This is a genomic window from Arthrobacter sp. AOP36-C1-22 (assembly GCF_052377515.1).
Taxonomy (GTDB): domain Bacteria; phylum Actinomycetota; class Actinomycetes; order Actinomycetales; family Micrococcaceae; genus Arthrobacter_H.
Genome location: NZ_JBQSWW010000005.1, coordinates 112,631 through 154,861 on the forward strand (window position 1 = coordinate 112,631; position 42,231 = coordinate 154,861).

Annotated in this window: 32 protein-coding genes; 11 read left to right on the forward strand and 21 right to left on the reverse strand. The window is 67.5% G+C overall.

The genetic code is table 11. From position 1 onward, the window contains the following. Positions 1 to 28: 28 nt before the first annotated feature. The 4 genes from ACT3S6_RS04820 to ACT3S6_RS04835 form a co-directional block, all read right to left on the reverse strand. Complete coding sequence (locus tag ACT3S6_RS04820) at positions 29 to 733, reverse strand: GNAT family N-acetyltransferase (protein ID WP_444554018.1); 705 nt, start codon at positions 731 to 733, stop codon at positions 29 to 31. 104 nt (positions 734 to 837) lie between these two features. Beyond that, the gene (gene acnA, locus ACT3S6_RS04825; protein WP_444554019.1) at positions 838 to 3,543 is read right to left on the reverse strand and encodes an aconitate hydratase AcnA; all 2,706 of its coding nucleotides are present in this window, start codon (positions 3,541 to 3,543) and stop codon (positions 838 to 840) included. Between the two features lie 113 nt (positions 3,544 to 3,656). Continuing rightward, positions 3,657 to 5,033, reverse strand: a complete 1,377-nt coding sequence (locus ACT3S6_RS04830) for a class I SAM-dependent RNA methyltransferase (RefSeq protein ID WP_444554020.1) — start codon at positions 5,031 to 5,033, stop codon at positions 3,657 to 3,659. Beyond that, the gene (locus tag ACT3S6_RS04835; protein WP_444554021.1) at positions 5,030 to 7,063 is read right to left on the reverse strand and encodes an APC family permease; all 2,034 of its coding nucleotides are present in this window, start codon (positions 7,061 to 7,063) and stop codon (positions 5,030 to 5,032) included. The genes ACT3S6_RS04830 and ACT3S6_RS04835 overlap by 4 nt, the downstream gene beginning before the upstream one ends. Before the next feature lie 146 nt (positions 7,064 to 7,209). Between ACT3S6_RS04835 and ACT3S6_RS04840 the strand changes: the two genes are divergently transcribed. Further along, positions 7,210 to 7,902: a potassium channel family protein gene (locus ACT3S6_RS04840; RefSeq protein ID WP_444554022.1), complete on the forward strand. Its 693-nt coding sequence runs from the start codon at positions 7,210 to 7,212 to the stop codon at positions 7,900 to 7,902. Continuing rightward, positions 7,899 to 8,612 (forward strand): potassium channel family protein, encoded by a 714-nt coding sequence (locus ACT3S6_RS04845; protein ID WP_444554023.1) that lies wholly within the window; start codon positions 7,899 to 7,901, stop codon positions 8,610 to 8,612. Before ACT3S6_RS04840 ends, ACT3S6_RS04845 begins: the two co-directional genes overlap by 4 nt. Positions 8,613 to 8,688: 76 nt before the next feature. Here ACT3S6_RS04845 and ACT3S6_RS04850 read toward each other — a convergent pair whose 3' ends face one another. From ACT3S6_RS04850 to dut, 4 genes are read right to left on the reverse strand one after another with little or no spacing between them, the layout of a single operon-like run. After that, positions 8,689 to 9,420: a DUF3159 domain-containing protein gene (locus ACT3S6_RS04850; protein WP_444554024.1), complete on the reverse strand. Its 732-nt coding sequence runs from the start codon at positions 9,418 to 9,420 to the stop codon at positions 8,689 to 8,691. Further along, complete coding sequence (locus ACT3S6_RS04855; RefSeq protein WP_444554025.1) at positions 9,417 to 9,824, reverse strand: hypothetical protein; 408 nt, start codon at positions 9,822 to 9,824, stop codon at positions 9,417 to 9,419. Before ACT3S6_RS04855 ends, ACT3S6_RS04850 begins: the two co-directional genes overlap by 4 nt. Continuing rightward, positions 9,817 to 10,554 (reverse strand): DUF3710 domain-containing protein, encoded by a 738-nt coding sequence (locus ACT3S6_RS04860; RefSeq protein WP_444554026.1) that lies wholly within the window; start codon positions 10,552 to 10,554, stop codon positions 9,817 to 9,819. The genes ACT3S6_RS04855 and ACT3S6_RS04860 overlap by 8 nt, the downstream gene beginning before the upstream one ends. A 52-nt stretch (positions 10,555 to 10,606) precedes the next feature. Next, positions 10,607 to 11,116 (reverse strand): dUTP diphosphatase, encoded by a 510-nt coding sequence (dut, locus tag ACT3S6_RS04865; protein ID WP_444554027.1) that lies wholly within the window; start codon positions 11,114 to 11,116, stop codon positions 10,607 to 10,609. A 78-nt stretch (positions 11,117 to 11,194) separates the two neighbouring features. Here dut and ACT3S6_RS04870 point away from each other — a divergent pair, with 78 nt between their 5' ends. Further along, complete coding sequence (locus ACT3S6_RS04870) at positions 11,195 to 11,668, forward strand: DUF3093 domain-containing protein (protein WP_444554028.1); 474 nt, start codon at positions 11,195 to 11,197, stop codon at positions 11,666 to 11,668. 64 nt (positions 11,669 to 11,732) lie between these two features. Here the strand turns inward: ACT3S6_RS04870 and ACT3S6_RS04875 are convergent, their stop codons facing one another. Beyond that, complete coding sequence (locus ACT3S6_RS04875) at positions 11,733 to 12,032, reverse strand: DUF4193 domain-containing protein (protein WP_444554029.1); 300 nt, start codon at positions 12,030 to 12,032, stop codon at positions 11,733 to 11,735. A 21-nt stretch (positions 12,033 to 12,053) separates the two neighbouring features. Continuing rightward, a complete protein-coding gene (locus tag ACT3S6_RS04880; RefSeq protein ID WP_444554030.1) occupies positions 12,054 to 12,176 on the reverse strand; it encodes a hypothetical protein in 123 nt (40 codons plus the stop codon). 260 nt (positions 12,177 to 12,436) lie between these two features. Here ACT3S6_RS04880 and sepH point away from each other — a divergent pair, with 260 nt between their 5' ends. Further along, positions 12,437 to 13,597 (forward strand): septation protein SepH, encoded by a 1,161-nt coding sequence (sepH, locus tag ACT3S6_RS04885; protein WP_444554031.1) that lies wholly within the window; start codon positions 12,437 to 12,439, stop codon positions 13,595 to 13,597. 17 nt (positions 13,598 to 13,614) lie between these two features. Here sepH and ACT3S6_RS04890 read toward each other — a convergent pair whose 3' ends face one another. From ACT3S6_RS04890 to ACT3S6_RS04900, 3 genes are all read right to left on the reverse strand, one after another. Beyond that, on the reverse strand, positions 13,615 to 14,793 hold the full coding sequence (locus ACT3S6_RS04890; protein ID WP_444554032.1) for an alkaline phosphatase family protein: 1,179 nt from the start codon (positions 14,791 to 14,793) through the stop codon (positions 13,615 to 13,617). A 5-nt stretch (positions 14,794 to 14,798) separates the two neighbouring features. Then, positions 14,799 to 15,467 carry a DUF5998 family protein gene (locus ACT3S6_RS04895; protein WP_444554033.1) on the reverse strand — a complete coding sequence of 223 codons (669 nt, stop codon included), beginning with the start codon at positions 15,465 to 15,467 and terminating at the stop codon, positions 14,799 to 14,801. Between the two features lie 78 nt (positions 15,468 to 15,545). Beyond that, positions 15,546 to 18,302: a bifunctional acetate--CoA ligase family protein/GNAT family N-acetyltransferase gene (locus ACT3S6_RS04900; RefSeq protein ID WP_444554034.1), complete on the reverse strand. Its 2,757-nt coding sequence runs from the start codon at positions 18,300 to 18,302 to the stop codon at positions 15,546 to 15,548. Positions 18,303 to 18,430: 128 nt separating this feature from the next. Between ACT3S6_RS04900 and ACT3S6_RS04905 the strand changes: the two genes are divergently transcribed. Then, positions 18,431 to 21,214 (forward strand): DNA topoisomerase (ATP-hydrolyzing), encoded by a 2,784-nt coding sequence (locus ACT3S6_RS04905; protein ID WP_444554035.1) that lies wholly within the window; start codon positions 18,431 to 18,433, stop codon positions 21,212 to 21,214. Positions 21,215 to 21,270: 56 nt separating this feature from the next. Here the strand turns inward: ACT3S6_RS04905 and cydC are convergent, their stop codons facing one another. Genes cydC through ACT3S6_RS04920 form a run of 3 tightly spaced genes read right to left on the reverse strand, consistent with a single transcriptional unit; the run spans position 21,271 to position 27,438 of the window. After that, complete coding sequence (gene cydC, locus ACT3S6_RS04910) at positions 21,271 to 24,780, reverse strand: thiol reductant ABC exporter subunit CydC (protein ID WP_444554036.1); 3,510 nt, start codon at positions 24,778 to 24,780, stop codon at positions 21,271 to 21,273. A 7-nt stretch (positions 24,781 to 24,787) separates the two neighbouring features. Beyond that, entirely contained in the window at positions 24,788 to 25,810 is a 1,023-nt protein-coding gene (cydB, locus tag ACT3S6_RS04915) for a cytochrome d ubiquinol oxidase subunit II (protein WP_444554055.1), read from the reverse strand. Positions 25,811 to 25,842: 32 nt separating this feature from the next. Beyond that, the gene (locus tag ACT3S6_RS04920) at positions 25,843 to 27,438 is read right to left on the reverse strand and encodes a cytochrome ubiquinol oxidase subunit I (RefSeq protein WP_444554037.1); all 1,596 of its coding nucleotides are present in this window, start codon (positions 27,436 to 27,438) and stop codon (positions 25,843 to 25,845) included. A gap of 203 nt (positions 27,439 to 27,641) precedes the next feature. Between ACT3S6_RS04920 and ACT3S6_RS04925 the strand changes: the two genes are divergently transcribed. Both ACT3S6_RS04925 and ACT3S6_RS04930 read left to right on the forward strand, forming a co-directional pair. Then, a complete protein-coding gene (locus ACT3S6_RS04925; RefSeq protein ID WP_444554038.1) occupies positions 27,642 to 28,016 on the forward strand; it encodes a BlaI/MecI/CopY family transcriptional regulator in 375 nt (124 codons plus the stop codon). A 27-nt stretch (positions 28,017 to 28,043) separates the two neighbouring features. Then, complete coding sequence (locus ACT3S6_RS04930) at positions 28,044 to 29,063, forward strand: M56 family metallopeptidase (RefSeq protein WP_444554039.1); 1,020 nt, start codon at positions 28,044 to 28,046, stop codon at positions 29,061 to 29,063. A gap of 10 nt (positions 29,064 to 29,073) precedes the next feature. On the opposite strand, the gene ACT3S6_RS04935 is transcribed toward ACT3S6_RS04930, so the two are convergent. Then, complete coding sequence (locus ACT3S6_RS04935) at positions 29,074 to 31,179, reverse strand: DNA gyrase/topoisomerase IV subunit B (RefSeq protein ID WP_444554040.1); 2,106 nt, start codon at positions 31,177 to 31,179, stop codon at positions 29,074 to 29,076. Between the two features lie 241 nt (positions 31,180 to 31,420). On the opposite strand from ACT3S6_RS04935, the gene ACT3S6_RS04940 reads away from it, so the two are divergent. Further along, positions 31,421 to 31,648 carry a DUF7455 domain-containing protein gene (locus tag ACT3S6_RS04940; RefSeq protein WP_086999860.1) on the forward strand — a complete coding sequence of 76 codons (228 nt, stop codon included), beginning with the start codon at positions 31,421 to 31,423 and terminating at the stop codon, positions 31,646 to 31,648. A 224-nt stretch (positions 31,649 to 31,872) separates the two neighbouring features. On the opposite strand, the gene ACT3S6_RS04945 is transcribed toward ACT3S6_RS04940, so the two are convergent. The 4 genes from ACT3S6_RS04945 to ACT3S6_RS04960 form a co-directional block, all read right to left on the reverse strand. Further along, positions 31,873 to 33,135, reverse strand: coding sequence for an RNA polymerase sigma factor (locus tag ACT3S6_RS04945; RefSeq protein WP_444554041.1), 1,263 nt, complete (start codon positions 33,133 to 33,135; stop codon positions 31,873 to 31,875). 248 nt (positions 33,136 to 33,383) lie between these two features. Beyond that, positions 33,384 to 34,526 (reverse strand): DUF4192 domain-containing protein, encoded by a 1,143-nt coding sequence (locus ACT3S6_RS04950; RefSeq protein WP_444554042.1) that lies wholly within the window; start codon positions 34,524 to 34,526, stop codon positions 33,384 to 33,386. Positions 34,527 to 34,642: 116 nt separating this feature from the next. Beyond that, positions 34,643 to 35,917: an MFS transporter gene (locus ACT3S6_RS04955; protein WP_444554056.1), complete on the reverse strand. Its 1,275-nt coding sequence runs from the start codon at positions 35,915 to 35,917 to the stop codon at positions 34,643 to 34,645. Between the two features lie 68 nt (positions 35,918 to 35,985). Beyond that, positions 35,986 to 36,921 carry a PAC2 family protein gene (locus tag ACT3S6_RS04960; RefSeq protein ID WP_444554043.1) on the reverse strand — a complete coding sequence of 312 codons (936 nt, stop codon included), beginning with the start codon at positions 36,919 to 36,921 and terminating at the stop codon, positions 35,986 to 35,988. 229 nt (positions 36,922 to 37,150) lie between these two features. Here ACT3S6_RS04960 and ACT3S6_RS04965 point away from each other — a divergent pair, with 229 nt between their 5' ends. The 3 genes from ACT3S6_RS04965 to sucB all read left to right on the forward strand — a co-directional run bounded on the left by ACT3S6_RS04965 (position 37,151) and on the right by sucB (position 42,097). After that, positions 37,151 to 38,662, forward strand: a complete 1,512-nt coding sequence (locus ACT3S6_RS04965; RefSeq protein WP_444554044.1) for a leucyl aminopeptidase — start codon at positions 37,151 to 37,153, stop codon at positions 38,660 to 38,662. A 205-nt stretch (positions 38,663 to 38,867) separates the two neighbouring features. Further along, positions 38,868 to 40,247, forward strand: a complete 1,380-nt coding sequence (lpdA, locus tag ACT3S6_RS04970) for a dihydrolipoyl dehydrogenase (protein ID WP_444554045.1) — start codon at positions 38,868 to 38,870, stop codon at positions 40,245 to 40,247. Between the two features lie 146 nt (positions 40,248 to 40,393). Then, positions 40,394 to 42,097 carry a 2-oxoglutarate dehydrogenase, E2 component, dihydrolipoamide succinyltransferase gene (sucB, locus tag ACT3S6_RS04975; RefSeq protein ID WP_444554046.1) on the forward strand — a complete coding sequence of 568 codons (1,704 nt, stop codon included), beginning with the start codon at positions 40,394 to 40,396 and terminating at the stop codon, positions 42,095 to 42,097. Positions 42,098 to 42,231: the final 134 nt, after the last annotated feature.

Here is a 42,231-nt window from a genome sequence, read left to right on the forward strand (position 1 = left end):
CCGGTTCGTCCTTTCGCAGCCGGAAACATCATTCCATCGTACTGCGCACGGCGACGGGTTCTCGACCCGGCACCGCCTGCGCGGACTCAGGCAAACCGAGGAAAGTGGCGGCGGCGTCGTGCCCGGTGACCTGCAGCGACCAGTCGGGCCGCCGCAGGAGCTCGGAGGTCAGCCGCACTCGTTGTACCTCCTGGGCGGAGTCGCCCCACATCCGCCGGGTCACCCCGTTGTCCTGGTATCCCACGGCGCGCGAGACCCCCAACGAGGAGAGGTTCCAGCTGGCGGCGTCGGATTCGGCCACCTGGGCACCGAGGTGGTCGAAGGCATAGAGCACGACGGCGGTGCGCATCTCCGTACCGATGCCCCGTCCTTGGGCCGAACGAGTCAACCAGGAGCCGGTGGTGACCAGTCGCATCCGGGCGAAATCCTGCCCCAGCAGATCCTGCATCCCCACCAGTTCGCCTTCATGCCAGACCCCGAAGGACAGCGTCCAGTCCCCGGGCTGCGTCTGGGCGCGGGTCCGCCACACATGGCGGGCCATGTTCGCCGGCAGCTCGGCATCGGGGACGTCGGTCCAGGGAAGGGAGAAGGGGCTGCGCCCGGGCTCGTGGATGCCGCTGAGCCCGGCAGCTTGGAAGGCCGGCAGGTCCTCGTCGGTGATCGCCCGCAGCTCCAGGCGCGGAGTGGACAGGTGCAGGCCGAAGAGCGGCCACGAGTCGGTCAGTGCGTCCATCTCCAAATCCTATAACCCCCGCCGCGCCAGCCGGGCCCGGGCACGCAAAAGGGCGGGCCACCCGGTATCCCGGATGGCCCGCCCCGTCTGCGGTGGATCTGCGGTTAGCTGCCGGAGATCTGACGCAGCACGTACTGCAGGATGCCGCCGTTGCGGTAGTAGTCGGCCTCACCGGGGGTATCGATGCGCAGCACGGCATCGAATGACTGGGTGGAGCCGTCTTGCGCGGTGGCGGTGACCTTCAGCGTGGAGGGGGTGGTCCCCTCGTTGAGTTCGGTCACACCGGCGATCGAGAAGGACTCGGTGCCGTCCAACCCCAGGGTCGAGGTGGACTCGCCCTCGGGGAACTGCAGCGGCAGCACGCCCATCCCGATGAGGTTCGAGCGGTGGATCCGCTCGTAGCTCTCGGCCAGGACGGCCTTGACGCCCAACAGTGCGGTGCCCTTGGCGGCCCAGTCACGTGAGGAGCCGGAACCGTATTCCTTGCCGGCCAGCACGACCAGCGGGGTCCCTTCGGCTGCGTAGTTCGTCGCCGCGTCGAAGACCGTGTTCTGCGGTCCGCCGTCCTGGGTGAAGTCGCGGGTGAAGCCACCCTCGATGTTGTCCAGGAGCTGGTTGCGGATGCGGATGTTCGCGAACGTACCGCGGATCATGACCTCGTGGTTACCACGACGGGAGCCGTAGGAGTTGAAGTCCTTACGATCCACGCCATTGGCCAGCAGGTACTGTCCCGCCGGGGAATCGGACTTGAACGAGCCGGCCGGGGAGATGTGGTCGGTGGTGACCGAATCGCCCAGCTTCAGCAGCACGCGGGCACCGTCGATGTCGGAGACCGGCTCCGGCTGTGCCTTCATGCCATCGAAGTATGGGGGCTTGCGCACGTAGGTGGAATCCTCGGCCCATTCGAAGGTGTTGCCAGCCGGGGTATCCAGCGCCTTCCAGCGGTCGTCGCCGTCAAAGACCCCCTCGTAGCCCTTGGCGAACATGTCCTTGTCGATGGAGGCGTCCATGACCTGCTGGACCTCGACCGGGTTCGGCCAGATGTCCTTCAGGAAGACGTCGGTTCCGGCGTCGTCCTGGCCCAGTGGCTCGGATTCGAAGTCGAAGTCCATGGTCCCGGCCAGGGCATAGGCGATGACCAGCGGCGGGGAGGCCAGGTAGTTCATCTTCACGTCCGGGTTGATCCGGCCTTCGAAGTTGCGGTTACCGGAGAGGACCGAGGTGACGGAGAGGTCGTTGGCCTGAATGGCTTCGGCGATCTCCGCTTCCAATGGGCCTGAGTTGCCGATGCAGGTCGTGCAGCCGTAGCCGACGATGTAGAAGCCGAGCTTCTCCAGGTACGGGCTCAGGCCGGACTTCTCGTAGTAGTCGGTGACGACCTTGGAGCCGGGGGCGACGGAGGTCTTGACCCACGGCTTCGAGGCCAGGCCCTTGTCCACGGCGTTGCGGGCGAGCAGGGCTGCTGCGAGCATCACCGAGGGGTTGGACGTGTTGGTGCACGAGGTGATCGAGGCGATGGAGACGATGCCGTGGTCCAGCGAGAATTCGCGGCCATCGGCGGTCTTCACGTCCACGGACTTCGAGGGACGGCCCACGTTGCGATCGTCGGCGTCACCGGCGGCGTAGTTGTGGATGTCCTTGCGGAACTGTTCCTTCGCGCTGGTCAGCTCGATGCGGTCCTGGGGACGCTTCGGGCCGGCGATGGAGGGAACCACGGTGGACAGGTCCAGCTCGAGGTACTCGGAGAAACGCAGTTCCTTGGACGGGTCGTGCCAGAGGCCCTGTTCCTTGGTGTAGGCCTCCACGAGGGCGACGTTCTCTTCGGAGCGGCCGGTCAGGCGCAGGTAGTCCAGGGTCACGTCGTCGATGGGGAACATGGCTGCGGTGGAGCCGAACTCCGGGGACATGTTGCCGATCGTGGCGCGGTTGGCCAGCGGCACCTGGGCGACGCCTTCGCCGTAGAACTCGACGAATTTGCCGACCACGCCGTGCTGGCGCAGCTTCTCGGTGATCGTGAGGACGACGTCGGTCGCGGTGGCACCTGCGGGGATGGAGCCGGCGAGCTTGAAGCCCACCACCCGCGGGATCAGCATGGAGACGGGCTGGCCGAGCATGGCCGCCTCGGCCTCGATGCCGCCGACGCCCCAGCCCAGCACACCCAGGCCATTGACCATGGTGGTGTGCGAGTCGGTGCCGACGCAGGAGTCGGGGTAGGCGCGCAGCTTGCCGTCGACCTCGCGGGTCATGACCGTGCGGGCCAGGTACTCGATATTGACCTGGTGCACGATGCCGGTGCCCGGGGGGACGACCTTGAAGTCATCGAACGCCGTCTGGCCCCAACGCAGGAACTGGTACCGCTCGCCATTGCGCTGGTACTCGATCTCCATATTGCGTTCGATGGCGTCCTTATTACCGAACACGTCGATCTGGACGGAGTGGTCGATCACCATTTCCGCGGGAGCCAGCGGGTTCACCCGGGTCGGGTCACCACCCAGGTCCTCGACGGCTTCACGCATGGTGGCCAGGTCGACCACACACGGCACACCGGTGAAGTCCTGCATCAGCACGCGGGCCGGAGTGAACTGGATCTCCGTGCTTGGCTGGGCGTTCTGATCCCACTGGGCCAGCGCACGAACGTGGTCGGCAGTGATGTTCTTGCCGTCCTCGGTCCGAAGCAGGTTCTCCAGAAGGATCTTAAGGCTGTACGGAAGGCTGTCGCTGCCCTCGACCGCGTTCAGCCGGAAAATTTCATATTCGTTGCCTTGGACGTCCAATACGCCCTTGGCACCAAAGCTGTCCACATTACTCACTGGGACTCCTCTCGCCAGACTTTCATCTTTGTTGCACGCACGGGCATCCCGCCAGTAAGGCGAACCTAACCGGCCGGGAAGCACGATGGGATTGCGGCAGAGCTGCCCCCAGTCTATCCGTTGGCCGAAGGGACCAGCGCCGCCACGCACTCCACGTGGTGGGTATGCGGGTAGAGATCCAGGGCCCGTACCGATTCGGTGGCGTAGCCCTTCGCGGCAAAGTCGCGTAGATCCCGAGAGAACGACGCCGGATCGCAGGAAACGTAGGCGATCCGTCCCGGTCGGGCGGCGCTGACGGCGGCCACCCCGGCCCGTCCGAGGCCGGTGCGTGGCGGATCCAGCACCACACCGTCCAGGCCCCGGGGCAACCGGGCCACCTCGGCACGCAGGATCTTTTCCACCCGGCCCTGGCGGATCAGGACCTGGTCCAGCCCCTGGATGTTGCGGCGGGCATCTTTGCTGGTTCCCGGGGCCCCTTCGATCGACAGGACGATCCCCTGCGCCCCGACGGCGCGGGCCAAGGGCACGGTGAACAGTCCGGCGCCGGCATAGAGGTCGGCACAGGCCTGGCCCGGTTGCGGGTCCAGGATCGCTTGGACGGCGTCGTTCAGGGCGTCGGGGGCACTGCGGTGGATCTGCCAGAACCCCTCCCCGGTGACCCGGTAGGTTTCCCCGGCGGCCTGTTCGGCCACCCAGGTCCTGCCGCGCAGTCGGTGCAGGGTTCCCGCCCCGTCGGCCGCCGCACCGCCGTGTTGGGTGATCAGCGCCGCGTTGCTGCCCTCGGGCAGGGCCTTGGCCAGGCGTGTCGCGGCTCCCGGGGTGGCATCGGCCCGTTCGACGAGGAGCACCAGCGGTGCCCCGCCGGCCGAACCGGCCGCGACCTCGATCCGGTCCAGCCCGCGCAACGGCAACTCGGCCAACGACAGGTCGTTGATCGCCGCCACGGCCAGCGGCAGGTCGCGGATGGGGACGAGCCGGTCGGAATGGTGGGCGTTCATGGCCAGTCGTCCCGACGCGTCGACGCTGAAGGCCGCCCGGGTCCTCCAGCCCAGTCCGTCCCCGCGCTCGCCCGGCGCGGCCTCGACCCCGGTGAAGCCGACGTCGTCGGCATCCAGACCGGCCAATCGTTCAAGTTGTTCGCGGACGACCGCGGATTTCAGTTCCCGCTGGTATCCAAGCTCCGCATGCCCGAACTCGGCCCCGCCGACCGGCAACTCCCCCGCGGCGTGGCGGGCGATGGCATCGGCTTCGGGCCAGAAATGCGGTACCCGGTGCGCGGAGGCCTCCAGCATCTCCACCGCGTCGGCCCGCCAGAAGCGGGCCTCCTGCCCGGCGTCGGTCAACCGGGCCCGGACCCGTTCACCGGGCAACGCATGGCGGACGAAGACCACCCGGCCCTGGTACCTGGCGACGAAGTGGCCCCCATGGGCGGGGGCGCCGATCTCGACCTCGATCAGATCGCCCGTCGCCGGTTCTTCCTGCTGGCTCACCTGCTGCTCCCGCCGTCGTGCTCTCGTGGTTGGCCTTCGGTCCCGGTGATCCCGCGCTCGTGTTCGAAGAGTGCCCGCCCGTGGGTTTCCTCCGAGAGTTGCCAGGGGACGCTGGCGACCACGACGCCCGGGACGAAATGCAGCCGGGTCTTGATGCGCAACGCCGTCTGGTTGTGCACCAGCTGCTCCCACCAGCGTCCGACCACGTATTCGGGGATGTAGACGACCACCAGGTCACGGGGTGAATTGGATTTGATGGTCTTGATGTAGTCGATGATCGGCGCCGCCGTCTCGCGGTAGGGCGAGGCGAGCACGGTGATCGGCACCGGGATCTGCAACCGCTCCCATTCGGCCACGGTGCGTTCCGTGGCATCCTGGTCGATGTCCACGATGATGGCATCGAGCTTCGAGGGGCGGCCGGCCCGGGCGAAGGCCACCGCCCGCAGCACCGGTTTGCGCAGCGTCGACACGAGTATCAGGGCATGCACGCGGGCCGGAAGGGCCTTGGCGGTGCCTCGCCCGTCGACCGCCAGTTCACGGTCGACCGCCGCATAGTGGGCGTGGATCGAGGACATGATCAGATACATCGCCAGGATCGCCACCACGGCCAACCAGGCACCGAAGATGAATTTGGTGACCAGCACGATCACCAGCACGGCGGCGGTGAGGACGAACCCGACGAGGTTCAGCAGGCGCGAGCGCATGATCCGGTGGCGTACCCGCTGGTTGGCGGTGCTGGCCAGTTGCCGGCTCCAGTGCCTGACCATGCCCAGCTGGCTGAGCGTGAAGGAGACGAAGACCCCCACGACGTAGAGCTGGATCAGGGTCGCCACATGGGCGCCGAACACCAACACCAGCACCAGGGCCCCGACGCCCAGGGCGATGATGCCGTTGCTGAACCCAAGCCGGTCCCCCCGGGTCCGCAGCTGCCGGGGAAGATAGCCGTCGGTGGCCAGATGCGAGGCCAGGTTGGGGAAGGAGCTGAATGCGGAATGCCCGGCCATGCCCAGCACGGCGACGGTGACGGCCAGGATGATGTAGAAACCGACGCTACCGCCGCCGAAGACGGCGTGGGCCAGCTGGCTGAGCACCGGGTTCTGGATGTAGTCCCCCGGGATCGATCCGCCGTCGACCGCAAGGTTCCGTTGCGGGTCCTCGACCATATGCACCCGGGCGGCGCGGGCCAGGAACATGGTGCCCAGGGTCAGTACCGTGGCGATGAGGCCCAGCAGCAGCAGGATCGATGCGGCGTTCCGGGCGCGCGGCCGGGCCAGGTTCTGGACGTTGCTGATGGGCGCTTCGATCCCCGTCAGTGCCGCCGAGCCGGTGGAGAAGGCGCGCAGCACCAACACGGCGCCCAGCAGTCCGGTCAGTGCCGGGTCGTAGCCCTGCTGCGGCAGGATCTCGAACCCTGCGCTGGGGGCCGAGCCCAACCGGCCCATGGCGGCACTGATCGTGCCGGTGAGGATCATCACCAGCATCGCGCCGATGAACAGATAGGTCGGCAACGCGTTGCCCAGCCGAGACCGGCCCAGCCCGCGCAGGTTCAGCAGCGCCAGGATCACGACGCCGGCACCGGCGAGCAGCGATTGGTGCCCGTCCAGCCCCGGGAAGGCCGCGACGACGTAGTGTGCGGCGGCGGACATGGACACCGCCACGGTCAAGACGAAGTCGACCAGCAGGGCCGAGGCCACCGTGGTGCCGGCCCGGGGCCCGAGGTTGACGCTGGCGATCTCATAGTCCCCGCGTCCCGAGGGGTAGGCCTTCACCGATTGCCGGTAGGACGCGATGATCACCATCATCACCGCCATGATGGCGATGCCGATCAGCGGCGAGAAGTAGATCGCCGACAGTCCGGCGATGGCCAGGGTCATGAGGACTTCATCGGGGGCGTAGGCCACGGAAGACAGCGCGTTGGAGGACAGCAGGGGAAGCGCCAGCCGGCGGCGCAGGGGCGCCTGCTTCAGCCGTTCGGTGCGGAATGGTCTGCCAACCAGGATCCGTTTCAGCGCGTCGAGGAACGTCAGCACCAGTCAAAGCTAGCCCGTGAACGGCATATCTGTCATACACGCCGCACCGCCACCGGCTCCTGCACGCTTCCCGCGTGGGAGACTGGGAGCCATCATCGGGGTCGGAAAGGCCCCGCCGTCAGCAGGACAATCGCGGGGAGCAAGGCATGGCCCATTTCGTCATCATGGGGTGCGGGCGCGTCGGCGTCACGTTGGCCCACACCTTGGACGACGCCGGACACACCGTGGCGATCATCGACCAGGACGACCGGGCGTTCCGTCGTCTACGGCGCGGATTCACCGGCCAGAAGGTCAGCGGGGTCGGCTTCGACCGGGAAACCCTGGAACGGGCGGACATCTCCAACGCCTACGCCTTCGCGGCGGTCTCCAGCGGCGACAACTCGAACATCCTGGCCACCCGGGTGGCCCGCGAAAACTACCACGTCCCCCATGTGGTCGCCCGGATCTACGACCCGGGGCGGGCCGAGATCTACCAGCGGCTGGGGATCCCCACCGTGGCGGCGGTGCGCTGGAGCGCCGACCAGGTCCTGCGTCGGGTCCTGCCCGAACAAGGCATCAACGGCGATTTCCGTGAAGCCTCGGGCCGGCTGATCCTCGGCGAGGTGTCGGTCCATGACCAGTGGTACGGACGCAGCCTGGCCGAAATCGAGGAGGTCTCGGGGATCCGGGTGGCCTATCTGACCCGGTTCGGCGAGGGCCAGATCCCCCGCCCCGATGCCCGGCTGCAGCAAGGCGACATCCTGCACGCCATGATGGCCGTCGCCTCCCTGGGAGAGATCGACAGGATACTTTCCAAGGCCCCCACCACCCAGTTGCCCGACGACGAGGAGAACCAGTGAAGATCGTCATCGCGGGGGCCGGCAGCGTCGGCTCCTCCATCGCCAAGGAACTCCTCTCCCACGGTCACGACGTCCTGTTGATCGATGAGAAGCCTGAAGTCGTCGGGCGCAGCGGCGTCCAGGGTGCCACCTGGCTGTTCGGGGATGCCTGCGAGCTCACCACGCTCAAGGACGCCCATCTGTCCGATGTCGACGTGGTGGTTTCGGCCACCGGCGACGATAAGGTCAACCTGGTCGTCTCCCTGCTGGCCAAAAGCGAATTCGGGGTCGGGCGGACCGTGGGCCGGGTCAACAACCCGAAGAACGATTGGCTCTTCGACGACGCCTGGGGCGTCGACGTGGCCGTGAGCACCCCGCGCATGATGACCGCCCTCGTGGAGGAAGCGGTCGAGGTCGGGGACGTGGTGCGGTTGCTGACGCTGCAGACCGGGGTGACCTCCATGGTCGAGTTCACGGTCCCCACCGATGCGGCATTGATCGGCAGCACCCTGGGTGAGGTCCCGTGGCCGCAGGACACCGCGGTCGTGGCGATCCTGCGTGATGACCTGGCGATCACCCCGAGCCCCGATGACGTGATCGAAGGGGGCGATGAGCTGTTCTTCATCACCGCAATCGCCGCCGAGGACGATCTGCGGGCCGTCCTGCGCCTGGATACCAGATCACGGAACGACGACGAATCCCAGGACGCCTCGGACGCCTTCCGCGACTGAGCCGCGGCGGGGTGGCCCCGGGCCGCCCCGGGGGCCGGCCCGGTGGGACCAGCCCCGGAGGATCAGCCCTGCCGAGTCAGTCCTGCGGGGCCTGCTGCGGTCCGGGCTCGGCGTCCAGCGCCGTCGACGGCCGGGAGACCAGCCAGGCCAGCCAGAGCCCCATGGCATAGAGCGGGATGCCCATCACGATGCGCGCCGCTCCCAGCGCCTCGATGTTCTCCGCCGCATACAGCGGCAGCTGCACCAGCAGCCGGGCCGCCATGACCCCGGCGATGATCCAGGTGGCCACCGCGTAGGAGAGGCGGCGGGCCCGCTGGGCCCGCCATTCGATGCCTTCACCGCGGATGAAACCGAAGACCAGGCCCATGAGCGGCCAGCGGACCAGGATGGACACCACGAAGGCCACCAGGTAGGCGCCGTTAGTGTAGAAGCCGGGCACGTAGAAGTCCCGGGCGTTGCCGGTGGTGCGGGCGAACACGGCGCAGATCAGCACACCGAACAGCCCGGTCAACGCCTGGGTCAACCCTGTTTTGCGCACCAGCCGGGCGATGGTGAAGACGGCCGCGATGGCCAGCGAGGAAATCAGTGCCGGGTTCAGTTCCCGCAACACCATGAAGACCACCAGGAAGACGATTCCCGGCAACAGTGCCTCGATCAGGCCGCGGATGCCGCCCACGGTCTTCAGGACATCGACCTGTCCCGCGGCGGTCCGGTGGATGCCCGAGCCTTCAGCCAATCGACGTCCGAGATCCTCAGCCTGGTCGTGGCCGTCATCTGCGGTCGGCTCCCCCTCGGGGTGCTGGCTCATACCTGGTCCTCCACGTCGTGGTCGTCCTCGGGCAGGATCTCGTACCGGGGGTTGTAGATGGTGGGCACCCCGTCGACGCGGGCGATCATCCCCTCGAACAGCAGGCGGGTGCCCGCTTCGATGCCCGGGACCCGGCGCTGGCCGTTCCAGACCAGCACGATCCGTGCCACCGGGGAGCGTCGTCCCCCGGGTGGGGCCGGTGCGTCGACGATTCCGGCGGTGAAGACCGGGGCCTGGGCGCTGGGCAGGATCCTGATGTTCTCCACGAAGCCGCGGGCAAGCACCCGCCCCCGTTCGGGGAGCCGGGCCAGGGCGGAGCAGCGTTCCGGTTCATCGGCCCCGGTGTATCCACCGGGTCGGGAGGCCAGGCCGCGGCGTCGGGCTGCGACGCCACGCTCAGCCAATTTCGGTGATCTCCGGTCCGCGTTCGGGCCGACCCTGCAGTGAACGTTCGCTGCTGGTGTCCGTCTTTTCCTCGGTCTCCTCGTCGGTGTCGGTCGCCGACCGGGTCACGGCACCGGCCGGCATCGTCAACGGGAGCAGTTCCTGGGGCGGCATCGGCTGGTCGCCGCGTTCGACGACCACCCGGGCCAGACGGTCCTCGAGGCGTTCGGCCTGGGCGCGGTCCAGGGTGGCCGGACCGCCGACCACGGCACGCAGGAACCAGCGTCCCCCGTCGATGCCGATGAACCTGGCGACCATGTATCCCTGCTCGCCATCGGGGCCGTCCGCGGGTACGCGGGCCACCAGTTCGGTGCCGAACCGTCCTTCGACGCGATCGATCTTGCCGTTCTGCTCCCCGATGCTCTCCTCGATCTGGGAGGAGATCCCCTCCCAGAGGCCGCTGGACTTCGGGGCGGCGAAGACCTGGAGCTGCAGGCGTGAACCGTCCAGTTCAAGGGCGGCGGCAATGACCCGTTGGGAGCCTTCTTCGACTTCCAGGCGCAGCTGCATGCCTTCGACCGGTTCTATCTTCAGGGCCCCGAGGTCGATGTAGTGTCCGTGTTCCGGGGCATCCTCCAGATCGAAGGGTCCTTGTTCGTTCCCGGCGGCGACGGAATCCGTGTCCTGGACCTGCTCGTCCCCGGTGGCGGCGTCGTCGTTCGTTGAATTATTGCGGCGTTTGAAAATCATCGTTGCTCCTCCCGGCCCGACGGGCCGCAGGTGGTGAAGTAGGGGTGGTGGCTCAGCGAGCTGCGGCGTCGGCGAATCCTCCGGTCGAGCCGAAGCCCCCGGCGCCGCGCACCGATTCGGGTAGTTCCGCGACGGGGATGAACGCCGCATGCTCCACGCGCTGGATGAGCAGCTGGGCGATCCGGTCGCCACGGTTGAGTTCGATCGGCGTCCGGGTGTCGGTGTTCAGCAGGGTCACGCACAACTCACCGCGGTAGCCGGCGTCGACGGTTCCCGGGGCGTTGACGATGCTCAACCCCTTTTTCGTGGCTAGCCCCGACCGCGGGTGGACCAGGGCGACGAACCCCGGGGGCAAGGCGATGGCCACTCCGGTGGGGACCAGCTTCCGTTCCCCCGGAGCCAGGACGACATCCTCGCGGGTGCGCAGATCGGCGCCGGCATCCCCGGGATGGGCATACGACGGCGGCTCCAGTCCGGGGTCGAGCATCTTCAGCTGGACGTCAAGGGTGGTGGTGGGCTGCTCGGGCATCGTAGCCGGATTCTCCAGGGCGTTGAGGGTCATGACCGTGTTCACTCTAGCCCGATTGCCGTCCAGCCCCAATGTGTCCACGACAGGCTCTGGGCGAACTAAGCTGGTGTCATGCCTGATTCGACCCCTCCTGCAGCGTCCCCCGAGATCTTCCGCGAAAAACTGTGGCCGGCCTGGTGGATGTGGATCCTCGTGGTGGGCACCGGTTTCGCCGGCACGGCGATGGTCCTTCCCATCAACCTGAACGTTTCCATCATCGTGGGAATCGTCGTGTTCATCGCCGTCGGTGCCACGCTGCTGGCCCTGACCCCGACCATCAGCCTGACCCGGGAGTGGTTCAAGGTCGGCCGGGCCAGCATCGAGTGCCGCTACATCGGCGAGGTCTCCGCCCATCGCGGCGAGGAAGCCACCCATGCACGGGGCCCGGCCCTGGACGGGACCGCCTATTTGTGCCTGCGCGGCTGGATCGACCCGGTCGTGAAGCTGGAGATCGTTGATCCGCTCGATGCCACCCCCTATTGGCTGGCTTCGACCCGTCGCCCGGAGGAGCTGGTCAGGGCGCTGCAGCAGACCGCACGCGCCTAGACCCGGCTCCCCCTCCCGGCCTCTCGCCCCGGCGGGACCCCGGGGTGCGGGGCCGTCGAAGGCCTCAGCCCTCGCAGTCCTTGCAGTAGAACAGCCCGCCCTTTTCCTTCGCCACCTGGGACCGGTGTCGGACCAGGAAGCAGGAAGCGCAGGTGAATTCGTCGGTCTGGGCGGGGAGGACCCGGACCAGGAGTTCCTCGCCGGAGAGATCGGCCCCGGGCAGCTCATAGCCTTCGGCCAGCTCGGTCTCGTCCTCGTCGACCACCGGTGACTGGTGGCCCTTGCCGCGACCCTTCAGTTCCTCCAACGATTCCTGGTTGGGTTCGTCGTCGGTCTTCCGCGGCGCGTCGTAGTCTGTCGCCATAGTCTCTCCATCACGCTCCGGTCATTGCTCGATGGGGGCCGTCCAGGTCCCCGGCACCGTTGCTGCAGCAGCATCGGGCCGTGGTGCGGGTTCGAGTCGATCGGGGGCGGCCCGGCGTTCCCGACCCTCAAGGTACAACGCCACCGGGGCGCATTTTGTGCCCGCAACGCACAGATTGTTCACCATCGGGGGGTAAAAAGCCAATGACCCGCGCCCCGTGACCGGGGCCCGGGGGATGAGGCCGGCGCCCCGCCGTGGCCCCGGCCCGCAGATCAGGGGTTCCCCCGCGGTTCCCGGGGCCGCCTGAGAGTAAACTAACCGCGCCACACCAGGGCAAATAATGACTTTTCCACCCACCCGGTGGCAGAGTCGTATCCGTACGTGAGCGTCCGTGGAGGGAAAGTATGCAGCAACTTCGGCTCGTAGGTGTCCAAGAGGATGGCGAGCACCTGCTGTTGAGCAGTGACGATGGGTCCAGCTTCGTGCTGCGCATCGACGAGGCGCTCCGCGCCGCCACTGCCCGGCCCATTGGCCGACCCGCCGCGTCGGGCGCGGAACAGGAACCGGCGGCGTTCTCCCCCCGGGAGATCCAGACCCGGATCCGCAACGGCGCCACCGCCGAGGAGGTTGCCGAGGAATCGGGCTTCCCGTTGGACCGCGTGCTGCGGTACGAAGGTCCCGTCCGCGCCGAACGCGACTACGTCGCCCAACAGGCCCGTGGGGTGGAGGTCTCCGCCCCCCAGGCCCATGACACCTACCGTTCGGCCTTCGGCGATGAGCCGGCCTCGCTCGGGGAGATGGTCGACGTCCGGCTCAATGCCTTGGGCGTCAGCGCCGCCTCCCTGGTGTGGGATGCCTGGCGCCGCAGCGACGGCTCCTGGAACATCTCGGCTGAATTCGATGCCTCGGGCTCGGAAACCGATGCCAGCATCGGCGAAGAGCCCCCGGCCATGTGGGTCTTCCATCCGGCCCGTAAGTCCCTGCAGAACGCCAACCGCTGGGCCCAGGTCCTCAGCGAACTGGAACCGGTGGAGAACGCGTTCACCAATCGTCGCCTCACTGCCGTGGCCGACCGGCCTTTTGATTTCGAGTCCGACGCCGGCCATGACCCGCAGGGCCCCGACGCGGCGGCGACCTCCCCGGGCGATCCGGAGGCCGAGGAACTACTCGACGTGCTGCGCGCCCGCCGGGGACAACGACTCGGTGTGGACGAGGAAGGCGACGACGCCCTGGCGATGATGCTGTCCCAGGGGTCCATCCCCGCCGCCCATCCGCGGGACGAGGATTTCGCCGATGAGGGCGAAGCCCGTCGCCTGGGAATCGTTCCACCGCATGACGACGATGATGACGAGCTGCCGCATCTGCATGACGGGGTCAGCACGAACACCAGTGAATACACCGTCGTGCCCGGTCTCTCGGCCGCGGATTTCCGCCACGCCGAGGATACCGTGACCCGTCACGAGGACTCCGAGGACGACGGCGGCCAGGGGCGCAAGAAGGCCAAGCGCTCCTCGGTGCCCAGCTGGGACGAGATCGTCTTCGGCAAGGGCAAGAAGCGCGACTAGCGCCCCGGCGCCCCGGGCTACTTCGGGGTGGCCAGGGTCAGGAGCGGGATCTCCCGCTCGGCCCGCGTCATTGACCCGTGCTGGCCGATCATTTCCATGGCCCGGGGTGAAACCCGCCGGCCGTCGAAGAGTGCCAGTTCCCCGCTGGCCAGGACCAGCACATCACCGATCCGTGATCTGACCCGCTCGTCCACTTCCCCGAAGTAGCCGTGGTCGATGGCCTCGTCCCGGGTGATGACCCAGGCCTTCGCCCCGAAGGCCTCCTTCCAGTTCCGGATCAGCGCGGCGCGGGTCGCTTCGGTGGCGTCATGGCTGAAGTGCAGTTGCACTGCCCGCGGTTCCCCCGCCGTCAGGGCGATCCCCTCCAGCAGTTCCGGATCCCGTGAATAGTCGATGCGCGCTTCGGGCCGCACGTCGACCATGCCGTGGTCGGCGACCAGCAGCAACAACGTGCCCGCCGGGACCCGTTGGGCCAGGGTGCGCATGTTCGCGTCGAGTTCCTCCAGCTCGCTGAGCCATTGGGGCGAATCGCTGCCGAATTTATGCCCAGCCTTATCAAGTTCGTTCCAGTAGCAGTACACCAATGACCGATCGTGGGCGGCCAGGGCTTCGGTGGCGGCCCGCACCCGGGCCTGGGGGGTGCCCGCCGGGAGGAACTCGCCCCCCTTGAGCGAGGCGCGGGTCAAGGCCGAATCGCTGAAGCGGGGCAGGCTCGCCGTGGCCACATGGACATGCTCCGAGGCCTGGTCCATCACCGTCGGATACGGCTGCCACACCGCCGGATCCAGATCCTCCGGCCAGTTCCCGAGCATGTTCACCACCCGCGGTACCGCCGGATCAACGACGTCGTACCCGACGATGCCATGCCGGCCCGGGGGCACACCGGTGCCCAGGCTCGACAGCGACGCCGCCGTGGTGGTGGGGAACGAGGCATCGAGCGTCCGTGAATTGGCCATCTTCGAGCGCAGGAACGGGGCATGCCCCGAGCGCGCCTTCAGCAGTGATTTACCCAGACCGTCGGCCATCACCACGCAGACCTTGCGGGCCTTGGGCAGGGACAGGACGTTGCTGAACCCGGGGACTCCCAGGACGGCGGCGGCGCTGGACATCACCACCGAGAGATCGGCGGTGCCGTAGCGCGGCGGCGCGGGCAGCGGGTCGGCGGGTTCGAGTCGGGTGGGGCGGGCTGTGCTCACGCGGTTCAGCCCTGGTGGTGGCCGCGGACGAACCGTCCCGCAGGACGGGGAGCCCGCGATTCGGCCGCAGCGACCGGACGATGATCCAAGGCCGTGGTCGTGGTGGCCTGGCGCAGGGCACGGGCGAAGGACCGGGCGTCCTCGACGGCCTGGAGGCCATCGGCTTCGGCGCTGACCCGCAGCACCACGTCCTCCTTCTGCAGCGTCCCGGTGTACCCGTGGTCGGCTTCACATTGGGGGTCGGCACATCCTGCCGGGGCCAGATCGACGCGTTGTCCGCCGGACCAGGAGATGGCCAGGGTCAGTTCGCGGCTCTTGTCGCTGGTGCGGTAGTTCTGCGGCTGGTGGTAGACGAAGCTGAGCACCACCGAGGAGATCCTGCCGATCGGCACGGTCTCCGTGGAGACCTGGGCCATGACCTGGTCGCCGGCCACGTCCAGTTGCTGGTCGTCCACGTGCACGATGACCATGACCTCGGAGGTCAGCACCAGCACGGTGACATGGCGGTGGACCTCGGTGTGTTCGATATGGGTTTCGAGCTGGACCAGATGGGCCAGCGGCTCCATCCCATCCAGGGCGTCTTCAACGACGTCCGCGACGAGCTTCGGGTAGAACCCTGCTCGTTCCAAGGCACTGTGCAGATCACGGCCGGGGGCCGAAGTACGGGAGAACATCACCCCACTCTACCGGTGTCGGTGCCGTCGGCGGGCCGTGGCGGGGACGACGACGGCACCGGTCCGTCTCCCCCGGACCTAGCGCATGGCCCTCCGGGCGCTGTCCGTGCGCTGTGCGGGGTTGCCGATCCGCACATCGGCGGCGAGCACGGTGACCGATCCTTCGGAGACGAGCACCGGGTTGAACTCCATGAGCGCCACTTCCGGGTGGTCGTCCTTCAGGGTCGCCACCCGGTTGAGGAAGTCCTCCAGCCCCGGCACGTCCACCCGGGGGAAGCCCTGGTAGCCGAAGAGCTTATGTGAGGCGCGGGGGGTGCGCACGAAGTCCGAGAGGTCCGTGTCCGTCAGTGGCGGGATCGCGTGGGCCCAGTCGTCGAGCAGATTCACGGCATCCCCGGCCAGCCCGTAGGAGATCAGCGGCCCCAGCAGCGGGTCCTCCAAGGCCCGCACCACGCAGCCCTGGCCGGAGGCGGCCATCGTCTGGACCTCGAGGTCGTCGGCACCGTATTGGCGCAAGGTCTGCTGCATATGCCGGATGTTCTGGCGCAATGCCGTCTCGTCGGTGATGTTCAGCCGCACCCCGCCCAGATCCAGCCGGTGGCGCAGGTACTGGTCGGTGGCCTTCAAGGCCACCGGCCAGCCGATGCGGTGGGCGGCCTGGACGGCCTCCTGTTCGTCGCTGAACCGGACCGATTCCAGCACCCCGACGCCGTAGCATCCCAACAGTTCGACGGCGTCCTCCGTCGAGAGCGCCAGCAGTTCCGTGCCGTCCACGCGGTGCATGTATCCGGCCAGCAGCTCATCGGCCCGGTCCCTGTCGATTCCCGTGGATTCGACGTATTCGCCGAAGTCCCGACCCCGCCAATCGACGTAGCCGACCATTTCCGCCAGGGCCCCGATGGCGGTCCCCGGAGAAGCATAGGCGGGGACGGCATCCTGCCGGACCTCCACGGGCCCGGCCCCGTCCTGGTCCGGGGTGGCCTCCACCTCGGCGGTGCCCCCGGCTGGGACGGGGCCGGTCTGGATCAGGCCGACGGCGGGCTCCTGCGGATCCATGATGCCGGTGAAGGAGGCCAGTACCGGTTTGCCGGCCTCCCGGCCAGCGTCGAACAGGATCCGGGCCAGCTCGTGGTGGTCGATGCCCGGGGCGGGCAGGACCGCCAGGATCAGCGAGTGCACCTCGTCCCTGGCCAGCAGGGTCTGCAGCATCGTCCGGAGCCTAGGCAGGGCGCGGGAGGCCCCGTCGGTCAGGACCAGTTCGCATTCACGGGCGACGACCTCCAGATCGTGCTGTTCGGCGTTGTCCTCCACCACGCGGGAGAGCGCCCGCGAGTTGGCGACGATCGCCAGCCCGTTGCCGGCGGGCAGCGGCTGGGTGGCGAAGAGCTGGGCCAGGTCCATCAACAGTTCGTTGGAGGCCACGCGGATGGCCCCGGACTGGCGGAGCATCGCATCCACGGCGCCCAACGGGGCCTGGGTGGTGCGCACGGCATGGCCCGGGGGCAACCGCAGGCCCATGACATCGGATTTGGCCACGATGACCGGCTTCTTCCTCGCCAGTCGACGGGCGATGCGTGAGAACTTGCGGGGGTTGCCGAAGCTTTCTAGGAACAAGGCGACGGCGGTGGTTTCGGGATCGTCCTCCCAGAACTGCATGGCGTCGTTGCCGGAGACGTCGGCACGGTTTCCCGCCGAAACGATGCTGGAGACCCCGATGCCGCGGCGGCTGGCCGCCGAGTAGACGAGCACACCGATCGCCGCGGAATGGCTGAACAGCCCCAGGCCCCCGCGTCGGGGCATCCCCGGGGCCATGGAGGCATTGAAACTGACCGAAGGGGCCGTATTGACCAGTCCCAGCGAGGCCGGACCGATTAGCCGCATCCCGTTGCTGCGGGCCAACCGCACCAGCTCGCGCTGGCGTTGCATCGCTTCGGCCTGGTCTCCCGGGAAGGTCTCGGTCACCACGAGCAGACCGCGCACGCCGTGGGCCCCGCATTCGGCCACGACGGTTTCCAGTTCGGCCACCGGCACGGCGATCACCGCCAGATCCACGGTGCCGGGGATCTCAGAGAGGGAACCATGGGAGATCATGCCGGCAATTTCCAGGGCATCGGGGTTCACCGCGTGGACCGGCCCCGTGAAACCACCTTCGATGATGTTCTCCAGCAGCGTGTATCCCACGGTCCCCCACTGCCTGCTGGCGCCGATCACGGCCACCGAACGCGGGGCAAGCAGCCCGGCCAGGGACTGGGCCTCGGCCCGGTGTTCGCGTGATTCCATGACGGCCCGGGACTTCTCGGTCGGGTCGATGGGGAACTCCAGCATCACCACCCCGTCGTCGAACCGGCGTTTGACCTCGTAGCCTGCTTCGGCGAAGACCGTGAGCATCTTGCGGTTCTCGGGCAGCACTTCGGCACTGAATCGTTCGATCCCGTTTTCACGGGCCGCAGCAGCCAGGTGTTCGAGCAGGATCGACCCGGCCCCCTTGCCCTGGGTGTTGTCGGCGATGTTGAAGGCCACCTCGGCCTCGCGGGGGTCATCGAGTCGGTCGTAGCGTCCGACCCCGATGATCTCGGAGCCACGCAGGACGATCATCGCGACCCGGTTCACGTGATCGACCTCGGTGAAGCGGGTCAGCTCGCGGTCGGTGAGCTTCGACTTGAACGTGAAGAACCGCAAGTAGATCGATGTCTCGGATTGTCCGGCGTGGAACCGTTGCAAAGCAGCGGCATCCGAGGGGCCGATGGGCCGCAAATGGGCCGTGGTCCCGTCGCGTAGGACGACATCGGCTTCCCAATGAGCCGGATATTCAGCATTTTCCACCTCGTGCACCATAGGCTTAGCCTACGGCCTTCGTGCGCGGATCCGTCGTGATCCGGCTTCCAGCGACGAGACTGCCCATTCGTGTGGCACCGTCCAGTCGCGCAGGCCCCACATCAGCACCGATTCGAGGAATCACAGACATGGCCCGCAGGCAGACACCGGAACCACCGCAGGACTTCATCGAGAACATCGTCGACATCGACGTGACCTCGGAGATGGAGGGGTCGTTCCTGGAGTACGCCTATTCGGTGATCTACTCCCGGGCCCTGCCCGATGCCCGTGACGGCCTCAAACCGGTCCAACGCCGCATCCTGTTCATGATGACCCAGATGGGTCTGCGCCCCGAGAAGGGCCATGTCAAGAGTGCGCGTGTGGTCGGGGAGGTCATGGGCAAGCTGCACCCGCACGGTGACACCGCCATCTACGACGCAATGGTGCGCATGGCCCAGCACTTCGCGTTGCGGTTGCCGTTGATCGACGGCCACGGCAACTTCGGTTCGCTCGACGACGGTCCGGCGGCCCCGCGGTACACGGAGGCCCGGCTGGATTCCCCGGCAGTGGCGATGACCGACCACCTCGACGAGGACGTCGTGGACTTCATCCCCAACTACGACAACCAGCTCCTTCAGCCGGAGGTGCTTCCGGCGGCCTTCCCGAACCTGCTGGTCAACGGAACCACCGGCATCGCCGTGGGCATGGCCACCAACATGGCCCCGCACAACCTCGGAGAGGTCATTGCCGCCGCCCGCCACCTGGTGGAGAACCCCGAAGCGACTCTGGCCGAACTGATGAAGTTCGTCCCCGGGCCGGACCTGCCCAGCGGCGGGGAGATCATCGGGCTCGAAGGCATCCACGACGCCTACACGAACGGGCGCGGCTCCTTCAAGACCCGGGCCAAGGTCGAGCTCGAGCAGATCAGCGCCCGACGCAGTGGCCTGATCGTCACCGAGCTGCCCTATATGGTCGGTCCGGAGAAGGTCATCCAGAAGATCAAGGATGCCGTCACCGCCAAGAAACTGGTCGGGGTCTCCGATGTCATCGACCTCACCGACCGCAAGAACGGCATGCGTCTGGTCATCGAACTGAAGAACGGCTTCAACCCCAATGCCGTCCTCCAGCAGCTGTACAAGTACACGCCGATGGAGGATTCCTTCGGCATCAACAACGTCGCTCTGGTCGACGGCCAGCCCCGCACCCTGGGGTTGCGCGAACTGCTCCAGGTCTACGTCGGACACCGCCTTTCGGTGGTCACCCGTCGGACCGCCTTCCGCCTAGGCAGGAAGAAGGACCGGCTGCATCTGGTCGAGGGGCTGCTTATTGCCATCGTCGACATCGACGAGGTCATCCAGATCATCCGCAACTCGGACGAAACCGCGGTGGCCCGCCAACGGTTGATGACCATCTACGACCTCTCGGAGATCCAGGCCAACCACATCCTGGAGCTGCGCCTGCGCCAGCTGACCAAGTACTCGCAGATCGAGCTCGAGAAGGAGCGCGACGAACTCCAGCGCGAGATCGAACGGCTCAGCGCGATCCTCGCCTCGGACGAACTGCTGCGCGGCCTGGTCTCCAGCGAACTGGCCGAGGTCTCCGAGCGCTATGCCACCCCGCGCCGCACCCGCCTGTTGAAGTCGGCCACGGCGGCCCCGTTGAAGGGCACCACGATGCCCGCGCCCGCGTCCACCAGCGCCAAGGCACCCTTGACCCTCGAGATCGCCGACGACCCCTGCTGGGCGATCCTCTCCGCCTCGGGCCGGCTGGCCCGCACCACGACCCGTGATCCGCTGCCCACCGATGGCTCCCGGGTCAAGCACGATGTGCTGGCCTCGCTGCTGCCGGCGACCGCCCGGGGGGAGATCGGGGCCGTCACCTCCGCCGGGCGCATGTTGCGCCTGCAGGTCCTCGACATCCCGGTCCTTCCGGCCACCACCTCGTTCCCGCAGCTGAACGACGGGGTCCCGGTCGCCGAATTCATTTCACTGGCCAAGGGCGAGACCGTGATCGGACTGGTGCCGCTGAACGAGGTCCTGGCCTTGGGGACGGCCCGCGGCGTGGTCAAACGGGTCACCCCCGACTACCCGCTGAACCGTGACGAGTTCGAAGCGGTCTCGCTCAAACCCGGGGACCGGGTCATCGGCGTCTGCGTTCCGGGGGAAGACGACGATCTGGTCTTCGTTTCGGCCCAGGCCCGGTTGTTGCGCTATCCGGCATCCGCCGTGCGCGCCCAGGGACGCACGGCCGGCGGAATGGCGGGAATCAAGCTCGTTGACGGTGACCAGGCCATCTTCTTCGGTGCGGCGGATCCCGCGGACGATTCGGCGGTCGTGGTCACCATTGCCGCGGCGGGGGCCACCCTGCCCGGAACCGAGGCCGGAACCGTGAAGGTCACCCCGCTCTCCGAATACCCGGCCAAGGGTCGTGGCACCGGCGGGGTGCGGGCCCACCGCTTCCTCAAGGGCGAAAGCGTGTTGGCCCTGGCGTGGGCCGGTCATGGCCCGGCCCGGGCCGCGTCGGCGGCCGGGGTCTCCCGGGCGCTGCCCCTGGAACACGGCCGCCGTGATGGTTCGGGGGTTCCCCTGTCGAGCAAGGTCGACGCCCTCGGTGGGGCCCCGATCGCCCCCGAGGCCGTGGGCGAACCCGCACCGCCGATCGAGCGCTCCGGCGAGAACACTGCCGGCGGCACCGGCCCCGCGCCGGAGGCCGCCCCGACACCGAGACGCCGCAGCACCTCCACCTCCCGACCGGCGGCGGGTCGCCGCGGCAAGGCGGGCCCCGAAGAGCCGGTCGGAGACTTCCTGCCGGGCTTCGATGCGGAGCAGCCCCAGCGCGCCCCGCTGGCGGCCCCGGAAGAGGATAGCGTCCCCTTCGCCGATTCGGCGGTCGTGGAGGTCGAAGGCGGCGGCACGACGCCGGTGGACCCCTAGTCGTACTGCCCTGCCGGCCGCGACCCCCGCCGGTGCCGGTGCCGGGGATTCACCGCTCAGGACCGCAACGGCGACACCATTGCCCCGCCGCCCAGATCCAGGACCGTATCGGCGCCGGCGGCCATCGCCGTATCGTGGGTGACCATGACCACGGCCATTCCCGAGAGGGCTTCACGTAGATCGGCGATCAGTTCCAGGGCCTCGCCCTGGCCCAGATGCGCCGTCGGTTCATCGAGCAGGACGGCGTCCGCCCGGGCCACCAGGGCCCTGGCCACCGCGAGTCGTTGACGTTGTCCCCCGGAGAGCCGGTGTCCCCCGCTGCCGATCCGGGTCGCCAGCCCCTGGCCCTGCTGGGCGAACCAGGTTCCGAGCCCGACCCGGTGGAGCGCCGCGTGGAGTTCGGCATCGGTCGCTGGATCGTGGGCGGCACGGCCCAGCGAGAGGTTGTTCCGCAGGCTTGAATCGAAGAGGTGGGCTTCCTGCGGGCACCACGTGATCCGTCCCAGCAGGGGTGCGGCGTGCTCCGGCTCCCTCCAGGGGTCCAGGACCCTGCCGGATCCATCCTCCAGCCGGAAGGCTCCATGCGAGGGCCGGACCAGTCCCAACAGGACGGCCAGCAGACTGGATTTACCCGATCCCGAGGGGCCGGTGATCGCCAACCAGCCGCCCCGTTCGACCCGTGCCGAAATCTGTTCCACCACCGCGGTGGTGCCCGTCCAGGTCACCGAGACCCGGTCCAGTTGAAGTGATTCCACCCGTGCCTTGCCGCCGTCGCATCCGGCGTCGTTCACGGCGACTTCGGACGCCGAGGCCGGAAGCGGTGCCGGGGCGTCGTCGTCCTCCGGGAGCAGGATCCGGCCGACGGCATCGAGCCGGTCGCCGAAGAGCGGCAATTTCGAGGCGGCCTCGGAGGCATTGGCGAAGGGTTCGTTCAGGCTCAGCGCGAGCAAGGCCACCACCGCCAGAAGGGCCGCGGCGTCTGCTCCCGCTGCCCCGCCGGCACCGGCGACCAGTAGGCATCCGAGCGCCGCCAGCCCGGAGGTGAGCACGGCGATGGCCTCGCCGAGTCCCGTCCCCATGGCGGCCCTGAGCAGTGTGGTGGAGGCCTGGCGGTCGCGGCGGGTGAAGCCGGTGGCCGCCCGGGTGGCGACCCCGTTGGCCCGCAGGTCCGCTGCGGCGGTGAAGAGCGTGGAGATCCGGCCGGTCGCCCAACTGCGGTGCCGGGCGGCCTCGACGGCCGAGCCGCGTTCGATGCGGACCGCCAACCAGGGTCCGAGCAGGAAGCCCAGCACCCCGGCGCCCAGAAAGATCACCGTGGTCGAGGGGAAGACCAGGGCCGCGGTGATCAGGGAACCGAGCCAGGCCAGGATCGCTGCCGGCAAGGGGACCAGGACCCGGGGGGCTGCATCACGCAATTCGTCGACGTCGGCCACCAGGTGCCTCAGCGCGTCCCCCGAACGGGTCAGCTTCCCCCAGCCGGCCGGGCGGTCGGACAGGGCGTCCCAGAGGCGGGCGCGCAGCGTCGTCGCCCAGTCAAGGACCGCCCGGTGCACGGCCAGCTGTTGGGCGTAGCGCAGGACGGCCCGGCCCAATCCGAAAAAGCGCACCCCGACGATGGCGACCATGAGCACCATCATGGGCGGCTGGGTGCTGGCATTGACGATCAGCCACCCCGAGACCGCGGTCAGGGCGGCTCCGGAAAGCACCGAGGCCGTGGCCAGCAGTATTCCGCCGGCCATTCCCGAACGCCACCACCTGATCGAGCGCAGCAGCCCCCGGCGGGCGGGCCATGCGGAGGCGGGGGCCGGGGTGGCCCCTTCAGCGGTCTCGGGTGTCGCCGGGCCGGGCGGCAGCGCGACGGAAGCCTGTGTTGCCGGCAGGTCCCCTCGGATTTCCCGAGGGGCCTGGAGCTGCCCGGCGGCTGGTGTCGGCCGCAGCATCGCGGCCAGTTCACGGTCGTGGGTGGCGACGACGAGCGTCACCTCATCAACGAGACCTGCCAGCGCGCTCCTGACGGCTGCGGCGCTCACCTCATCCAGGTGGGCCGTCGGCTCGTCGGCCAACAACACGCAGGCTCCGGCGCACCGGATGCGCAGCAGCGCCCGGGCCACCGCGATGCGGCGGAGTTCCCCGGGACTGAGCCGCTCCAGCGGCAGGGTGGCCAGATGTCCCGCCCGCACGTCCTGAAGCACCCGGGTCAGTTCCGTGGGGGCGGCGTCCGGCGCGTAGAGCCGTAGTTCGGCGGTGGCCGTGGGCTCGGTGAACCGGGGGTGCTGGCCGATCCAGGCGGTGCGGGCCGCCCCCGGGACCTCGATCACCCCAGCCACCTCGGCATCGGCGGGAAGCACTCCCGCCAGGGCATGCAGCAAGGTGGTCTTCCCGCTCCCCGAGGGACCGTCCAGGACGGTTCGTTCGCCGGGAGCCACCGTGAGTTCCTCCCGTGAGAGGGCCGGGGCCTGCGCGCCGGCATATCGGACGACCAGGTCGTGCACGCGCAGCCCGACGGGGCCCGGCTCCTCGTCGGCCCCCTCCGGGTCCTCGGCGGCGGGCCGGGGCCCCTCGAGGTCCTCCCCCAGCAGGTCCTCGGCCCGGCGGAGGGCCTCCAGACCGTCTTCGGAGGCGTGGAAGGCGGCGCCGACGGCGCGCAACGGCAGGAAGACCTCAGGGGCGAGGATCAAGGCCAGCAGTCCCACGTCGAGTCCCAGCTGCCCGTAGACGAGCCGCACCCCGATGAACACGGCCACGACGGCCACGGAGATCATCGCGATCAGTTCCAGCGCAAACCCGGACAGGAAGGCGGTACGCAACGTGGACATCGTGCTTTCCCGGTAGCGACGCGATACCGCGGTGAGTCCCTGCCGTCGTTCGGCCGAACGACGCAACCCGATCAGTGCCGGCAGGCCCTGGGCCAGTTCGGCGAGCTGGTTGGACAAGGCATCCAGCCCCGCGGCGGCATGGGCCACCCGGTCCTGGGTATGCAGCCCGATCAAGGCCATGAACACCGGCACCAGGGGCACGGTGAGCACCAGGATGAGGGCACTGACCCAGTCTGCGGCCAGGATGCGGGCCCCGATGAAGACCGGCACGACGGCAGCGCCCACCAAAGCGGGCAGGAACGTCGTGTAGTACTCGTCCAGGCCGTCGAGCCCGCGCGTGGCCAAGGCGGCCACGGCACCGGGCCCGTTCGGCGCATCGGCGCCTCCCGGACGGGTCCTTCCGGTCAGTTCGGCGGCGACCAGACGGTGGCGCAGGCGTTCCTTCGTGCCCCGGGCGGTCCGCTGCGCGGCATGGGTCATGCCCCAGGTGGCTGCGGCGCGCAGCAGCACCCCGAGTGCCCCGAGCAGGCAGAGGGGAGCCAGGGAACCGGCCAGGTCCAGGACGGTCCCCGGGTGGGAGCCGACGGTGCCGTCGGCCACCGCGGTGATTCCGGTGGCCAGTGCCTGCCCCAGCAGGATCAGGCCCACGGCCTTCACGGCGGCCAGGGCGGCCAGCAGCACCAGCTGCCCGCGCGGGACCTCGCGCAGCCCCTGGTGGGGACCGCCGGCAGGCGTCGTCATACGGGTCATCTCGGTCCTAGACCACCGGGGTCACGGTATGGGCGTCGGGAATGTGTTTCTCGGAGACCCGTTGGCGGAACACCCAGTACGACCAGCCCTGGTAGAGCAGCACCAGCGGGATACCGAAGGCCGCGATGATGCTCATCAGTCCCAGCGTGTATTCGCTCGAGGAGGCGTTGGCGACGGTCAGGCTGAACGCGGGGTCGATCGTCGAGGGCAGGACCACGGGGAAGACCGCCACGAAGATCGCGGAGACCCCGGCCACCAGGAAGGCCCCCGAGAAGGCGAAGGACCACCCTTCGGCGCCACGCCGGTTGGCCAGCCATCCGGCGACGCCCCCCACGACGGCGAGGACCAGCAGACCCAGCGGGACCACCTGGCCGGTCGGCACGACCACCAGGATCGCCCAAAGGGCCATCGGCGCCAGGGCCACCGGCAGCCATCGGCCGATGATCCGGCGGGCCCTCCCCCGTAGTTCACCGTCGGTCTTGAGTCCGACGAAGGCCAGCGCATGGATCAGCGAGAAGGCGACGACGGCCAGGCCCCCCAGGACGGCGTACCCGGTGAACCAGGCAAAGGCCCCGCCCACGCGATCGCCGTTGGCGTCCAAGGGAAGCCCCGTGGTCGTCAGGGCGAGCATCGCCCCCACCCCGAAGGCCGCGGTGAAGGAGCCGAGGCTGATGGCCCAGTCCCAGAGGTTCCTGGTGGACTGGCGATGGGCCTTGCCACGGTATTCGAAGGCCACCGCACGGAAGATCAACGCCACCAGGACCAGGACCAGGGGCACGTACAGGGCGGAGAACAGCGAGGCGTACCACATCGGGAAGGCAGCAAACGTCGCGGCTCCGGCGGTGATCAGCCAGACCTCGTTGCCGTCCCAGACGGGACCGACCGTGTTCAGCAGGACCCGCCGCTGCCGTTCGTTGCGGGCCAGCAGTTTCATCAGCATGCCCACCCCGAGGTCGAAGCCCTCGAGGAAGAGGTAGCCGGCCCAGAACACGGCAATGATCACGAACCAGAGTGTCGGGAGGAATTCCATCATCAATCCTTAGATCGTTTCCGCAGGACGGATCAGTACGCGAAGGCGAGGACGTCGCCGTCGCCGGGCGGGGTGTCGTCGTCGTCCTCCCCTGGTGGTGGGGCCGTCAATTCGGGCATGGCCGCCGGTACCCCGCCGCGCACGTAGCGCACGATCATCTTGACCTCGACGATCGCCAGCACCCCGTAGACGGCCGTGAGGGCGATGAGCGAGAAGAGCATTTCGGCGGCAGAGACCCCCGGGGAGACGGCCGCGGCGGTATACATGAAGACCTGGTCCACCGAGCCGTCCATGGTCGGGTTCGGTGCCACGACGAAGGGCTGGCGCCCCATCTCGGTGAAGATCCAGCCCGCCGAGTTGGCTCCGAAAGGGGCCAGGATGCCGAAGACCGCCAGCCGGGAAATCCATTTGTTCTCCGGCACGGTGCCTTTGCGCACCACCCACAGGGCGACCAGGGCCGCCACCGCCGCGATGCCACCGAAGGTGATCATGAGCCGGAAGCCCCAGTAGGTGACCTCCATCAGGGGCAGGTAGTTGATCTCCTGCCCGGCCCGGTCCCCGTACATCGGGTCGTCGGGCAGGTGGGTCCCGTATTTCTCCTGGTACTGCGGCAGCAGGGTGTTCACCCCGGGGATCTCGGTGGTGAAGTCGTCGTTCGCGAGGAAGGAGAGCAGTCCCGGCAGTTCGAAGACCGCCACGACGTCGTCGCAGGTGGTGGCCCCTCCGCCCCCGAGGTTGCCGATGGTCAGCACGGAAAAGCCGGTGCCGTCGTGGCAGGCGGCTTCGGCAGCGGCCATCTTCATGGGTTGCTGCTTGAACATCAGCTGGGCCTGGGCGTGCCCGGAGAAGGCCACCCCGGCAAAGGCAACCATCGCCACGACCGCGCCGATGCGCAGCGATTTGAGCCACACCGCGTGGTCCAGCTTGTCCCGGCCTGCACCATGGGAGGTGTCCTGGCCGACGATGACGTATCCCTGGGCATCCACGGTGTCGATGCCCGCCTTGCGGCGCCGGTAGAGGTGGAACCAGGCGATGCCGATCAGGAACCCACCCGCCACGGCGAAGGCCCCGAAGATGGTGTGCGGGAAGGTGACCAGGGCGGTGCTGTTGGTGAAAACGGCCCACGCGTCGGTCATGACCGGGCGTCCATCGACCATTTCGACACCGACCGGGTGCTGCATCCAGGAGTTGGCCACCAGGATGAAATAGGCGGAGAGGACCGAGGCCAGGGTGGCCATCCAGATACAGCCGAGGTGCAGCAGTTTCGGTAGTCGTTGCCAGCCGAAGATCCACAGTCCCAGGAAGGTGGATTCAACAAAGAAGGCCAGCAGGGACTCCATGGCCAGCGGCGCCCCGAAGACATCACCGACGAATCGGGAGTACTCGCTCCAGGCCATGCCGAACTGGAACTCCTGGACCAGACCGGTGGCCACCCCCATGATGAAGTTGATCAGGAACAGCTTGCCCCAGAACTTCGTCATCCGCAGGTACACGTCCCGGCCGGTGCGCACCCACATGGTTTGCAGGACCGCCACGAGGATGCCCAGTCCGATGGTCAACGGCACCATCAGGAAGTGGTAGACCGTGGTGATGCCGAATTGCCAGCGGGCAATTTCAAGGGGGTCCATGAACAACCTTCCAAACCCTGCGGACGTCCCGGGAGAGCCCCCGAGACGTTTTCTACGCTTTGTAGAATACCCGATTTTCTACGCCATGTAGAACCTGGACGGAAATCAGGGTAGATTGGTATCAGCGCAGCGGACCGGAGGATGAACAGACTCCACCGACGTGAACCCTGCGTAGACCTGGTTGGGCTAGATAAGGAAGATCATTGGCAACTCTCGGCGACCTCGAACGCTCGGTGATGGATCTGCTGTGGGACGGTGCCGAAGCGCAGACGGCCAACGACCTTCGTGACAAGCTGGCGCAGGCCCACGGCAACGACGGCAAGGAACTGGCGGTGACCACGGTGTTGACCGTGCTGGCCCGGCTGGAGAAGAAACAGCTCGTCACCCGTGAACGCGATACCCGGCCGCACCGCTACCGCGCGGTCACCAGCCGCGAGGAACACACGGTGGAACTCATGAACGAGGCCATGGGCAACGTCATGGACCGTGAAGCCGTGCTGGCCCGTTTCATCGGTGGCATCTCCCCCGTCGAACTGGCTTCCCTGCGACGCATCCTCGATGACGGAGCCAACGCCTAGCGGCGCCACCGCCGCTCCCCGGCTACGATGCTGACAGCCTCCTATCTCCTGCTCGGCCTCGCCATCATCCTGGCGTGGCCGGCCCCGATAGTGCTCTCACGCGCCCATTGGACCTCCCGGTCCCCCTTCACCGCCCTGCTGCTCTGGCAGGCCATCGCCCTGGCCGGCGGTCTGTCGATGATCGGGGCCTTCCTCGTCTGGGGACTCTCCCCCCTGGGCGACAACCTCCTGTCGGCCCTCTCGGGATTCCGCGGCATCCTGGCCGGGGAACCGGGCGCCGCCCTGCTGACGGTCGTCCACGTCTTTGCCCTGAGCACCGCCTTGCTGCTCGGCGCCCACCTCGTCTTCACCTTGCTGTTGACCGCCTATAAGGTCACCCGCCAGCGGGCCCGCCACCGCCGCCTGCTGGCCCTGCTCAGCGGTCCATCCGCCTCGATCCCCGGCACCGTCGTCGTCGAGCACCAGGCACCGGTGGCCTACTGCCTGCCCGGATTCAACGGCTCCCTCACGGTCCTTTCCCGGGGACTGCTCGACTCGCTCGACGAAGAGGGCCTGCGCGGGGTGGTCGCCCACGAACGGGCCCACCTGGATCAGCGTCATGATCTGCTGGTCCTGGCCTTCGAATCCTGGAACCAGGCGCTGCCCTGGCTGCCGACCTCCCGGCTGGCACGTCTGGCCGTCCAGGAACTGATCGAAATGCTGGCCGACGACGCCGCCTTGGAACAGGTGTCCCGCGATGATCTGCTGCGCTCCCTGGTTGCCGTGTCCTCGGGCATGGACCCTTCCCCGGTGGGGGCCGTCGAGGCGCGGCTCGGCGATGCCGTGGAAACCGACCGGCCCCACGGAACGGGGGCCCGGGAATCGGCCGCCGGGCCCGGACGCGCCGCGGCGGTGCCCCCGAGCCAACTCTCCTCGTTGCGGCTGCGCCGGCTGCTCAGCCCGGTCGGGGAACTCCCCGCCTCCGGGCGGGCAACGGTCATGGCCACCGCCGTACTGCTGGTGCTCGTCCCGACCCTGGCCCTGGTGGCCCCGGGTCTGCTGAACTGATTGGCGCCGATCAGGCGTCGATGTTCTCCATGTCGAGGCGTTCCGCGCCGGCAATGATGAACTCCTTGCGCGGCGCCACATCACTGCCCATCAGCAGATCGAAGACCTGCTCGGCCCGCTCCGCGTCGGCGATGTTCACCCGGCGTAGCATGCGGTGGCGCGGATCCATCGTCGTTTCGGCCAACTGCTCGGCATCCATCTCACCCAGACCCTTATAACGCTGGATGGGTTCCTTGTACTTCTTGCCCTTAGCCTCGAGCTGGGCCAGAACCGTGTGGAGCTCGTTCTCCGAATACGTGTAGAGCATCTCATTGGGCTTGGTCCCGGAGTGGATGACCTCCACGCGGTGCAGCGGCGGCACCGCGGCATAGACCCTGCCATGCTCGACCATCGGGCGCATGTACCGGAAGAACAAGGTCAGCAGCAAGGTACGGATGTGGGCGCCGTCGACATCGGCATCGGTCATCAGGACGACCTTGCCGTACCGGGCGGCGGAGATATCGAAACTCCTCCCGGATCCGGCCCCCACGACCTGGATCAGGGCCGCACATTCGGCGTTGGAGAGCATGTCCCCCACCGAGGCCTTCTGGACGTTGAGGATCTTGCCCCGGATGGGGAGCAGGGCCTGGAAGTCCGAGGAGCGGGCCAGTTTGGCGGTGCCGAGCGCCGAATCGCCCTCGACGATGAACAGTTCGGAACGCCCCACGTCATCACTGCGGCAATCAGCCAGTTTCGTCGGCAACGACGAGGTCTCCAACGCGCTCTTGCGCCGCTGGGTCTCCTTGTGGACCCGGGCCGAGATCCGGGACTTCATCTCGTTGACGACCTTCTCCAACACGGCCCCGGACTGCTGCTTATCGGCCCGCGCCGAGGAGGTTAGCCGTGCCCCGAGTTGCTTTTCCACGACCCGGGAAACGATCTGGCGCACCGCCGAGGTCCCCAGGATCTCCTTCGTTTGCCCCTCGAACTGGGGTTCGGCCAGACGCACGGTCAAGACGGCCGTCATCCCCGCGGTCACATCGTCCTTCTCGATCTTGTCGTTACCGGCCTTCAGCTTGCGGGCGTTGGACTCGATCACCTTGCGGAAGGTCTTCAGCAGGGCCTGCTCGAACCCGGTCTGGTGGGTGCCGCCCTTGGGCGTGGCGATGATGTTCACGAAGGAACGCACCGTGGTGTCGTAGCCGATTCCCCAACGCAGGGCGACATCGACCTCGCAGGAGCGTTCGACCTCCATGACTTTGCTGTGTCCGGCGTCGTCGAGCACGGGCACCGTTTCCTTGAAGCTCCCGCTGCCTTGAATGCGCCAGATGTCGGTGACGGCCGGATCGTTGGCCAGGTAGTCGACGAATTCCGAGATGCCGCCGTCGTGATGGAACACCTCCTGGATCGGCCCGTCCTCACCGGCGGTTCCCGCGAGCTTGCGTTCATCGCGCAGGGTCAGCCGCAGGCCCGGCACCAGGAACGCCGTCTGACGGGCGCGCGCCTCGAGTTCCTCGTAGGAGAACTTGGCGTCGGAGATGAAGATCTGTTCGTCCGCCCAGTAGCGGATGCGGGTTCCGGTGACCCCGCGCTTGGCCTTGCCCACGACGTCGAGTTCGGAGTTTTCCACGAACGGTTCGAAAGGTGCTTCAGGCCTGGGTTTCCCGGTGTCCTTGAAACGTCCCGGCTCCCCGCGGCGGAATTGCATCTGATAGGTCTTCCCGCCACGGTCCACCTGGACATCCAGACGTCCGGACAGGGCGTTGACCACGCTGGCACCCACGCCGTGGAGGCCGCCGGAGGCGGTGTAGGAGCCGCCACCGAACTTTCCGCCGGCGTGGAGTTTGGTGAAGACGACTTCGACGCCGGTCAGCCCGGTCTTGGGTTCGACGTCCACGGGAATGCCCCGGCCATCGTCATGGATCTCAACTGAACCGTCCGCGTGGAGCACGATGGTGATGCTCTGGCCGAATCCGCCCAACGCCTCGTCCACGGAGTTGTCGATGATCTCCCAGAGGCAATGCATGAGGCCCCGCGAATCGGTGGAGCCGACATACATGCCCGGACGTTTGCGGACCGCTTCGAGGCCTTCGAGCACGGAGAGGTGGCGTGCGTTGTACTGAGAACTCGGTGCCACGGGGAACGTGCTCCTTGTTGACGATGGAATGGGGACCAATTCCACGGTAGTCCCCGCCTCCGGCATTTCACGGTTCCCGCGCCGTTGCTGCTTTTCGACGGTCGATCAGGGCGTGTTCCACGACACGCCCATGCCTCCAATACCCCCCGAACGCTACGCGGTGAGCGAAAGTCGAGTCATGACGGGATGAATCACCGCCGTAACTGGTTGTATTGGGTACACGAGATCTAAGGAGGTCACCATGACGCCAACATCAGTGGCAACACGCGGACTGTCCGCACTCGACCGCTGCGACCGCTGCGGAGCACAGGCCTATGTGCGGGCGGTTCTTCAGACCTCTGGCGGAGAGCTGCTCTTCTGCGGCCACCACGCACGCGACGTCGAGGCCAAGCTGCGGCCCATGACCGCCGAGTGGCAGGACGAAACCGACAAACTTCATGAAAAGCCGGTCTACGACGACGAGGACTGATCCTCGATCGACAGGCCCCTTGGGGGCCTGAAGACTGCTGAAGCGGGAACCGTGAACACACGGTTCCCGCTTTTTGTCTGCGCTGATTCGTTTCGGCGCGCGCCCCTTGTCATGGGGCAGCACCCCACCGCCTGCGAGGAAGCGCCCCTGGAAACACCACAGGCCGGCACCCCGTGGCAGGGGTGCCGGCCTGTGGCTCCGGGTCGGCTCGCCGACGCTCCGGTCTAGTCCAGGTAGTCCCGCAGGACCTGCGACCGGGACGGGTGGCGCAGCTTGGACATCGTCTTGGACTCGATCTGACGGATCCGCTCCCGCGTGACGCCATAGACCTTGCCGATTTCATCCAGCGTCTTCGGCTGGCCATCGGTCAGCCCGAAACGCATCGCCACCACGCCGGCTTCGCGCTCGGACAATGTGTCCAGCACGGAGTGCAGCTGTTCCTGCAGGAGCGTGAAGCTCACGGCATCGGCCGGGACCACGGCTTCGGAGTCCTCGATGAGGTCCCCGAACTCGGAGTCGCCGTCCTCGCCCAACGGGGTATGCAGGGAAATCGGTTCACGACCGTACTTCTGGACCTCGACGACCTTCTCGGGGGTCATATCGAGTTCCTTGGCCAACTCATCAGGAGTCGGTTCGCGCCCGAGGTCCTGCAGCATCTGACGCTGGACGCGGGCCAACTTGTTGATGACCTCAACCATGTGGACCGGGATGCGGATGGTCCGCGCCTGGTCTGCCATGGCACGGGTGATCGCCTGACGGATCCACCAGGTGGCATAGGTCGAGAACTTGAAGCCCTTGGTGTAGTCGAATTTCTCGACCGCACGGATCAGCCCCAGGTTGCCTTCCTGGATCAGGTCCAGGAAGAGCATGCCACGACCGGTGTAGCGCTTGGCCAGCGAGACGACCAGGCGCAGGTTGGCTTCGAGCAAGTGGTTCTTGGCGATCTTGCCGTCATGGACCACCTGTTCCAGGTCCCAGCGCAGGCGCTTGGGCAGGTCGTCGCCGGCCTTGAGCTTCTCGGTGGCGTAGAGACCCGCCTCGATCCGCAGGGCGAGGTCCACTTCCTGTTCGGCATTGAGCAGGGCGACCTTGCCGATCTGCTTCAGGTAGTCCTTCACCGGGTCGGCGGTCGCACCGGCGACCAACACCTGCTGCTGCGGGGCATCGTCGTCATCGCTGGTGATGATGAAACCGCGCGCCTCGTCTTCGCGGGCTGCCGGATCGGCGGGGGCCCCCGATTTTTCACTGTCGGGCTTGGCTGTTACCTCGCCCTCCTCCTCGGCCTCCGGCTCCGCCGCCACCGGTTCGGTGGGCTCGGCTGCTGCCTGGGCCGCCTTCTTGGCCTTGTTCTTGGCGCGCGTCTGAGCGGCCTTCTGCTGAGGCGTCAACTCATCCGTCTCATCGGCTGTATCCACTGCACCCGCTGCGGCTGCGGGCTTCTTGCCCCGGCTGGTGGTGGCCTGAGAGCTTGATTTGGAAGCTGGCACGAATAACCTTTCTCACGGATCGACCGCGGCGCCACCTGACGGGTAACACCACTATGACCCTGTCAAGTCCGGGTTCCGCCACATGGGCGGATCCGAATGAAGGGTCCAGTGGGTGCAACGCCTGCATTCGGCCTTTTGTTCCCGTCTCCGAAAGTGGACGACGGGCGGGACAGTGGCTACCGTCCCCAAGGACACGGACCCAACCGGGTCTGCGGTTAATAGTGTCTCACGTTTCGAGCCCACGCTCGTCATTGGCCGGCCTCGAGACAGCCCGCCCAGGCGGTTTCCCGGTTGGTGGCCCACCGGGGCAACCGCCCCCGGGAAAGGAAGGCGTCCAGCAAGGCGGCCAAACGGTAATCGGGCTCCTCCGAGCGGCAGGTGGCAATGAGGGCATGGGCCCCGCTGCTGTGCCCCTTGGCCCATTCAACCCAGCCCAGGATGCACAGCAGGGCCCACCGGTCCCGCCCCCTTGCCGCCGGTAGTATTCCCCGGCCCACCTCCCATAGGTGCTCCAGGCCCTCCCAGTGGGGCGCCTGGTCCGAGTTGCCCAACATGAATTCACCCAGTTCACGCAACTCGACGTTGGCCCGGGCGTTGCGCAGCCTGCCCACCAGGGCGTTCCGCGCCGCGGTTCCCGAACTTCCGGCGGCGAACGGCAGTGCGTCCCGCACCAGATCGGTCCCCAGGGATGCCAACAGTGCCCCGGTGTCCGAGGGGTTCGACTTCAATTCGGCCACCAGCCCCCGGGGCTCCTGGTCCAGGGCCGCACACCATCGTTCAAGGCCGCGCAGGGATTCCCGCCACCCGCCGCCGGCACTGCGGTGTTCTTCAACCACCTCACGCACCGCCTCCAGCCCGGGCCACGAAGCTGTCCCCGTCCCGTCCCACGGTTGGGACACGGGGCTGCTCCCCCGCAGGACCATGTCCAGATGTGTCTCCGAAAGCAGGACGGATTCGATCGGCCGCCCCGACGTAGGACAGCAGTCCGGTTCCGCGCAGAAGTAGGACCACCAGCGTCCGCAGCCGACCAGCCAGGCATCAGGGATCCGGTATCCGCGGCGCTGAAGCTGCGTGGCCACCACATCGGTGAAATCCCGGTACGGGAGCATCTTTCCGTCCGCATGGGCCAGTTCCGAATACACCACCAGGCAGGCGCCATCCGCCTCGGGGGCCGCCCGCAGATAGTCGGCCAGCTGCCGGGTGAATGCCCGCGCCGCCATCATGCCGGGGCCCGGGGCCGGGAGGTCCACCCGCAGCGTGGCTTCCAAGGCTTTATCCCGCATGATCAGCACCACCAGGCTTTCGCGCGGATGGAATCCGAGCAGATGGGGTACGAGCGAGATGACGCCTTCGGCGTCACTGACGGAGAGTTGTCCCGGTGAGCTGTTCATAACCCCACCGTGTCCCCTGCCGTGCGTGGCGTCCGAGGCTGGGCCGTTGACTTGTGGAGCAACCGGCCCCGACGGCGCCGGGCAGCTCCCGGTGAGGGGTCCGTGGCAGCTGCCGTTCAGATGCGGGGCCGCCGGCCGCGGCGCCACCGCCGTTCCGAGAAGGCCTGCCGGAGGGGGACGACCACCACCCCGTGATGGGCCAAATCGTCCCGGGCCTTGCGGCGGGTGACGAGGATGCCGATGGCGCCCGCCGCCAGGGGGATGAATTGGAACGCCATCGCCCAACGGAAGGCATCGAGGTTGTAGAGATCCCCCCGGCCGCCCGCGGCCGCGAACTGCAGGTCGAGGATGAGCCCGATGAAATACACGCTGATCAGCGCCGCGGTGAATCCGCCGACATTGACGATGCCCGTGGCGGTTCCGATGCTCTGAGGGGTGTTGAAGGTCCGGGCGAAATCAAAGCCGATCATCGATCCCGGTCCACCGATCGCCAGCAGGGTCAACAACACGACCAGCAGGCTCAGCGGTGCCGGTCCGGGCCAGAGCAGGACGGTGGCCCACGCAGCCGAGATCAGGATGATGATCCCCAACGCCAACGTCGACCGCCGCAGGGGATGCCGCGCCACGATGGCCCCGAACAACGGCCCGAAAACCAGCGAGACCAGGACGAAGATCGTCATCAGTCCCGACGCCGCGGCCGGCTCCAGGCCCTGACCGGAGACCAGAAAGGGGTACCCCCAGGCGAGCAGGAAGACGTTGGAGGTGAATTGCAGGCCGAAGTGCGTCCAGAACCCCAACCGTGTCCCCGGCTGGCGCCAGGCCTCCCCCAGGACGGCCAAGGATTTCGGAGCGGGTCCGGGGGGCAGCGGCGCGCTTCCGGCCGGCTGGTCCCGCACGACGGCCAGGGAGAGGACGAAAGCCAGGACGCACAGCGCGGCCAGTGAGAGGAACGAGGTCGTCCATCCGGCCCAATGCAGCAGGGCCACGAAGGGCACCAGGCTGAGCAGTTGCCCCAACTGGCCGACCATGCCGGTGAACTGGGTGAGCATCGGGACGCGATAGCCCGGAAACCAGGCCGAGATGAGGCGGATGACCGATACGAAGGTCATCGCATCGCCGGCGCCCACGAAGAAGCGCCCGACCAATCCTGCGGGAACGGAGGTGGCCAGGGCCAGCAACATCTGTCCCACGCCCATCAGGACGGCACCGAAGATGATGAGCCGCCGTGAACCGAACTTGTCGATCAGCATGCCCACCGGGATCTGCAAACCGGCATAGACCACGAGCTGGACGACACTGAACATCCCCAGGATCGAGGCACTGGCATCGAACCGGGTCGTTGCTTCCAGCCCGGCGACACCGAAGCTGGTCCGTTGGGTGACGGCAACCATGTAGGCGAAGACACCGATCCCCCAGACCCACCAGGCGGGCCCGGAGGCGGCCCTGACCCTGAGGGCGGTCACTGACCGCTTTCGTCGGGGTCGCCCTTGGCTGCTTCCGAGGAGAGGAAGGCTTCCGCCGCCGTCCCCAGGTCTTCGCCATCGGGAACGGCCTCGTCGGCCGTCAGGAGCAGCGAACGCCGTTCGGCCTCGGGCTCATGGGCGTCAAAACGCTTCTCGAAATTGGCGACCATCCGCTGGACGTCCGGGGCGTCGGCGACCTGCTCGGCGATCTGTCCTTCGACCTTCCGCGCCGCTTCGCGCAGATCGTCCGAGGGCAATCCCAGCCCCAGGGCGGCCCCCAGGAATTCCAGCGCAGCCACTGCTGCCTGGGGGTATTCCGAATCGGCCAGGTAATGCGGAATGTGCAGGTCGTACCCCACGACGTCGCGGCCATCCGCGTCCAGGCGCATTTCCACCAGATGGGCTGCCGCCGCGGGAATCTGGGCGGAGGGGTTCCACGTCGAGATGCCTTGCCCGAAATCGGGGCGGTTCCCGTGCACCGTGACTCCGATGCGCCGGGTGTGCGGTACGGGCAGGGGCGCCGCGCCGATCCCGGCAGCCAACGAGACATTCAGGCCACGGGCCAGCAACACGACGGCGGCGGCGAACCGCTCCCATTGGAAATCCGGTTCCGATCCGGTCAGGAAGAGGAAGTCGGTGCCCAGCCCATCCGTGAGCCGGTGCAGTTCGATCACGGGCGCCGCATAGTCGGTGAAATGGTCGGCGGCCAGGGAGATCTGCGGGCGTCGTTCGCGGTAGTTGACCAATTGGTCGGCATCGAAGGAGGCGATGAGCTCGGAATCGAGCTTACCCAGCAGTTCCCGACGGATTTGTTGACTGACCTGCCCTGCGTCGGCATGGCCCGCGAGGGAGACCAGCATGCCCAGTCCTTGGAGACGCACGTCATCGACGACCTCGTCGTCGTACCTGACGAGGGACAAGGGATCAAGCATGGTGTCTCCTTCCAGGGACTCGAGCATGCACCTTCCGGTTCAACACACGGGGCCTCGGATTCCTTCCCGGCCCGGGCACCATTCTATCGGTTGGACCCACCAGGTCGGCCCATCACGACGCCGGTGGACCCCGGCACCATCGGGCAGCGATACGATCAAGGGGAACGCAACATCTACTTCACATACCAACCGCAGCCCTGGTGGGCGGCTGCATTAAGGATCCCGACCCGTGATCAACGCCAGCGAATTGAAGCTGACCGCCGTTTCCCCCGACGTGCGGCGGGTGGCGGCCAACGCCGTCGTCATCGCCATCGCCCAGGGCAAGGACGGCCCCCGGCTGCTCGACGCACCCCTGCCGAAGGCAGAGGCCTCCGCCCTCCAGGACTCACTGCCCGCCCTGGGCGCCACCGGAGCGGCCGATGAAGTCCTCCGGCTCCCGGCCACCGGTTCGCTGAAGGCCGAAGTCCTGGTCCTGACCGGCGTCGGGACCGTCGAAGGCGAGACCCCCGAACCGGAGGCGCTGCGTCGCGCCGCCGGTGCGGCCGCCCGCCAGCTCAAGGGCCACGCCAAGGTGGTCTTCGCCCTACCGACCCCCACCGTCGAATCGGCCACGGCCGTCGCCGAAGGTGTCGCCCTGGGTGCCTACGCCTTCTCCAACCACCTCTCCAAGGCTCCGGAGAAGACGCCATTGACCGAGGGCATCATCGCCACCGCTGCGTCGGCCGATAAGACCCTGCCGGCCGCATTGCGCCGGGCCGCCATCGTCGGTCGCTCCGTGCGCGGCGTGCGCGATCTGGTCAACACCTCCCCCAGCGACCTCTTCCCCGAATCCTTCGCGACGGAGGCGCGCAGCGCCGTGAAGTCGCTGCCGATCAAGGTCACCGTCTACGACGAGAAGCGCCTGGAAAAGGACGGGTACGGCGGGATCATGGGCGTCGGCAAGGGCTCTTCGCGCCAGCCGCGCCTGGTCAAGCTGGAGTACTCCCCGGCCAAGGCCCGCCGCCACCTCGCCTTCGTCGGCAAGGGAATCACCTTCGACACCGGCGGCATCTCGTTGAAGCCGGCAGCGAACATGCACTTCATGAAGTCGGATATGGCCGGGGCAGCCACCGTGCTGGGAAGCATGCTCGCCATCGCCGAGCTCCAACTGCCGTTGCGCGCGACCGCCTGGCTCTGCCTGGCGGAGAACATGCCCGGCGGCCACGCCGCCCGTCCCGGCGACGTCTTCACCATGTTCGGCGGCAAGACCGTGGAGAACCTGAACACGGACGCCGAAGGTCGCCTGGTGATGGCCGACGGACTGGTGGCTGCCAGCGCCGAAAAGCCCGACGTCATCATCGACATCGCCACGCTCACCGGCGCACAGTTGATCTCGTTGGGTCGCCGCACCAGCGGCATCATGGGTGACAGCGGTGTCCGCGATGCACTGGTCAGTGCCGCAGGGACCTCCGGGGAATCCGCCTGGGGCATGCCCATGCCCGAAGAGCTCCGGGCCTCCCTGGATTCGACCGTCGCCGATCTGGCCAATGCCGGTGAACGCAACGGCGGGATGATGACCGCCGCCGCGTTCCTGCAGGAGTTCGTCGGTGAGGTCGATGGCCGGAAGATCCCCTGGGCACATATCGACATCGCCGGCCCCTCATATAACGACGTCGCCCCCTATGGTTACGTCCCCAAGAACGGGACCGGATCCGGTCTGCGCACCCTGGTCACCTACGCGGAGGCACTGGCAGCACGGTAGTTTCCGAAGCGGCGGTCCATGAGACCGGTCACCCACCCACGATCGGCCGGTCACGGTTTGTGGATGATCGGCCATGGTCCGCGCTAAGGTGAACCCTGAAAGAATAGTAGGCAGTGCCTCTCCGGCCCCGAGGTCGGACAGGCAGAACACATGGAACGAGCCCCCACACCGTGGGGCATGATCTCACTCGCGAGGGAGCGTCAACGTGGCCGAATCGGCAACAACGCAAGAATTCGATGTACTCATCCTTGGTGGCGGCAGCGCCGGCTACTCGGCCGCATTGCGCGCCATCCAGCTCGGCTTCACCGTCGGCCTGGTGGAAAAGGCAAAGCTCGGTGGCACGTGCCTGCACACCGGGTGCATCCCGACCAAGGCGTACCTGCACTCGGCCGAACTGGCCGACAACGCCCGCGAAGGCGCCAAGTACGGCATCAACACCACGTTGGATTCCATCGACATGGGCGCGGTCCGCCAGTACAAGGACGGCATCGTCGCCGGCAAGTACAAGGGACTGGCCGGCCTGCTGAAGATGAAGAAGGTCAACGTCATCGAGGGCAACGGCCGCCTGGTGTCCCAGGACACCATCGATGTGGACGGGGTCGCCTACAAGGGCAAGAACATCATCCTGGCCACCGGCTCCACCACCAAGACCATGGGGCTGGAGATCGGCGGCCGAGTGCTCACCAGCACCGAAGCGCTCGCCATGGAAACCCTGCCCCAGAGCGCCATCGTCCTCGGCGGCGGCGTCATCGGCGTGGAGTTCGCTTCCGTCTGGAAGTCCTTCGGCGTCGACGTCACCATCGTGGAGGGCCTGCCGTCGCTGGTCCCGAACGAGGATCCCTCGATCGTCAAGGGCCTGGAGCGTGCCTTCAAGAAGCGCGGCATCAAGTCCAAGACCGGCGTCTTCTTCGAGAAGGTCGAGCAGAACGACGACGGGGTCAAGGTCGCACTGGCCGACGGCACCGACCTCGAGGCGGACATCGTCCTGGTGGCCGTGGGCCGTGGCCCGGTCACCGAGGGCCTCGGCTTCGAGGAGCAGGGCCTGACCATGGATCGCGGCTTCGTCATCACCGACGAACGCCAGCACACCGGTGTCGGCAACATCTACGCCATCGGCGACATCGTTCCCGGTCTGCAGCTGGCCCACCGCGGCTACCAGCACGGGATCTTCGTGGCCGAGGAGATCGCCGGCAAGAACCCGGTCATCGTCGAGGACATCAACATCCCGAAGGTGACCTACTGCGAACCGGAAATTGCGTCCGTGGGCTACACCGAGCCCAAGGCCAAGGAAAAGTACGGCGACGACCAGGTCGAGATCCAGGAATACAACCTCGCCGGCAACGGCAAGTCCTCCATCCTGGGGACCGCGGGCATCATCAAGATGGTGCGCGTCAAGGACGGCCCGATCGTCGGTGTGCACGGCATCGGCAGCCGGATCGGCGAGCAGGTCGGCGAAGCGCAGCTGATCGTGAACTGGGAGGCCTACCCCGAGGACGTGGCCCAGCTGGTCCACGCACACCCGACCCAGAACGAGGCCATGGGCGAGACCGCCCTGGCCATGGCCGGGAAGCCACTTCACGGTTAAGCACGGGTATGACGTGCACGGTGGGCCGATCTTACGCGGGTCGGCCCACCGTGCACTAAGCTCGACGCAAGCCGAACACCGGCCGCTTCGCCCTCGTTGCCGGCCGTCCAAGTCAAGAGATATAGCTTTAGGAGAACGGGGACACCATGTCTGAAACCGTGAACTTGCCCGCACTCGGTGAGAGTGTCACCGAAGGCACTGTGACGCGCTGGCTCAAGCAGGTCGGCGATAGCGTCGAGGTCGACGAGCCACTACTGGAGGTCTCCACCGACAAGGTCGATACCGAGGTCCCCTCGCCGATCTCCGGTGTGATCGAAGAAATCCTCGTCCCCGAGGACGAGACGGCCGATGTCGGCGCCCCGCTGGTGCGCATCGGCGACGGATCCGGATCCGGATCCTCCGAAGAGGCACCGGCCGCCGAGGAAGCCCCGGCAGAAGAGGCCCCCGCCCAGGAGTCCGCTCCCGCAGCCGAGGAGTCCTCCTCCAGCGAGGCCCCCGCTGCTTCCGATGATTCCGGCGAACGGGCCGATGTCACGCTTCCCGCCCTCGGCGAAAGCGTCACCGAAGGCACCGTCACCCGCTGGCTCAAGCAGGTCGGCGACGAGGTCGAGGTCGACGAGCCGCTGCTCGAGGTCTCCACCGACAAGGTCGACACCGAGATTCCTTCACCCGTCGCCGGCACCCTGCTGGAGATCAAGGTGAACGAAGACGACACCGCCGAGGTCGGATCCGTGCTGGCCGTCATTGGTTCCGGGTCGGCTCCGGCCCAGGAGGCCCCGAAGGCCGAAGCGCCCAAGGAAGAAGCACCGAAGCAGGAAGCCCCGAAGGCCGAAGCGCCCAAGCAGGAGGCACCGAAGCAGGAAGCTCCGAAGGCCGAGGCCCCGAAGCCCGTTTCGACGCCGGCCCCCGCCGGAGGCAACGACGGCTACGTGACCCCGCTGGTCCGTCGTCTGGCTTCGCAGAACGAGATCAATCTGTCGACCGTCACCGGCACCGGTGTCGGCGGCCGCATCCGCAAGCAGGATGTCCTGGACGCCGTCGAGGCCAAGAAGTCCGCTGCTCCGGCAGCACCGACAGCCGGCTCGGGCTCCGCACCGAAGGCTCCTGCCGCCGTCGTCCCCTCCTCGCTGCGAGGGAAGACGGAGAAGGCACCCCGCATCCGCCAGGTCATCGCCCAGCGGATGCGCGAGTCGCTGGAGACGTCCACCCAGCTCACCCAGGTCCACGAGGTCGACATGACCCGCGTGGCCAAGTTGCGCACCTCGGCCAAGGCACAGTTCCAGGCCGTCAACGGCACCAAGCTGACGTACCTGCCCTTCATCGCCAAGGCCGTTGCCGAGGCGCTCAAGCAGCACCCGAAGCTCAACGCCGAATACGACGAGGGCAAACAGGAGATCACCTACCACGACGCCGAGCACCTGGCGATCGCAGTGGATACCGAAAAGGGTCTCCTCGTTCCCGTCATCAACAACGCCGGTGATCTGAACCTGGCCGGCGTTGCCAGCCGCATCGATGATGTCGCCAAGCGCACCCGCGACAACAAGATCGGCCCGGATGAGCTCTCCGGTGGCACGTTCTCGATCACCAACATCGGGTCGGTCGGCGCGTTGTTCGATACTCCGATCATCAACCAGCCGCAGGTGGCCATCCTCGGCACCGGAGCCATCGTCAAGCGTCCCATGGTCGTCACGGGCACCGATGGCGATGACACCATCGCCATCCGCCACATGATGTACCTGTCGCTGACCTACGACCACCGTCTAGTCGACGGCGCGGATGCCGGACGCTTCCTGCAGACGCTGCGCGCCCGGCTGGAAGAAGGCGCCTTCGAGGCCGACCTCGGTCTGTAGCAACGCCTCCCGGACCAGCACAGGGGTCCGGCGGTGAACGACGACGGCTGGTGCCCCTCCTCGGGAGGGACGCCAGCCGTCGTCGTTGATGCAGGAGTCCGCGGTTTCGACACGCTGTCGAAACCACCCCTAGA

What these genes read in the sequence shown, in the direction of transcription:
- ACT3S6_RS04820 (WP_444554018.1), bottom strand. Translation starts at nt 733, where the DNA reads ATGGACGCACTGACCGACTCGTGGCCGCTCTTCGGCCTGCACCTGTCC.
- ACT3S6_RS04840 (WP_444554022.1), top strand. Translation starts at nt 7,210, where the DNA reads ATGGCCCATTTCGTCATCATGGGGTGCGGGCGCGTCGGCGTCACGTTG.
- ACT3S6_RS04850 (WP_444554024.1), bottom strand. Translation starts at nt 9,420, where the DNA reads ATGAGCCAGCACCCCGAGGGGGAGCCGACCGCAGATGACGGCCACGAC.
- ACT3S6_RS04860 (WP_444554026.1), bottom strand. Translation starts at nt 10,554, where the DNA reads ATGATTTTCAAACGCCGCAATAATTCAACGAACGACGACGCCGCCACC.
- dut (WP_444554027.1), bottom strand. Translation starts at nt 11,116, where the DNA reads ATGACCCTCAACGCCCTGGAGAATCCGGCTACGATGCCCGAGCAGCCC.
- ACT3S6_RS04870 (WP_444554028.1), top strand. Translation starts at nt 11,195, where the DNA reads ATGCCTGATTCGACCCCTCCTGCAGCGTCCCCCGAGATCTTCCGCGAA.
- ACT3S6_RS04875 (WP_444554029.1), bottom strand. Translation starts at nt 12,032, where the DNA reads ATGGCGACAGACTACGACGCGCCGCGGAAGACCGACGACGAACCCAAC.
- sepH (WP_444554031.1), top strand. Translation starts at nt 12,437, where the DNA reads ATGCAGCAACTTCGGCTCGTAGGTGTCCAAGAGGATGGCGAGCACCTG.
- ACT3S6_RS04895 (WP_444554033.1), bottom strand. Translation starts at nt 15,467, where the DNA reads ATGTTCTCCCGTACTTCGGCCCCCGGCCGTGATCTGCACAGTGCCTTG.
- ACT3S6_RS04900 (WP_444554034.1), bottom strand. Translation starts at nt 18,302, where the DNA reads ATGGTGCACGAGGTGGAAAATGCTGAATATCCGGCTCATTGGGAAGCC.
- ACT3S6_RS04905 (WP_444554035.1), top strand. Translation starts at nt 18,431, where the DNA reads ATGGCCCGCAGGCAGACACCGGAACCACCGCAGGACTTCATCGAGAAC.
- cydC (WP_444554036.1), bottom strand. Translation starts at nt 24,780, where the DNA reads ATGACCCGTATGACGACGCCTGCCGGCGGTCCCCACCAGGGGCTGCGC.
- cydB (WP_444554055.1), bottom strand. Translation starts at nt 25,810, where the DNA reads ATGGAATTCCTCCCGACACTCTGGTTCGTGATCATTGCCGTGTTCTGG.
- ACT3S6_RS04920 (WP_444554037.1), bottom strand. Translation starts at nt 27,438, where the DNA reads ATGGACCCCCTTGAAATTGCCCGCTGGCAATTCGGCATCACCACGGTC.
- ACT3S6_RS04930 (WP_444554039.1), top strand. Translation starts at nt 28,044, where the DNA reads ATGCTGACAGCCTCCTATCTCCTGCTCGGCCTCGCCATCATCCTGGCG.
- ACT3S6_RS04940 (WP_086999860.1), top strand. Translation starts at nt 31,421, where the DNA reads ATGACGCCAACATCAGTGGCAACACGCGGACTGTCCGCACTCGACCGC.
- ACT3S6_RS04950 (WP_444554042.1), bottom strand. Translation starts at nt 34,526, where the DNA reads ATGAACAGCTCACCGGGACAACTCTCCGTCAGTGACGCCGAAGGCGTC.
- ACT3S6_RS04955 (WP_444554056.1), bottom strand. Translation starts at nt 35,917, where the DNA reads ATGGTTGCCGTCACCCAACGGACCAGCTTCGGTGTCGCCGGGCTGGAA.
- ACT3S6_RS04960 (WP_444554043.1), bottom strand. Translation starts at nt 36,921, where the DNA reads ATGCTTGATCCCTTGTCCCTCGTCAGGTACGACGACGAGGTCGTCGAT.
- sucB (WP_444554046.1), top strand. Translation starts at nt 40,394, where the DNA reads ATGTCTGAAACCGTGAACTTGCCCGCACTCGGTGAGAGTGTCACCGAA.